This is a genomic window from Dyella choica, from assembly GCF_003977665.1.
GTDB classification, from domain to species: Bacteria; Pseudomonadota; Gammaproteobacteria; order Xanthomonadales; family Rhodanobacteraceae; genus Dyella_B; species Dyella_B choica.
The window spans coordinates 56,080-112,994 of record NZ_RYYV01000015.1 but is presented as its reverse complement, the minus strand read 5'-3'; the positions used below and the strand labels follow the sequence as shown (position 1 = coordinate 112,994).

Sequence of the window (56,915 nt, the reverse complement as noted above, 5' to 3'; positions counted from 1 at the left end):
CGATGCACGAGGCGCTGGCAGCTGCCGTTGGCGCCCATGGTTTATCCAGCACTTTCACGGATTCGCATCCGAATCTGTTTGCGGCATTGCCCGTGTATGTATCCCGCGATCATTTGACGAAACTGGACCGGGTTGTCGCCGCAGTGCAAGCCGCGGTGGCCTTGCCGGACTACCAGGCTGCGGTGTTGACGTGGGCGCCCGAGATCGCACGATTCGACCCTGGAACGCTCGGTGGCATGCTGGGGCTGGACTTTCACATCACGCCGGAAGGTCCTCGGCTCATCGAGATCAACACCAATCCCGGTGGTGCCCTGCTGAACGCACTTGTCGGGCAGGCTCTGCGCTCGTGCATGCCTGAAGTTGTTACCACACCTACCGACATGGCAAAGGCGGAGCAACAGATTCTTGAGGTCATGCGGCAGGAATGGACCAGTCAGATGGGTGACCGGCCGCTCCACTCGATCGCTATCGTCGATGAAGTCCCCGAGGCCCAGTATCTCTATCCCGAGTTCCTGCTGTTTCGCGAGCTCTTCATTCGACACGGCATCGACGTCACCATCTGCGATCCGGCAGAACTTGAATATCGGCGCGGCCGCATGCGGGTCCATGGCAAGGCGGTGGACATGATCTACAACCGACTGACCGATTTTCCTTTGGCGGCCTCTGCGCACGAGGCGATCCGCGCCAGTTACCTGGCCGGCGAGGTGGTGGTTACACCGCATCCGCGCGCGCATGCGATATATGCCGACAAACGAAATCTCGTGCTGCTGGGCAACCGGGAGTTCTTGAGTCGCGCCGGCGCTGCCTCTGAAGTGATTGACGTCCTCACGTCAGCGGTGCCCGCAACCATCCTGATGACGTCCGAGAACCGCGACGAACTTTGGCGTCGGCGGCGCGAACTGTTCTTCAAGCCTGCGGCGGGCTTCGGTAGCAAGGCGGGCTATCGCGGCGAAAAACTGACTCGGCGCGTGTGGGAAGAGATTGGCGCAAATGCGTATATCGCCCAGGAACTTGTGCCGCCCAGCGAACGACACACAGGTGATGGCAACGGACCACTGAAAACCGACGTTCGATGCTACGCCTATCACGGGAAGTCGTTGCTGTATGCAGCGCGCCTGTATCAAGGGCAGACGACCAATTTCAGAACGCCAGGAGGCGGCTTTGCGCCAGTGCTCACATCTGTGACGTAGTGCGCAGGGACCTACTAAATCTCGGCCCGAAGCAAAGGCCTGAGAAAGGCTTGGCAAGCGACGATAGAAAGAGGCTTGACTGAAAAAAAGCCGACAAGACATGCTAAGGTGCGCGCCAATGGGAACATTGGCTAGGGAATGGGCCTTCTCCTTGTGAGAGGAGCGCGTTTTACAGGGAGAGCGGGGAAGGGATGTCCGAAACGACGCATCAATGGTGGTTGGCGCTGCACCGGATCGAGGATCACCTCGAATCCAGGATGACGTGGGCGGAGCAGCAACTCTCCAGGACCATCTACGGCTATAAAAGCCGCGTTGAAAGGCTGCGTTCCGCGCTTGCGGACTCACGCACTATCGCCTGGCGTGCGATTGTCTTGAAGTTGGAAGGCATCGACATGTCCATGATTTGGGAGATCCTGTACTCGGCGCTGCACGACATCGCGCTCTATTACGGCGGCACCGTCGTCCTCGGCACGGCTATCGGCGCGGGGGCGGGAGCGTTGGCCGGTGGCATTGGCGCGGTACCTGGCGCAGCCATTGGCATGGCGGCGGGCGCACAGCTCGGCGGCTGGGTGCTGACGTTCCTCGGCCTGGAGATGGTGGCCAAAGGGCTGACCGAAACGATTCCCCAGGCCATGGCGTGCTACGTCGACGGCTTCCGTGCCGCATGGGGATCCGACACGCAGGAGCGTGATGGCCGCCCGGCAATGAATCCCGCGGCCAGCGAAAAGCTGGCCGCTCACCGCTTTGCCGACGGCCACGTGTTGATGGTCGTGGGCATGTTGATCGCGCTGCTGTTCTACCTCACCAAGGGTGGAAGCGAGGAGGCGCTGCTCTTGAAAGCCGTTCGTGGCAGTAGGCGCCTGGGACCGAAGGTGGCGGACTGGCTGGAGAAGAACAAGGAAATCCTGAAGAATCACCCTGCGCTGCAGCCCAAGGCGCGACGGCTGCCTGAGCAGGAAGAGCTGCCGAGCCGTCAGTCGCGTCAGTCAAGCAACGCACCACGCGCGGCAGGCCAGGGAGGGGGCGACCCAAAGGCCGTAGCGGGAGCGCCCAAGGCCGGCAAGGTAACCGTGTTTAGCGGACATGGCGCTTACTATCCCCAAAATCGAACGGTTGTCGTCCCGGACGGCACCCAGGTGACGTTTTATTCCGCACATGGCGCGACTATTACCGATGACCTGGGCAACGCCATAGAGACGGGGCAGGACGTTTCGAACGTGTTCCAGCGCACCTATGGCCCAGGCAGTGTAGTTCCCAACTACACGCTGAGTGCACCCAACGGCCTGAACATAATGGGTAACCCCGTCACGGTCACCGAGCCCACCAATCTTAGCGAGCTATTGCAGCCTGGCATGGGCAAAGTCTGCTGGGCTGCCTGCACGTACAATCCCGACGCGGCTGGAGGCAACCTTCGTTTCAGCCGCGATGGCATATTTGATAAATCTACGCAGCAGTACACTACGTTGTACGATGAGTGAAGAGAGCGCTTTATGGATATCCGCAAAGTGGATGAATTGGTGTCTTTGGCAGCCGCAAGCAATGCCATGGAAGACTATGACCGGCTGTTTGCTGCGCTCGAAGGCGCGGAGCTGTTCTTCAATGTAAGCACCGAGCAAGCCGGTGCCAAATCGGCACCGGTTTCAACGCCGCTGGTCACGGCCGGCCCCGGATTGAGCGCCGTGCTTTTCTTTACTTCACGCGACAACGTCAATCTCAAGAAGCCCTACGGGGGCATCGTCTGGGAAAAAGCACTGGAAATGCTGGTCAAGATGCCCCAGGCAGATGGATTGATTATCCAGAGCCGTAGTAAAGACTGGGTTGGCCTGGACAAGGAAAAAGCCAGGTTGCTGCTGAGTGCCCATTCTTCGCAGCCTTAGAATCATGAGGATGGCCGACGGCCGGGCCGAGCCATATCAGCGAATCACCACCGGTTTGGTGCGAGCTTGAGAGGCTGAAGCGTGAAATACGTCGACCGACATGTGTTTCGGGAAGAGCGCTTTTCCCTAGGCTTTGAGGAAACCACCGGTAAGTATTATCTCTCCATCCCGGTGGCGAATCCTTATGTCGAGTACGAGGAGCACTACGAAATCGATCTTGATCAATACGAAGCGTGCCCAGCCAATCTGGATCAGCTGAAAGAGATAGCAGCAAAAAGCCGCGCCAGGCAGAACGATTCGAGATTGATGGTGAAGCCAGGGAGGCTGCGCGGCAGCCCAGTGTAGTCGCGCTCAAAAATAAAGGCGGCCTAGGCTTGCCTGGTTGCTGCAGATCTTAGGGTCACGGGAGTCGGTGCCCATTGCCAATCTTGCTGCCGTTCGCAAATCCGATATGGCAAGATGGGTAGGGGGAGTTGGATTTTCTCATCATGGGGAATGGAGTATGCCTGTTACCGTTGTATGTGCGGATGCCAGTTGCAGGGCCGCCAAGCAAGTCCAGCCAACAGAAATCTATAACGCGAAGTGTGACTGCGGCAACATGATGTTGCCTGAGCATGATTTTTTGACGTCGCATAGGCTGCCGGCATCGGCAAGCGCCACGACGAAGGTCCATGTCGCGACCACCATGTCGATGCGACCGGCCAGTGCTTCGCCTTCCATCGGCAGTATTGAATTGAGTCCTCCCAGCGGCCCGACACTGGCGTCTGGCGAGCCCCCTCGGTCGGTGGATCTGGAGACTCCTTTCTTGGGATCCTATGGCGAGGATGATCAATGCATCACTTGCAGCAACAAGGACACGCACCTATTGCCGTTGGGGGTGAGCTGGATCACCCAAAGCACTTGCGCGCGCATTGCGGAACTTTGCATGCAGGGCAAGGTGCTAAAGACGGGGAAGGGGGGCAGTCGCGGTTTCATGCTCGGTGTGCTCGAGGTCGACAATCAGTTGCTCGTCACGACATCGGGTGACATTCCAAGTGGTTTTGAGGCCGTCGTGCGAGGCAAGTCGGTCAATGCGGGCTTGCATAGCGGTTCATCATCCTCATCCAGCGTTCCGTCCAATAGCGCTTCCTCCAGCGATTCTTCGCCCGTGATTGCTCCGGCGGTTCCGGTTCGGATGGTTAAAGGTGCAGCGCTCAGGATCACCGCCGGTGGGGCAAAAATTGACGGTGTGCGATTACGGGAAGTGGTCGACCGCACGCCTGCCAAATTATTCGAGTGCGCTGCACCCAAGCTGGTGTCCTACGCGTTGCACAACGTACTTGACACCCAGGCGCAAAAGCGCTCAGGAAAATTCAACCGTTACGTGTCCTGGTCGATGACCGAAATGTGGGTAGGGCCAACCGACGGCTATCACCGGCATGGCGTAACCTATGCTTCGTGCGCCAATTGCGCGCAAATTCTGCCGATGATGCTATGCAGCCGTGCACCGACGAGTTTGACCGGCGATGACGGCTTTACCATGGCAGTCGGCAAGGGCGGCAAGCGAGCAGCGGCTCGTGGCGACTATCCTTTTGTAAAATAGACATCAGGAAGGGTTGCCCTTTTTGATCAGGGTGCTTCCTTGCGGTCATCCCAGCGAAAGCTGGGATGACGAGCAAAAAAGACGAGGGAGAATTTCAGGATAGCCCCTCTTGGGGTCGATTAACCCATGTGCTGGTTTTCGAACTTGAAGAAGAACCAGGTACGCTTGAGTTTTCCCGTGCCTGAGTCTGTCCAGTACACGACCACGGCGCCGTCCTGGTTCGCCTTGCCTGGGTTGAAATGCGTTTCGTGGATGCCTCTTACGGCATCGCCGTCTTCAAAAGTCATCCCATAGACGCTGACGAAGGTGGCCGTGCTCAGGGCTGCCTTGAGTTGGCCGTCAAGCCGGAAATAAGTCACTGGGGCGAAGTCGCTGTCGCTTAAGCCCACGGCCTTGTAGCTCAACTGTGAGTTCGGGAAGACCCCGTAGGCAGGAGGGCCGAAAGGATCGGAAGACTCAGGGTCGCTATCGCCCAGGTCCTGGTCGGCAATGTAGACATCGACTTGCGACCCATCGAGGGACTGTGTGTTGACATCCACTTGGTAGCGCGTGCCGTTGCCGATATCCAGATAGAACTGCAAATGGTCTCCACTGCGGCCGGTGATCGGCTTTTCCGAGTCCTGCACGATGGTGCCTACTACGGCAGCATAGAGTTCTGGCGATTTTCCGGATCGGAATTTGGAACGGATGTTGCTGGTGTGCGTGTGGTCGTGGTGAAAAAACATTTTCTTGCTCCTGATGGAAAAGGTTTGTCCAACCGCTTATGGCGCATCAGCGATTTCGTGTTGAAAGTCCAGTTTTGGTTTTGCCTCGATGGAGGCAGGGGAAGTCGATCTGGCCTTCGCTTCTATTCGAATCAATCGTTGTTTCAGGGCGATGTCAGTCAAGAGCGGGCGCGCGCGCCAGCCCACCCTGAGCTTCCCTTGCAAGCACCTGATTGGCGCAATGTCTCCGCTGCGCGACACGCAGCTCCCTCCCCTACTACACGTAGGGGAGGGAGCAGATGCTCGCTAGCTGAGACACAGCGCTAGTCAGGTGCAAGCAGGGGAAGGAACTGGATTTCGTACTGCTGGCATGCAGCGCTGACCGTGAATGCAGGGAATCATCGCCATCTGGTCAGGAGGCATCGGCCAAAGCTTCCTCGGTCTCGGTACTGGTCTTGTTCAGATCCTCGAGGATGTTGTCGGCCGCCTGCAACGCGAGGGCAGCGATGGTCAGGGTGGGATTGCCGGTGGCCACCGTTGGGAACACGCCGCTGCCAACCATGTAAAGGTTGCTGTGGTCCCAGGACTGCTGGCGGGAGTTGAGCACGGAGTTGGTTTTGCTGTCGCCCATGCGATAGGTGCCCACGATATGACCCGCGCCGTAGAACTTGAAATTCTGGCCTCGGTACTGGAAGTTGGTGGCGGTCACCTGGTCTGGTGTTCCATATAGCCTGGGCGGCGGCGGTGCCTGCGTGTATTCCGTGGCGCCCATGGCGTTGAAGATCTCCGTCGAGACTTGCTTGGCCGACACAAAGGCGTCGCGCTCATAGTTGCTGCGCAGTCGATAGGTCACTTGAGGACGGTAAAGCCCCAAATGGTCTTTTTCCGCGGAGAGCTGCACCCGGTTGTCCGGATCGGGCAACTGTTCGATGAGATAGCCCAGACGGATTTGCCGGATGTAGATGCCGTTGAGGGTGTTCACCAGCTGTGCGCCAAAAAGCTGGCTGTTGGCGGGCAGGGTGGGGTCGAAGCGCAGGGGCTGTCCGTGTTGGTTGACCGAGTTGCCGTTGAGCTGGCTGTTGTTCTGGCCAAATACAAAATCCGCCAGGGTCGTGTAAGGGTCATTGGCCGCCCACTGCCAGCCCTCATTGCCAATTTCAATACGATAGGCAGATCGCTTGCTGCGAAACGCTCCGTCGCGCAGCGATTCAAATCCCGACGTTGCCAACGGACCGCGGTAGGAATAGACGGGGTCTTTGGCCAATCCCCACGCCAGGTACATGATGTGGTCCATCAAATTGCGACCGACCTGGCCGCTGGAGTTGGCCACGCCGTTGGGGAAGCCCTTGGTCTTGTTCGACATCAACAAGAGCTTGGGCGTCTCGATGGCGTGTGCTGCAAGCAGGTACTTGGTGCCCACGGCGGTGCCGTGGCCGGTCGGCGGCCCAAGGTGATCGTCATAGCTGATGTAGTCGATGCCGGTGACTTGACGGGTCGTGTCGTCCACCCGGATGTTGCTGGCAACACAGCGGTAACGGATGTCGACATTGCCGGTTTGCAGTGCATTGGCAAGCGTGACGGTGGCGTCGTACTTGGCCTGGATCGGGCAGATCGGAATGCAATTGGTGTTGCCGGCGCACTGGCGCCGGTCGCCCGGCAGGGAGTTGCGTCCTTGTGGTGTAGGCGTGGTATAGACAGGGTTGCCATCGACGGTCAACGAAGTGACCTGGCCGAATGCCGCGTCCACCATGGAGTCGACGATGGGCGGCATGGGGTAGTTGTAGTTGGGGCCGTAGCTGCCGGAGGGCTCTACGCCGAATTGCTTGTAGAGCTTATCCAGAGCCACTTTGTCGCCGGCCACGCCGATTTCGTTGGTTGCCTTTTCGTAGTAAGGCACCAGCGCCTGATAGAACTTCTTGCCGCCGGGCCAATCTACGCCCTGGCCGTACTGGGTCTTCAGCTCGAAATCGTTGGGGAACAGTCTCAGGCTGGTGCCCAGCCAGTGCCAGGTAGTGCCGCCGCCGATGCGCTCGTAAGAACTGGCGAAGGCGAACAATGCTTCCTGGCTGTCCCCCGTCAGGCCAGGTGGCTGCGGTGGGTAAGTGAAATAGCACTGGTCCGGCTTACGCCAGGCATTGATTTGCAACACCGTATAGCGCGGCACGTTTTCCAGCGCCGGATTGGGCAAGCCCAGCGGGTTCTCCGGCGTGGACGCTTGGGGATTTTGCGTGGTCGGCGGATAAGGCGACTCCGGTGTCTTGGCGTTGGCCTTGTAGAAGGTCTGCATGTAGCCGCTGCGGTCTACCGGCACTTCCTGGCCGGCTTCCAGTATCAGCACCTTCTTGCCTTGCTTGCCCAACTGATAAGCAATGATGGCGCCGGAGATGCCGGAACCGACGATCACCAGATCATAAGCTTTCGTAGTCATGAGTGATCTCCTCAGTTGCCGGTGTAGTCGCTGAGCGGGGCAGGGGCCTTGGCCCAATACCCATAGCGGTAATTCGAATCACCCATGGGATGGGATTGCATGACCTGCCAGACGAGGCTCGCGGTATAGCTCTTGGCGGAAATCATGTCGCTCACCGTGCTGGCCGGTGTCGACCCCGCGGCGGGAATGAGGGTCGGCCACGCGCCCGAATACCACATGAAAATCAACTTGCGGCATGCCAGCACGAAGTCTTCCCCGTTGCTGGGGTCCAGCATGGCGGCGCCGATTTGCTGCGGCGTGAGACCTTGGGCATGAAGCGCCGAATACTTCTGGAAGATCTGGCCGGCCAGGTTCGGATCGCCGCTTTCCTGCGCAATCTTCCGCTTGAAGAACGGCAGGTACTCGGCTTTGATGTCGACCGGATCCAGGGGCGGTGCCAGCAAGTTATGGCTGAAACCCGTCAGCACGGCACTGAGACCGATGAAATTGTCCATCTCGCTGCTCATGGCTGTTCTCCTTTACTGGGCGCGTTGAAGCAGATAGGTAAAGTCCGAGGGGTTTCCCGTCGTGCTGGCAGCGTTGTTGTGGCAGGCCATGCAACTGCTGGAGGTCTGCTTGACCTGACCTTGGATATAGCTTTCCAGGGTTGCGTTGGCGAGGAAGGACGGTGCCGGGACTCCGGTAGGATCGGTTTTGCTTTTTGCGTCAGTCGGCCATTGCGTGCTGACCAGCTCGTAATTCAACCAGACCGAATCCGGGACCGCGGCCGCCAAGGCCTGGTGGTAGGACTCGTTGAGCTGTTGCGCCTCTGCGGTGATGGGAATGATGCGTTCCACCTGGCTGGGTTTGGTATATCGATTACCGGGATTCCAGGGACGCGGCGGCGGGTCGTTCACCTTGCAATTCTTGCAATGCGGATCAAAGAAGTTATAGGCCGCCAGCGTTGACGCGTGTCCCTTGGTCGGCACGTTGTCCACGTGTTCGAAGGTGGACCATACCCATTGAGGCTCATCCTGGGTCTTGTGCCCGATATGGAAGCCGACCAGGCCGACTTGTTCGAGCACGCAGGAGGGTTTTACACCCGGTTCTTCCTCGGGGTTGTCATACACCAGGGCGTACGTGGTGTAGAACTTCGCCGGGTCGTATTTTCCGCCCATCTTCACCCATGCCGTCTTGATCATGATCGAGCCAAGCTGTTGGGAGGTCGCATTGCTGGACGGGAAGTTGGCATCCGCGTTGAATGCCTGTTGGCCCGCCTTGGAGTAAAGCTTGTTGGTGACGATGTAGTTGAACATCGACTGGTTGGTCATGATGGAAAAGCGCGTGTACTGACCGTTTTGGTCGATCAGGGGACCGGTCTTGAACGGCTCGCCACTTTCATCGAGCACGTTGGGTGTCTTGCCGACCTGGGTCAGGCGTAGCGTTCCAGGCGGCAGGTGCCCGGCGTCGATATTCCTGCAGACCGGAGGAGGCGGCGTGTCTTCGCCCCAAGGCGCGGGAGTGGCGCCTCCCGCAAGAAAAATGCTGCGGCTTTCGCGGTAACTCTGCCAGACCACCGGGTCATTCGGCGCTTGGCCGATGGTGAGATTCGTATTGGGCGTGCCATCGGAGTTGGCCGGCCAGTTGAGCGCAATGAACGACTGCCAGGAAAACACGTCGAAGTCGTATTGCAGGGACGCAAGAGTAGGCTTGGATCCCGTAACGCTGATTTCCAGCGGAATTTGAGGTGTCAACACCGGCAGGGGCGGTGGCGCGATGGCAGGCTTGTCCTGAGCCATGAGTGCCTGCGCGCACGAAAAAAACGAGAGACTGCAGAGAAGGGCCCGGGCGATGTATTTCCGTTGGGCGGCAGAGCAGAGGGGTTCGATGGTCATCGCTATCGTCCTTGTGCAAGGTTGGTCAAAAAAACCGCGAGACCTCCCCTGGCAGCAATAGGGGAGGCGCCAGCCGTGGTGTCAGCCGGTGCTGGGGCGATGCGTGCGAAGTAGTCAGAGGCCGAGCAAGGCTTGCCTCGAAAAATAGCGGCCGACGGGCGGCGAAGACCCCGATATCACTGCACGTTTTCCCCTGTTCCGGCAGGCGCACTGCTGCGCTGTGCCGAAGTAAAGGCTGGTGCCCGTCAAAGATGCGTGAACACAATCCAATCGCATGCATTCCCGTCGCATGCTCAAACGAGTCGCTGGCTTGCCAACAAGCCCAAGCCTTCCATCACGTTACCTCTCGGTGTTGAGACGATGCGTTTATGGGGACAGGTTCGCCGCGGGACGTAGGTTGGGATAGGCATCCCAGCCTAGGCGACTATCGAAATCTTCCCAACACTCGTCTCAGGAAAAAGAGACTATATGTGCTGGATCCCTCGAGTAACGCGTGGCTCTCCAATTCTGGATATTCGTGATGGCGACGGAGACTTTCGCCTTCATTGGATGCTGTTGCTTGTGGTCGGTAGCGCCATAGTCGGGATCGTCCTCGAAACCCATTTTTGCGTAATAGACCTGTAGCCCTGCCGTTTCCTGCTCGTCCGCGATCAGGAATGCCGTTCCATCGATGCTGACCCCATGCTGGAGCGCTTTCTGCAAGAGGGCCTGCAGAAGAGCCAGTCCGAATCCGCGGCCCTGATAGGCTTCATCAACATCGACCCGAAGCACGTGCAGGTTTTCGCCGTCCAGGGTGCCTGACGCAGCGCCAATCCCTTTTAACCGGGCAAAGGAGCCATCGCGACCCGAAATGGTTTGCGGTTGGGCGATCTTGCTGTGCTCGCGGATATTGGCGGTGATATTCATGCCGTTCACCTTGGTCTCGATCAGGATCATGGTCCCTCCTTATGCCGCGCAGATGCACATGGAATGAAGAGCCGAGGCTTTGTATCCCTCGGTGGATCGCCAAAAAAGGGGGCGGCTTGGGTTATCGAAAGGGGCGCCTGAATAAATGATTCGTCGAGTATGATGACAAATCATACTCATGTTCGAGAGCCAATCGTCAAGCGGAGGAAAAAGCATGAAAATGGACGCGTTTGCGTTCGGCACCACATCCTGGGCGGAAGTTGAAAGGACAGCTCACCCGGGAGAAACGGGCATGGCTTATTGGCGCACACGGTTATTTGGTGAAAAGCCGAATCAAATTCGGGTGCGGATGGTGGAGTATTCCCCTGGTTACCTGGCGGATCATTGGTGCCAAAAGGGACATGTACTTTTCTGCATGGAAGGCGAACTGGAAACGACGCTCGAAGATGGGCGGAAATTTGTTTTGACTGCGGGCATGAGCTATCAGGTGGGCGACAACGCAGAGCCGCATCAGTCCCGTACCAAAACGGGTGCCAAGCTCTTTATTGTCGACTGAGCTGGGGTTGAGGCCGCTTGTTGTCGTCTCCACATCACGCGTACGCGGAAAACGCTGCTCCTGTTCTTTGGGAAAAGGGTGCGAGCTGGACGCCTATGGCGAGCAAATGGACTGGCGTCAGAGCGGGGCGGGCAAAATAAAAAGGCGCGGAGGATCCGCGCCCTTTGCTTTGCTTGTCCAACTGCTTGGTCATCATCCTTGGTCTCCCTCCCAAAAGGAAGAAGGACTTCAGACCAAGCCAGCCATCAACGACGCTTCACCCGGCGACGCGTCGCCTTCTTCGCAGCTTTCTTTGCGGATCCCGCCTTTTTCTTGGCGACAGCTCCGTCGATCAGCAGACTTTCCTTGGTCACGCCGCGCTTCTTCACTGCCGCTGCGAACCACAGTGGCTGCTTGCCGCGGCCGGTCCAGGTTTGCGAGGGATCTTCAGGGTTGCGGTACTTGGGAGCGACCACCGACCGCTTGCCGGCCTTCTTGGCGGCGCGGCCGCCGCCGCGGGTGGGATACACATCGGCCAGGGTCAGGCCGGCGTTGCTGAGCAGGGTATCGATTTTCTTGCGGATATCGTGGATCTGACTGCTTTTGGCTTCATGCATTTGTGCTTCCGCATTGGCAATGAGCGACACGAGTTCTTTCGGTGAAAGGGTTTTCAGGTCTATGGCCATGAGTGGTCCTTATAGTGTTTTATGGGTGGTCCCAACTATAAAATTAGTAAATATGAACGAATTTTGCAATCTTTTTAACTCGGAAGGTCTGCCGGTAATTTGCTTATCCATAGGCAAACCGAGGCGTCCAGTACTTTTATCGATTTAGAAAAACGCTCGAGTGTGTCATATTGAAAAGGAGAACGGGTTCTCCATTATGGGTGCTCCTTGCGCCTATAACCCAAGATAAGGCGTGCAGCAATAAAGCTTCATTTGCACGTCTAGCACGTTTCCTGGTGCTGGATTCGACCAGGTAACTACAGCTGAATTCTGAATGAAAAAGGGGGTTTTTATGTTCCGCAAGCCATTCGGTTTTGCTACGCGCACCGGCGTTGTGACTGCATTGTTCGCGGCGTTGTTGTCCGCCTCGGCTTTCGCTCAGGCGCCCGCCACCGGTCTTGGGCAATCGTGGCCCAATGCCACGGATGTCAGCGTAAGCCCGCATTACCATGTGTATGTGTTCGTCCGCGAAGGTATCCGCTATATCCAGGTCAACAATTTAAACGGCACGGTGCTTGGGGCAGTGGCCCTTGCGGACAATGTGGTGCTGGTACTGCCGGTAGGGGCAGATGCCCAATATGTGACTACGCGAACCAGCTTTGCTCAATCCGCTGCCGCGGAAGCGGTTTATAGCGATAGCAGTACGCTCGTCACTGCTAGCCCGACCAGCACCGGAGCGGTGCAGATCAATGTGGCCACTAAGCCGGTTATAACGCCTGCGATCTGCACGAATCCAGCCAACTGCAGCGGCGCCGTCAGCGGCCCCGGCGGCTAGGGAAAATTTGAACAAGTTCAGGATTTCAGTGGGCCAGGGAAGGCCCACCGCAGATCAGGCAATTAAGTGCCTCATCTGGCAACCCTAGGGGGCACTCAACGGATATACAGTTCCGGCGAGGCAGCAGGAGTCGCCGCACGCGGCTCATGGATGCGGTGGTTTGCATCGTGCAACAAGGCAGTCATGCGGTACGCATTCTCTTGGGCAAAAGTGTGCAACTCGCCGTTGTACAGGCGGGCGTAGTCGCGCATCGCGATCGCGCTAAGGCTGTTGGTGCCCAATTTGACCGCAAGGTATTGGCTTTCATGCTTCTTTTGCGCGGCCAGAATGTTTCCCGCGCGATCGGCATTGCCTTCGACACGCAGCACGGCCCAACGCTGGCCATGGGTGAGGCCGCCGCGTAGCGAGATGGTGATGGTCGACTGGGCATATTGGGCAAGCACAAATACCACCGCTTCACAGGCCAGGCGATAAATAGCCGCGTGTACGCCGGGCGATAGCTGGCTCAGGCCGCGGCCTTTCAATTCGAAGCGGTAGACGATGCCGGCTTCATCCAGTGCGCGCCCGATCGTTTCGCGCAAGGCAGCTGGCAGGCCGCGTTCGCGCCAGGCCGTCGGGTGCATGGATTCCACCAGCTGGTAGACCTGGCTCTGCGTGGTTGCCATTTGCTTGTAGTAGCTCTGGCCTTCCGTCGGCGGAATCATATGCTTGAAACGATTGAGTAGCCGCGTTTGCGTCAATTGCAAGCCGCCGGCGACCTTTTCGAGCGTCTCCGATGCCTGCCGCATGCGCAGCTCGCACAGGTACAAACCTTGTTGTGCAAGCTTCATGGCCGCCTTTGCATCGATGCGTTCCTGTTCTTCCACGGCGTTCTGCATGCTGACGCGAACGCCAAGCGCCAGCAGGCAGGTGACCGAGAATGCGATGAAGGCTTGTGCCCCGATCACATCCAGGTCGCCGATGCGCGAGTCCATGTTCAACAGAATGCAGATGATCGCCGCCGTAGTGCCGACGGTTGCGGCGCGCCAGCCATGTTTCATGGTGAGCCACGCCGCGGGGAGCAGCATCGCCATGCGTATCACCGGCTTGATGTCAGCGGGAGCATGCAGATTGAGCCAATAAAGCACGGCCAGTGACGGTAGCAGCAACACGACGGATTCTTGCAGCAGCGGGTTGCTGATCCATCCGAAGATGCGAGAGCGCCATGGCCGAGGCTTTTGCAGCTTGAGCGCCAACGCGATCGGCAGCACGCTGAGAATGCCTGCGTAGCGTCCCAGGAACAGCTGCACGGCCTGAATGCTCTGAAACTGGTAAGGATGGGGGGTTCCGGAGGGCTGCACCACGACGAGCAGCAGGAGCACCGTGACCGCCGTCCAGACCGCCGCCGACAGCGTGATGCAAATGAGCAGCGCCTTGGCCCTGATCAGGTACTTGGATGGGAACAGCCCCAGCCGGCGCTTGCACCACGCCACGATAGGCATGGCAAGCAGGATGGCGGGAATCGAATTGCCGATCTGCCAGGCCAGGCCGAAAGGTGCCTGCTCGGGCGAGGCGTAGTAGACGTCGGGACCTAGCTCGCCCAACGCGAGGGCCGGCCAATAGCGGTAGGGCAACAGCAGCAGACAACCCAGCCGCAGGCCGCTGATGATGTGCCAGACGGCGACCGAATAGGGCCTCAGCAGGGTGTAAACGATTCCGTAGACGACGAAGACCGCCAGCTGTCGCAGCCACTTGTTTTCCGCGATCGAGTTCATCATCGGCGCACCCCTGAGCTTTGGATAAGCGTGCCCCTACCGTCCGTTGTGATACGACATCCGATGGTGCAGGATAAGTAAAGCTTAGACCGTGCCATCTGCGCCGCTGCGTAGTTCCCAAGGTCGTTTTTGACGGTTCGAGGCAAGGCCGGCGCTTGCCGGCATCATAGGCGGCAGGCTGAGTTGAAACGTGAAGAGCGGGCAGGGAACCGGCCCGTCCTCCGTCGTGGCCTGGCCTGATTACCCCGCTTTCCCGGCAGTTCGCTGTAGGCCAACGGCGTATGCAAAAAGCAGGGAAAGCCGATGGAAGGCCTACGTGCCTATGAGATAATCACTAGCCCTGTAACCCACTTTGTTGCCATGACCCTCCCGAAAGACGCCTTCCGCCGCTTCCAGGAAGAACTTGCTGCCCTTGATAAGGAGATCGAACAACGTGCCCCCGCACCCAAAGAAAAAAAACAGACCGCCAAACAGGCCGCCCTCAATGCCATGGAACGGGCGAAGCAAGAATTCCTGGCGCTGAAGGCGCGTCACAATCTGACCGTGGCAGACGTAGTGTCCTTTTTCCCGGAGGAAGAAGGGATCGCCTACCTGCAGAGCCTGATTGTGCAGCAGGCCGAGGCCAAGCCTCGGCGCGGGCGGAAGCCGAAGAATGGTGGCGCCTCGAGTGCCGGCTAAAACCGCTAAAAAACGGGGACAGGCTGGCCCTCCCGGTAACAAGCTGCCCTAGCAGGGCACGATCACGACCCGCCCGGGCGTACCCTGGGCCACCGCCTCGTAGGCCTCCCGCCCCTGGGCCAGCGCATAACGATGGGCTATCACTGGCGGATCGAACTTGCCGTTGTCGAACTCCCGTGCCACGGCTTGCATAAGCCGGGCCGATTCCACGACGCCCAGCTTGGCGCTGTCGGCGCCGAGCAGCTGGGTTTCGTTGTGATAGAAGTCGATCAGGTCCAATTCCACCCGGCGCCGGCCGGTAGCGCTGATCTGCACCACCCGGCCGCGGCGCCTGGCCAAGCCCAGCGCCGTTTCGAAAGCGATCCCGCCGACACTGTCGAACACCACGTCCACCCCATTGGCGAGGCCATCAAGGCTGCGTACGCGGGCAACGGCATGCTCGTCGAACGGCACAAAGGCATGTATACGCTTTCCAGCCGGCGAGCTGGCGTCGATGGGATGCCGGTCGATGCCGATGATGCGGCAGCCCAGCGATTTGGCGATCTGGATGACCGCGCCGCCGACCCCGCCATTGGCGCCGATCACGGCGATGGTTTCGCCTTCGCGCAACTGCACGTAATCCACCACGCCCAGCCACGCCACCACGAAATTGACGCCGATGGCCGATGCCTGGGCGTGATCGAGGCCGGCCGGCTTGCGCACCAGCGCGCCGACCGGCAGTTTGATGAATTCCGCATGCGTGCCGTCGCGCACCGAGCCGATGTCGCCGCCCGTGCCCCACACTTCCACGCCGCGCCATTCCCGCGGACCTTGTTCCACCACGCCGCTGAAATCGCGGCCGGGAATACGCGGCAGTGTGGTTGCGGAAAAATGGCCGGAGACATTCTTCACGTCGCTCGGATTCACCGACGCGCCATGTATGCGCACCAGCGCGCTGTCCGCAGCCGGATCGGGCGTCGCGACATCGACGTACTGGAGCACATCGGGGGGGCCGTGACGGGTGATTCGAAGTGCCTTCATGCAGGTCTCCTTCGCTGGCGGAGGGCGAGCGGAAATCAGGCTATCTTTGCGGTCGGCGCCGGTAAGACCGTCCTAAGCTAATCTGCGCAAAATGATCAAGCTAGACAATACCTCCAGCCAAGTGGGACGAAGGTAAACCGCGGCATGCACATCATCCTGGTCGAAGACGACCTGCAACTGGGCGAAGCCATCCGGCAGGCGCTGGAACGGCTTTCCTACGCGGTGACCTGGTTGCGCGACGGGCGCGAAGCGCTGGCTGCCATGCGCGACCAGACCGCGGACCTGGTCTTGCTCGACTTGGGCCTGCCCACCAAGGACGGGCTGGACGTGCTGGCCGAGGCGCGCCGCTCGCAGGTCAATACGCCGGTGATCGTGATGACGGCGCGCGATGGCCTGGAAGCGCGCGTGCGCGGCCTCGATGCCGGCGCGGACGACTATCTGGTCAAGCCCTTCCACCTGGAGGAACTCAGCGCGCGCATCCGCTCGCTGACGCGCCGGGCGCAGGGGCTTGCTGCCAATCGCATCGACGTGGGCGTGATCAGCCTGGATATCGGCACCTGCGAGGCGGAATACCGTGGCAAGCGCGTGGAACTGACCCGGCGCGAGTTCTCCCTGTTACGCATTCTGATGGAGCGTGCCGGGCGGATCGTGCGCCGCGAGCACCTGGAAAATTCCCTGTACGGCCTGGATAACGCCGTAGGCAGCAGCGCACTGGAGGTGCAGATCCACGCCTTGCGGCGCAAGCTGAGCTTCGATGCGATCCGCACCATCCGCGGCGTGGGCTACATGATTCCCAGGGATCCGACGTGATGCGGCTGAGTCTGCGCGGCAGGCTGCGCTGGATGATCATCGCCGTGTTGGTCGCTGTGCTGTTGCCGATAGGCCTGTACAGCTATCACCGCGCCTTGAAGGAAACACGAGAGCTGCTGGATGGGCGCCTGGCCCAATCGGCACGCACGCTGGACGTACTGATTCGCCACTCCGGGCTGGATGCGTTGCGCAAGCCCGAGCAAGGTTTGCTGGTAGTGCCGATTCTTGGCCGCCAGGCCGAAGAACAGCTCATGCACACGCGCACCTACGAAGCGGAAGTGGGCTATCAGGTATTCGACATGCACAACCGCATGCGTCTTACCACCTCCAACCTGGCGCAACTGCCATTGCAGCCTACGCCTGTTTCCGGCTTCGAAACCCATTTCCTGGAGGGATTCGGCTGGCGCGTCTTCACCCTGGTCGATGACGTGAACAACGTGGTGATTCGCGTCGGCGAGCGCGACGACAGCCGGCGTGATATTACGCGCGCCCTCGGGCTGGATCTTGGTTTACCGCAATTCGTCGGCTTGCCCCTGCTGGCGTTGTTGGTGGGATGGGCAGTGCAACGCGGCTTGCGCCCGCTGGAACGTTTGCGGCAGGCCCTGGCATCGCGCGCGCCGGGCAGCCGGCAGCCGATTCGACTGAACAATGCGCCTAAGGAGTTGCAGCCCGTGGTGGATGCCCTGAACACGCAGCTGGAGCGCTTGGAAGATGCCTTGGAGCGCGAGCGCCGTTTCAGCGCGGATGTGGCGCACGAACTGCGTACGCCTCTCGCGTCCACCATGATCCACCTGGACAGCGCCATGGCCGCACCCTTGCCGCCGGACGCGCACGCTGCATTGACCAGCGCGCAATACGGCCTCGCGCGCCTGGCCAGGAAGATCGAGCAATTGTTGGCCTTGGCGCGGCTGGAAGCGGGCGCAGCGGCGGGTCAGCGCGGCCAGATCGACCTGATCGTGGTGGCGATGAACGTGATCGACGAGCTCGCCCCGCTGCTTGGCGAGAGTGGCGTAGAATTCGATTTTGCCGCGCACGACGACAGCCTGAAGGTGCATGGCTACGAAGCCGCGCTGGCCGCCTTGCTGCGCAACCTGATCGAAAACGCGATGCACCACGTGCCACTGGGCGGGCAAGTGCAGCTCATCATGCAGCGTACACAAGGCGCTACCGTGATCGAGGTGATCGACAACGGCCCGGGCATTCCACCGGAACGGCGCGCCAGCGTATTTGCGCGCTTCCATCGCGAAGCGAGCGGCGGCGATGGTTATGGGCTTGGCCTTTCCATCGTGCAGCGCGCGGCGCAATTGCACGATGCGACCATTGAATTGCTCGATGCTCCATCCGGGCGTGGGCTACGGGTGCGCGTGGCGATTCCGGACCAGGCCTCCTGAGATCTGCTTGCGGCGTAGGCTGGGTTGAAAAACCCAGCGTTGCCATGTTGCAGCTCACGCAATGCTGGCATTGTCATCCCAGCCTACGCATGATGCACGCTGCGGTTGTCCGTAAAGCCTCCATAGTCCTCGCTGATCTACGCGATAGGGAAAATCAAATTCCCAGCCTGGGCTGTTCCCACAATACTGCAAGGCGGCCACCTTCATCCCCAAGGGCTAGCCAATGTTGTTTGCGGCGTTTCGACCTCACCGTGCTTGTGCCACGGCTGCTGCTGTCCGCTGCACGCTGCAAACCCTGGTCCGATGCTCGTTTGCGATACGCGCCCATTGATGCAACGAGCTGAACTTCGGAACGAATCAGGCGTCTACAATGCGGCGGCGATTGCATGCGGTTGGGCGCAGGGATTCTCCAAATCTCTCCCCCGGATTGCACTGGTCTCCATTGACTCAACAGCCAAGCTGTGCGAGGCATCGACACCGATAGTCCCTTATTTCGACAATGGAATAATGATGAACAACATGGATATAAAATTCGAGAAAGATAAAATTCTGATCCTCGCCGCCGTGTGCCTCGCGGGCATCATTTTACCCGTGAGTTTTTCAGGCGGTGCAGTCGCTACGCCTGCCATCGGTCGCGATCTGGGTGGCAGTCCGGTTGCGCTGAACTGGATCACCAATGCCTTCATGCTCACTTTCGGCGTCTTCCAAATGGCTTCGGGTGCACTGGCTGATGAGTTCGGGCGAAAGAGGATATTTACGAGCGGCGTGGCGCTTTTTGCCGTGATCTCGTTGGCATTGGGTTTCGCCCCGTCCATTTTGATTCTGGACTTGTTACGTGCCGTGCAGGGCCTCGCTGGTGCGGCTACATTGGCCGGCGGTGCGGCATTGCTCGCCCAAGAGTTCGAGGGGCCTGCGCGCACCCGAGCGTACAGCATGCTGGGAACGGCTTTTGGCATTGGCTTGGCGTTTGGACCACTCTCGGCAGGTTTTTTGACCGAGACCTTTGGTTGGCGTTTCATTTTCGTCTCCACTGCAGTTATCGCGGTCTTGGCATTGTTGCTTGGCGCGCCCCGTATGCGCGAATCGCGTGACCCGCAAGCGGCTGGTCTGGACTGGCCAGGCACGATTGCTTTCACCGGCGCACTGAGCCTTTTTACTTTTGGCGTGGTTCAAGCCCCCGCGAGCGGTTGGACAAGCGTGTTGGTCATCGCATTGCTCGTGGGCGCCGCTGTTCTGCTCGCAGCCTTCATTGTGATCGAAACCCGGCTCGCTCGTCCGATGTTGGATGTATCGCTGTTTCGCTATCCTCGTTTCGTCGGCGTGCAGATTCTGCCGATCGCTACCTCTTGCTGCTTCGTTGTCCTACTGGTCTTGCTACCGTTGCGCTTCATCGGCATCGAGGGGCACAGTGAAATCGGCGCGGGCTTGCTGTTGTTGTCTCTGTCGACCCCCATGCTCGCGGTTCCGTCTTTGGTGGCAACGTTGACCCGCTGGGTGTCAGCGGGCATCCTCTCCGGGGTAGGCTTGCTGATCGCCGCGGCCGGCCTCGCCCTGTTAAGCCGGGTCGATATCGGCTCATCGGGTCACGCTGTGGTGATGCCGATGCTGTTGATTGGAATCGGTGCCGGCATGCCTTGGGGCCTGATGGACGGTCTATCGGTCAGCGTCGTGCCGAAGGAACGCGCTGGCATGGCGGCGGGCATCTTCAATACCATGCGGGTGGCGAGCGAAGGCGTTGCGATCGCGTTCGTCAGCGCGATCCTGGTGTTGTTGTCGCAATCGACACTCCAGGGCATGCTACCGAATGCAGACTCAGCGACATCTGCGCGCATCACGATCACGGCTGAACGCGTCGCAGCCGGTGATTTAGGACGTGCAGCTCAGCTGCTGCCGGAAATTAGCCGCGCCGTTTTAAGCCAAAGCTATGCCGATGCGTTTCGGGATTTGCTCTATATCATGATTGCCATCACGATTATCGCGGCGTTGGCCGTGTTCGCATTTCTCGGCCGTACGGCTGTCACAACTGCTATAACTACCACTACTGAATCCGATGCCGAACGGCAAATACTCCCTTGTGTGGGGAAAGCACCGTGTGTGGGGAAAGCAAATTGATGGGAAGGTGCGGTGGCGAATGGACTAAAATTCGCTACAAATCTGAACCGTGTTCATCGCCACGATCGTGACCTCCACATAGGTGTGTGGCCTTCAGCGTCGCTCGCTGGCGTCGCAGCTGCTGCGATGCCAGCTGAACTTCCGAATGAATCAGGAAGGTTTTTCAATTAATCAAGGAATACTCATGCAATCGAAATCTTATTTGACACTCGACGATGTGAAGGAAATTGCCGCAGCCGCCGAAGCTGAAGCCAAAAGTAACCATTGGGTAGTCGCCATTGCTATTGTCGATGATGGCGGTCATTTGTTGTGGTTGCAGCGTTTGGATGGCGGAGCGCCGGCTTTAGCGCATATCGCGCCCGCCAAAGCCAAAACAGCCGCTTTGGGTCGTTGCGAGACCAAGATCTACAGTGACATGATTAAAGACGGTTTTCTTTCCCTCCTGCGCGCGCCCGAGCTAGATGGCTTGCTCGAAGGTGGCGTACCTATAATGGTCCAAGGACAATGCATCGGCGCGGTGGGAGTCGCCGGCGTGGAATCGCCGGAAGATGCGCAAATTGCCAAAGCCGGTATTGCCGCATTGCGCCTCTAATCCCTCGATTGCGGAATTGGTTTTTATCCCGATCCCAGATGATGTAGTGGATTCTTTTCCGATTAGCCTCGAACCTCAGCTACACGTCGCTGTCATCCCAGCGAAAGCTGGGATCCAGCGTCTTTCAGGCACTTGAAGTCACTGGATCCCAGCTTTCGTTGGTACGGCGATCAAAAAAAGCTGGCTTTGCTGAGGTTCGGGGCTAATCAGGATTCCTTTTATGCGATGGAAAAGCTGAAATTCGAGATCACACACGATAAGCGGCAGGGCCCGATTTTCCAGACCCGCACGTTTGCCGCCCATAGCCCGGTTCCGCTTCACTGATAGCGGGAAGCCGCTTTGGCGCAGGCAGCAACGGCAGCCAGCCGGGCAGCGGATTGCGCGAGGCATCGTGACGCTGGAGCAAGCCTTGACGAATCCCGCCGCCTTGGGTTCGCGTCCCACGCTCAACCTGCGCCACTTTCCGAGGCTGGTGGCGGGGCAGTGGGACCGGCCTGCCGCGCATGAACTGGTAGAGTCCGTGATTGCATTTCATGCCATGCAGAAAATGGAACAGGCAACGGCCAGCGCTTCCCCAGCATCGCCGGTGAACCTGCGGTGTTTGTCGTGAATCGCCTGCACGAATTCCAGGCTAGGGCCAAGGCGGGCACGCCGAAGCCAGCTTCCATGACTGAGGTGGCGTCGAAGCTGACCGAAGCGCAGATACGCGCGGCCGCGGCGTTTTTGTCGGTGAAGCCGGCTAGCTGATGCATTTGGCTAGCTGATATTTCGCATCGTGCAGCGCCCCGCGGGGCCGTCCGATTACGGTACCTATGCGGTTACGGCCTTGACGTGCGGCTTGTGGACGTCGCCGCCGGTGGCCAGGACTTCCCGCACTGGCAAGCCACCTCCTTCGGCGTAGGATGAAATTCGCCGCTTTGGTAGGGAGTACGCCCCATGGATCGCCCATTCAAACGAGTAAAGAAGGCCGCCTGGCTAGGCGGCGTATGCGCCGGCCTCGCCTATGCGCTAGGTGCACCGACCTGGCTGATCCGGGCGCTGTGGCTGCTGTTGTTCCTGGGTGCAGGTATCGGCGGATTGATCTACCTGGTGCTATGGCTGGTCGTGCCGCAATGGCCGGAAGAGCCGCTCGACTACGACACCGTCACAGCCTAGGTAAGCCCGCAGCTGAGTAGGCTGGGATTGTCATCCCAGCCTACTCACCGCCTGGGTATCGCTGGCGCTCGTCTCTTGAGCTCGCTAGCCCATCAGAAGTTCTCGCGCACCAACTCCAGCACCTCCGCACCACGCCCATGCAGGATGGCTCGCGTGGAATACAGTGCCATGCCGACCACCGGCTTGAGTTCGACAAAAGGCGGCCTGACCAATTCCAGCGGGCTTACGAGGACATTGAGCAGCGCCGGTCCCGGCTGTGCCAGCCATTCCTGGACGGCCGCTTCGATCTCCGAGGCCTTGCGAACGGTCTTGCCCCACAGGCCGATGGCTTCGGCCACTTTGCCGAAGTCCGGGTTTTTCAGGCGCGTGAAGGTGTCGAGCATGCCTTCGGATTTCTGCTCGATTTCGACGAATCCCAATTTGTGGTTGTCGAAGACGACGATCTTGATCGGTACGTTCTCCTGGATCACGGTGAGCAGTTCGCCGAACAGCATGGACAGACCACCGTCGCCGCACATGGCGATCACCTGGCGTTCGGGGGCCGCCTTCTTCAGGCCCAGTGCGCTGGGAAGTGCGGTGGCCATGGTGCCGTGCAGAAGGCTGCCGAAGACCCGGCGCTTGCCGTTGGCGGTAGTGTGGCGGATCGCCCATACGATGGGTGTGCCGTCGTCGCCAGCGATTAGTGCGTCGTCGTCGGCGTAGCGATTGATCAAGGAAGTCAGGTACGAACCAGGGATAGTGTCGTCGTGCCCGGGAACCAGATGGCTATTCCACGAGGCCATGGCTTTGGCGTACCGCTGGACGTATTCCTGCAGGAACGACGCATCGTCGTTTTCTTCCAGACAGGGAAGCAGGGCGCGCAGCGTCGGCTTGATGTCGCCGACCGCACCGAAGCTGATGTGGTGGCGCCGGCCCAGATGCGTGGGATCGATATCGATCTGGACGATCTTGGCCTGGTCGGGATAGAACTGGCGCCACGCAAAATCCGCACCCAGCAAGAGTAGCGTGTCGCAATCGAGGATGGCGTTGTAGCCTGCCTCGCTGCCGAGAATACCGGTCATGCCGACGTTGAAGGGATTGTCGGCTTCCAGAAAGCTTTTGGCGCGGGAGGTGTGCGCAACGGGCGCCTTGAGCACCTCTGCTACCACCCTGATTTCCTCCAGCGCACGCTCGCAACCGGCGCCGGCGTAGATGGCGACCTTCTTGCCGGCATTGAGGATCCTGGCGATCTCGTCGATCTCCTCGCTGTTGGGAATGATCGTGGGCTTGCTGTGGTGAACCCGGTAGGGGAAATCTTCGTGCACTTCGCCGTGCGAGATATCGACCGGCACGATCAGCACGGCCACGCCTTGTTTGGTCAAGGCCGCCTGGCAGGCCATCGCCGCTTTCTTCCTGGCCTGGTCGGGGGTGAGGATCATGTCGCAAAACACCGAGCATTCCTTGAAGACGGTTTTGAAATCGACTTCCTGGATGAACTCGAAGCCCATGTCGCTCATCATCACCTGGCTGGCGATGAGCACCACTGGTGCGCGGTTGCGGTTGGCCTCATAGAGGCCATTGATGAAGTGCAGGCTGCCCGGGCCGCAACTGCCCGCGCATGCGGTCAGATTGTTGGTGAGTAGGGCTTCCGCTCCGGCGGCAAAGGCGCCGGCTTCTTCATGCCGTACGTGCACCCAGTCAATAGAACTGCGCTCCAGATTCTCCGCGAACAGGTTGAGGGTGTCGCCCACGATGCCGTAGCAACGCTTGACGCCGGCTTGTTCGAGCACCTCGACAAGGATTTCTGCAACTTTCTTGCTCATGATTTGCTCCGCAGGGATAGACAGTTGGGGGGCGTTGAAACTTCGTTGCGGCTAATGCGACGAAGGCTTCAGTCCGATGGCCAGGTCCAGCCCCGCCCGTGCAATGCCTACGTTGGCGTCGGCGTCTTCCTGGCTGGCTTCGGCCTGGGCCAGCACGGCTTCATTGCTGGTCAGATCGGTGATGCTGGCGAGGCCGTGCCGATAGGAGTCGAGCGCGGCTTGATAAGCGAGTTCGGAGGCGTGCGTGTAGGCCAGCGCTTGATTGCGGTTCTCCAGGCTGGTCTTCAGATTGTTGTAGGCCTGCACAACTTGCTGGGAAGCTGCATCCTTGGTCGCCGCCAAATCGTCTTCGGCAGCCGTCTTTTGCGAAACCGCCAGCGCAACATGGGTGGCGCGTGCGCCGCCGTCGAACAGCGGCAACTCGAACGATACGAACAACGCGTTGCCGGTTCGGTCAATGGAGGAATACGGGCTGCCATCGCTGCTGATCTTGCCGATGTTCTGAAACACCTGCGCCGAGAGACTGATCGTCGGCCGGTATGCTGCGTGCGCAGATTCGATTTTGGCGTCGGAGGCAGCCACTTTGTCCCTGGCCGCCAGGACGTCAGGGCGGGCTTGCATCGCTACGTCGATCAGCTGCCGCAGCGGTGCAAGTGTTGCCGTTGCCGAGGTCTCCGTCGGAGGGGCGAGCTGAAATTGCGATTCAGGCGGCAGCCCGATGGTGGCGACCAAGGATGCAAAGGTCGTGTTCGCGGCACCGGTGGCCTTGGTAAGCGCGAGCCGCATCGCCGCCGTCTGTCGTTGCGCTTCGGCCAACTGCACGACAGTGGCGCGGCCGTGTCGCTTCTGGTCGGCAACGGCCTGTTCGGTCAGGTGCGCGGCATCAAGGGCTTTCTGCGCGGCACGCACCTGGCCCCCGGCCGAACTTGCCTCGAAATAAGCCTCCGATACGTCGAAGACCAGTTTTTCTTGCGCGCCAAGCAAGCCCGACTGGGCAGCGGAAGCATTGTGCCTGGCCTCCTCGACTTGCCCCCTGCGGCGGCCGAAGTCGAACAGCAGCCATTTCAGTTCCAGGCTGGGAAAGACTTCGCGTGTGGAGGAAACAAAATAGCCTTTGCGCGAAACGGTGGGGGGAATCGCCAGCGGTGTGCGCTGGATGCCGCCCAGGGCTCTGATGTTGAGCTGTGGCGAGTACTGGCTCCTGGCCAACTGGACGGCCAGGCTGGCCTGTACGGCTTCCTGTTCCACTGCGCGAGTCTTGGGACTGATATCCAGGGCGATGGTCAGTAGCTCAGATAATGCATACGCGCGGTCCTCAAGCACTGGCGTGCCACCCTTGGTAGTGCTGGTCAGCTCATCGCGCGGCGGAGCGCTGGTCCATGCCGTCGACTGCGCGCTCGCCGCGCCTCCGTGCACCAGCAGCGCCAGCGCGAGACAGGGCGAAAGCCGGGTAATCCGAGGCGAATCAGACCGCGCGGGCTGCATGATCGATCTCCTCGTTGAGACGTTGCCGGGCCAGTTCGAGCAGTGTGGATGGCGTTGGGCCGACATCAACAGATCGAACCTCAGGCCGTATTCCCTTCGAAAGCGCAAGCAAGCGCTGCGACGCAAGCCGATCGGCCTCATCCGATGCAGGCGAAGCATCGTTGTCCTTGAGCCGCCGCACCACGAAGGTGGCCGATGCGAGTTGTTCGACCTGACGGGCTTCGAGAACCAGGCGATCGTACTGGCGATTGCGCGCCAGGAATTTCCATTCGAACAAGGCGCGTGCATTCAGGGTGGATGCGTCTGAGAGGGTCTTGCACACCGACGATTCCATCGACCTGGCGACGGCGTTGTCCTTGGCAAGCAGCAGTTCACCCAGCTGCTCAAGCGCCGATGCCCATTTGCCGCGCACCTGATCCACGGCACTGACCGGCCAAAGCGTGGTGAAGAAGATCGTGATCCAAAGGTTGCCGACGATGATGCCGACCACGCGATCACGCAGCACGGTCAGATCGCTGGCCGGACTGTAGCCTTGCAGCACGCCCAGGAAGAAGGCGAACGCAATCTGCATGCCGCCATAGGAAATCGTTTCGCTTCCGGTCGAAATCCAGGCGCAGAAGGCCGATACGGCGGCGACGAGCAGGCACAGCTCGCCGATATCGGTAAGCGACGGCAGGACAAAGACGATGCACAGCCCGGCGATCAGTCCTCCAATGATCGCGCCTGACAGTCGCAGGGTAAGCTTGTGAACGCTCTCCCCAACCGTCGTCAGCGAGACGAAGAAGCAAGTGGTAACCGCGGTGCGGATGCCTGGCCAGTCGAGCAGGGTGTAGGTGGCATAGGAAGCCAATACCGCGCACATCACCTTGAACGCAAAGCGCACATGCGGTCTGTAGGTGATCGCACTTGTTGCGGCGGGCTGATGCGGGGGCTGCTCCGCTACGCTGACCGTTGCCTTACCGGACGCCTCGTCGAGCAGTTGCCGGAGCGCGTCATGCAGGGCAGCCTGAGCGGGCACCGGTTGGAACGGCATCGGCTCGAATCCGTTGCCTTGAGGCTCGGTAGCGATGCCGCGGCGTTGTAAAAAAAGTTGCCGGCTGTGGTGAAGCATCGAAGCCAGCGAACGCCTTGTAGCAGGAGGAACGCTAGCTGGAAGGCATCGAGCGATCTGCAGCACTTCCAGCAGGACGGCGAACAAGCGGCGGTCTTCCTGCGCAAACGCCTTCATTGGCTTGCTCCACATGAACGCCTTGTCCATCAGCTGGCTGAGCGACAACAGCGCATCGCGCATATGCGAAGGGTTTACCGAGTAGGCGTTTTCGACATAGCCAGCGAGCCCCTGCATCAGTGTGGCTGCGCGTTTGCGCGCGAGTTCGACGGGGCTTTCACCGCCTAGCAGATTGACCAGCGCGGTCACGCCGACCGGCATTGAAACGACCACCCACAGCCACAACACCGTATGCGTCACAAGTTCGGTGCTTGGTACGTCGTCCAGCAGGGTTTGCGACAAAACCAGGATAAAACCGGCCAGAAAGGCGATCGGCCCCAGGCGGCTGGTTCGCGCCAGAAACGTTCCGCCCAGCGTGCTGACGGCCAATAGCGGAATTCTCAGGGCAGGCGAAGCAGCATCAAAGACATAGAACAGCACCGACACCGCAACCGCCAGGGTGACTGCCACCCAGCCGCCGACCGCTGTGATCAGGGTGGAAGCGACGTCTTCACCGCTGACCAGGAAGACGAGATACGCCACATAAGCCGGCAACGGTATCTTGAACAGCATGGAGATGGCGACTACCGCAGCCGTACATCCGGTGATACGGATGACCGTGCGCGCACGGGCGGCGTCGAGCGCGAGTTCGCGCCGAAACAGGGCGGTCAGCCCGTCAGGTGCGGGAATTTCAATCGGCGTCTGCATGGCTCACCCGCACGGAAGCCGTGGCGCCGATGCGCAGGAACGCTGGCAAAGGCTGATCCAGATGCACCCATACCGGAAAACGCTGCGCCACCACCACCCAGTTCAGGTTTCGGTCGACCTGTGGCAGGCCTGGTCCGGCGAGGCCTTCCGGTGCAACACCTGCGCCCAGGCTTTCCACTACGCCGTGCAGCGGCTGGCCTTCATGTCCCATCACCCAGACCGAAGCGGCATCGCCTGCGTGCAGGCCGCGGAGATCCGTCTCGCGGAAATTGGCCACCGCGTACCAGTTGTCGTCGTCGATCAGCGTAAACAGCGGATGCCCTGAGACGGCAAACGATCCCAGCGCCAGGTTGAAGCCGGTGATCTTGCCGTCCACCGAGGCGCGTAGGGTGGTTTCGCGCAGATCACGTGCCGCCAGGGCCTGGGCCGCCTGCGCACCCAGCAATTGTGCTTTGAGGCTTTCCACATCGCCGATCGCTTCCTTGGCCTGGGCTGCCTGTTGCGTGGCCGCGGCCAGCTGCGCCGCGGCAGTGTGCTCGTTCGTGCGTGCTTCATCGATTTGCTGCGTGGTGATAAAGCCCTTGGCCAGCAGCGGCTGCATGCGTTCAAGCGTGTTATGCGCCAGTGCCAATTGCTGGCGGGCGCGGTCCACTTCGCGGGCGGCGGCGAGTGCGCCTGACCCTTGCGCGTTCACTTGCCGGCCGGTGAGATCGATCTCAGCCTGCAAGGCGGCGACCTGGGCATTGGCTTGCCGCAGCTTCAGCTCGAACGGCTCGGGATCGATTTGAAGCAGCACGTCGCCTTGGTGGACGAACTGGTTGTTGCGAACGTGGATCGCCACGATTCGACCACTGACTTCCGGCGTGATGCCGGCGCTGTAGGCATAGATGTAGGCGTCGTGTGTCCGGGGGCGTTTATCCACAACAATCATCGACACTACGATGAGTACCAACGCCGAAGCGATGGAGACAAACGCAACGATACGGCCTAGTGCGGTTTTGGCTTGCATGGACATGGATCTCCGTTCAGCCCAGCCAAAGCAGCCAGATCGCCAGCGTTGCCGCCGTCCACATGCACAAGTAGACGATCACCGGCACCGGCAGCGCGGCATCCACGCCGGTTTTCATCAGCACGCCGCGCACCACGGCTACCAGCACGATGCCAAGCAGCGCGCACACCATCCAGGTCGGAAAATAGGAGCCGAGGATGTTGCGCGAGGGCGAGGAGCTACAGGCGTTCAAGGCGATCGAAACGATCGCGACGCTTGCTGCGCGGGAAGGGTGCTGTGCACGGGTCAACCAATCGGATTGCATCTGCGCTACCTTCTTGTAGTCCATTCCACGGAGGCAGCCGTCAAGCCGCTTCCACCCGTTTGCAGCTGCTGGTCAGCGACTTTCGCCAGGCTCCTGGCGCGACGCCCATCTTTTGCGTAAACACGCGGCTGAAATGGCTTTGGTCGGAAAAGCCGGCATGGAAGGCGATGTCGGCCAGCGAGGCGTCGGGACCTTCCATCAGCTCCAGAGCCCGATCGATACGACGCGATAGCAGCCATTGATGCGGCGACATGCCGGTGCTCTTCTTGAAGCCGCGCGCCAGCGCGCCCGCCGAAAGGCCGCAGGCTTCGGCCAGTTCGCTGATCGAAATGCCTTCGAAGATCCGCTCGCGCATCATCTGCGTGACCAACCGCTGCTGCCATGGCGCCAGCGCGCCTCGGACTATGTCCGGACGAATCGAAAGCCCGCCATAAGTGGCTGCCATGTAGGCGCACAGCCCTTGCAGAAGATGATCCACCAGTGCCTGGTTCGCGGCGGCGGCTTGCTTGAATATCGGCAGCAGAGTCTGGCCGATACTGCTGACGATGGCATCACGGAAGCACTCGCTGGGCTGGATGGCCAGATCGACGATGCTGTTCCTTCCCAGCTCCTCGCGGGCTTCGACTAGGGCCGGACGCGGCATGTAGAAGTAAAGCGAGTGCAGCGGATCACCGATGTAGGCAATCGGATCGCGGCGCAGGTCCAGGACGTAGGCCGTGCCACCCTCATACGAGCTCGAGCATACGGAGCGGCCGTCACACCACAGCTCATGCGTGCTCTGCTTGCGCAGGTTGAGGCAGACCAGATACGCATCGTCGCTGCCCATCGGGGAAGTCATGCCGTAACCGGATTGGTCGATCCGCAATTCCGTCACGGCAAGCCGTGCTCCACGCCGGGTCCGGCTGTGAAGAACGGGGGGATTGTTCAAATGAAACGAACGGCCAAGCCGATCGCCGAATGCACCGTGATACATGCGCCTCTCCCAACCGATGATCGTCAAGCGTTCCAAAGTGGAGCGCTGTCCCGAAGTGGAAAGTTACGCGCGTACGTCCTTGGCCGATGCCTACGTCAGGGTACACTTGCTGACGCAAAGGGATACATCGAAGCACCCGAAAGGGTAGATGGCCCCTTATGACTGCTTCGTTGCATAGTGTCCGTCTTGGTTGACCGACAACAGCGCATCGAACATGCGCGCTCACTGGGTTTCTGCACGCTGATTTGCCTTAAGGCACTGCGATCTTGGATCGTGCAAACCCATGCGCCTATCCCCCACGTGGGGGACAAAAAGGCGAGCTGATCGGCGCTATGTATCAGCCATGTGACAGGCAGCTCGTAGGCTGGGCTGATAATCCCAGCATCGTGTGGCTTGTATGCATGGCAATGCTGGGTTTACCAACCCAGCCTACGCGTTTTTGTTACAACGCTGCACTGTTGCAGAAAGCTTCGTTCACGTCATCAGGCGCGCAAAACTCTGCTGCAGGCGATGGCCGGCTGGAAGGCTGTCGAGCAGGCGTTGCGCTTTCGCATTGAACAATTGTTCGTGGCCGGATGCGCACGTGTCATCGCCTTGCAGGCGATGCAGTCGCGCGGCGGTGCGGTGAACTCGCCAGTCGGCCATCGGCGCGCCCATGACCTCGGTCAGTTGCAGGGCATCGTTGATCAGGCGGGCGGCTTGTTCGAGATCCCCTTCGGCGATGGCGACGCGGCAGCGGATTTCGCGCGCCATCGCACGCCATGTAACCTCGACGGTGCGGTTGGACCGCTCGATCATGCGATCGGCATGCAAGCGCGCCGGTTCAAGTTCACCCGACTGCAACAGCGCATCGGCCAGCGACCACTCCAGCAAGAACAGCCAGTACCAGTCGGTAAGCACCGGCTGCACCAGTATGTCGCGCTCCAGCTCGCGCAGGATTTCGATCCCTTGCGCGCGGTTTCCGAGCCCCGCCTCTGCCGCTCCGGCAAGCAGCCGGCAATGGCGGATTTCATTGGGAAGCACCAAAGTGTAGAGCTCGGCCGGAGGCTGACTAGTCCGTTCCTGGTAGAAGCCGAGCTTGCTGCAGATGTCGCGCGCGGCCAGGTAGTCCCCGGCCATCAGGTACAGGAATCCGCGCAGCGTTTCCAGGGTACAGACGCTGTAGCGATTGGCGTTGCCCACGAAGAGGGCCTCGCTGGCGTCGAACTCCTTCAGCGCCCGTCCCCACTCGCCCAGCAGCGTGTACACCCATGGCCTGCCCAGGTGCGCCATCCAGATCGCGCGAAAGATGTTGAACTCGGGGCGGTCCGCGGCATGCTTGACCAGGATGTCCAGATTCGCGTCTACGCTTTCCAGGCATTCGCGATAGCGGCCGGAGATCAGGCAGATCATGCCGTATTCGACCAGTCCCCACGCCGTGATCTGACGGTCGGGGCCATTCCTCAGGGGAATCAGGTTTTCGTCGCAGATCCTGGCCAGTTCCGGATCCCATCCGCCGATCCAGATTCGCCATATGGCGCTGCTCAGCCGGATCCGCGCCTTCAGTTGCGGCTCGGTTTGCGCGTGGCTCAGACGGGCGGCACGTTCCAAGTGCTCGACGCTCGCTGCGGCGTCGCGCCAACTGAGGACAAAGCCCAGGCCCAGTTCCGCGCGTGCCTGGATATCGTGAAATCGGCATCGTTCGGACATCTCGGCCAGCTCGGCAAAGATCTGGCCGGCGCGCGGATCATGATTGGCCGCGTAGATGGAGGCGCGATCTTCCAGCAACATCGCTTCGGCCGGTTCGCGCTCACCATCGGGCAGGTGGCGTGCAATCTTGTCGGCCTGGTCGAGTATCGCCAGTGCATCCTGATGCGCAAAGCGCCGCTTGGCGGTTTGCAGGGCGAGCCTCAGGTAGGACAAGCCTTTGGACCACTCGCGAGCATGGGAAAATTGCTCGGCCAGTTCGAACGCGGCGTTGCCGCGCCGATCGCCGGGGTAGGACTTCTCCAGCTCCTTGCCGATCAACGCGTGGCTTTGCGCCAGCCGTAGCGGTCCCTGGCGGCTCAGCAGCGCCTCCCTCAGCAGGGCATGGTTGAATCGATAGCGACGGACCGTGCGGCCGTCCTCCAGCGTCTCCAGGTCGTGGCGATGAATAAACCATCTGGCCCGGCACAGCGCCTCGCATATTTCCTCGAAGCGGCGTGCGTTGAGGCCGGCGGCGGTGGCTGGCACCACGGAATTGAACAGTTCTCCCACCGCACTGGCTGCTTCCAGCACGCGCTGCGTTTCCGCGTCGAGGCCGGAGATCTTCGTTTCCACGACATGGCCGATCGTCTGCGGTATCTCAAAGCGGATCTGCGACAGCGGCACATCGTTGATCAAGCGCCCCTGATGCTGGGAGACCAGTTGGGCGCCTTGCAAATGATCGAGAATAGTGCCCAGGAACAGTGGATTGCCGCTCGAACGGTGCAAAAGAAGCTGCGTAAACGAACGGCCTTCGGCCGAGTCTTCAGCCCTCACATACTCGGCAATATCCTGTTGATCCAATCCGTCCAGGTGAATGGTGTCGCACCACTTGTGCAGCAGCAGTTCGTTGACGAGCTGCTTGAGCGCGGGTCCGCGCGTAGCGAGCTCATCCGAGCGATAGGTGGCAAGCAGCAGCAACTTGATCGACGACTTGCGCCGGGCGAAAGCCGAAATGAGGTCCAGCGTGGAAAAATCGGCCCAATGCAGGTCCTCCAGCAGCAGCACGACGGTTTCGTCCTCGGCGAGCAGCTCGAGCAACTCGCAGAATTCGCCGAGCATGCGGCCGCTGGAGGAAGCGTGCGTGATTTTCTGCAACAGCACTCGATGTTCGCGCGACAGGACCCCGGCCAGTTGGGCGGCCCACGAAGGCGCGACGGCAACCAGGGCATCCTGCACCTTGTTGCCGCTGGCACCCTTCATCAGCCGGGAAAGCGCTTCGATGATCGGGTAGAACGGCTCGGTGCCGCCGAAGCCCTCGATGCAACGGCCGTATGACAGCAAGACATGCTGGCTGGACAGGTCCTCGCAGAACGTCTCGACCAGCACCGTTTTGCCGATGCCGGCGTCGCCGTGCACGAACACGATCCTGGGCTGTCCGTTGCGCACGCGATTGAGCGCTTCGCCCAAGGCGTTTAACTGCGCCGTCCTGCCGATCAAGGATGGCGCGGCGGAGGACGAGAGGCGATTGTCCGTCTTCTGGGGCGTGCTGACCTCTGCAATGAAGCGATAGCCACGGCCTCGATGAGTTTCCACATACCGCGGACGCTGTGCGCGGTCACCGAGTGCGTGACGTATGGCGAGCACGTACCCTTTCAGCACTTCCGGCTGAACCGCCACATCGGGCCAGAGCGCTTCGAGCATCTCCTCATGCGAGATCAGGCGGCCCGGATGCTCGACAAGATAACGCAGGACGTCGAAAGCCTTCGCCGTGATGGTTACCGGGGCCAGCTCGCCCTGGTCGGAAATCCGCCACAGGCAATGATTGACCGGATCGAGCCGGAAGGGCTTGAATTCCTTCATTCGAGCACCGCTGGCATCAGCGCCGCGACTTCAGATGAGCCCCAGTTCGGTCGCCCTGGACACGGCTTCGGCGCGATTCTTGGAAGCCAGCTTGATGAAGATGTGCTTGGCATGCGACTTCACCGTTTCGGGCGTGATTTGCAGTTCGCGGGCGATCGACTTGTTGGAAAGTCCCAGGCTCATCAGGCGCAGGATGATCGTCTCGCGCGTGCTCAGCGATTCCACCAGGCGATGGCTGGTCCTGAATTTCTTACGTGTCGAGGAGTGTAGCAAGGGGGCGGCGAGCAGGCGCCCTACATACGGTCCCAGGTGGCCCAGATGCCTGGCGCCGGAGGATCGCCAAAGCTGCTTGAGCGGTGCTTCGATCAGTGGCATGTCGTCGATGAAGCTGCGAAACAGCCCCGCGTTCGCGCCCTGGTGCAGGGCGGCCAGCAATTCGACGTGGGCTTGCGTTGTTTGACCCAGCGTATGCAGCGCACTGGACAACAGTATCGTCAGCCTGACGACCAGGGCAGGGTGGTTGTGGTGCAGGGCCAGGCTACGCAGTTCATCGAGCGACTTGACGGTGCTGGTGGCGGGGCCGTTCGCCATTTGCAGGCGAAGCTCGGCCATTTGCGACGGCCATTTATCCAAGCCTTTGGGGCGGATCTTCGTATCCAGGCTGCCGCAGAAGTTTTGCAGCTGCTGGAAGGTGGCTTCGGCGAGATCCAAGCGCGATTCATGGAGGTGCAACGCCACCTCATCTGCCTTGCAGCGGAGCACCAGGCGAGGCCAGCATCGTTGCACCCCAGTTTCCTCACCACGCTGCAACAACAGCAGCGCAATATTTTGATTGCCTTTGGCCACTGCGATCCTGGCCGACAGGATATACGCGATGAGCGCGCTCTCGATCGCACCGGCTTCCTCGATGGCGCTCAGGCGGCCTCGCAGCAAGGCATCCGCTTCGTCGACGGCCCCGGCTTCGTAGTGCAACTGAGCCAGCACGCAGGTGGGAAGCAACGAAGCATAGGTTTCGGCCTGCATCGGCGTGTTGCACAGAGCCAATGCATCCCGCGCCAGACGTTCGGCTAGCTTGAAGCGCAGCTGTTCCGCTTCCGCCGCGGCCTCGACCGACAGCTCGGCGATCGCTATCAGCAAGGACATGGCATTGCCGCGTGGCGCCTTGCCTCGCGACAATTCGTAGAACGGGCGAAAATCGCGCGTGCGCCAGAAGGCGAACTTCATCACCGTGGCGAGGGCCGACCGATAGCGTGCTCCAGTGCCCCGCGCCAGCACCGACTGCGCACGCAGCAGAGCCTCCTCCGCGTTGTCCTCCCACAGACTGCCTATCGCCAGCAAGGTTTCGACTTCATCGCAAGGGAAATCCCGGCTGAAACGCTCGCGATCGCGAAAAGCATGGCGCAACATCGCCATGGCCGCCAGGACATCGGTGCCTTTGAGGGTAGCCACGGCGTGCCAGGCCGAATCCAGCAGTACCCTGAGTGCACCGTCCGGATCATCCAGGTCATGCCAATGCCTTGGCCATCCCAGTTCAGCGGGGTGGGTAGCGAGGGGGGGGACGGGCAGCAAATTCATGATCCCGCACCCCGGACATGGTGAACGGCGCAGCAGCAGGCCGTGCTTGCTCCAGTTGTTCCCGCAGTCGGGAGGGCTGCCGATAGGTGCCCGATGCCGAACGTACTCATCACGCCATTCACCCAGCAAACCGTTGGTCTCCTCAACGTGTGATTCGTCCTTTCGGTAAGGACATTAGGCGGGATCGCGTGTTCTGTCGTGAAATCCGGGTGGAGACTTGGTCTTGTTTCGGTTTTTTTTGACGAAAGGGCCGCAAACGCGGTGGGAGGTAACGCAAGCGCGGTGGTCGCTGACGCCGCTGCGGTCCGCGGGCTGAGGTACCGCGCTAAGCTTGTGATTCCATGAAGCCACGGCGTATCGCGATCATCACGGCATGCGTGCGGTCCTCGGCACCCAGTTTTCCCATGATGCTTTTCATGCGGGCTTTTACCGTGTCTTCCGAAACGCACAGGCGGTCGGCGATGTCGCGATTGCTGCGGCCTTTGGCGACCAGCTTCAGGACACCGACTTCCCGTTCGGTCAGGCCTTCCTGCCCGGTATGGCTGGCGATCTCCTGGGCGACTTCAGGCGCTACCGTGTGCCGCCCGGACAGCGCGCCACGCACCGCCTTGATGATTTCGTCACGCCGGGCCGTCTTGAGCAGATAAGAAGTTGCTCCAAGCGTAAAGGCGCGCACCACTCGCGCATCGCCGGGATACGTGGTGAGCACGATGATGGTGGCATCGGGGAACTCGCTGCGAATGGTTGTGATCGCCTGCAAGCCGTCCACATCGGGCATCTGCAGATCGATCAGCATGATGTCGGGCAGCAGCCGCTGGAATTGCTCGATCGCCTCCCGGCCATCGGCTGCCTCGCCAGCCACCTCCATGTCAGGTTCCTGCTCGATGACGGCCCTGAGGCCATCCCGCATGACCGGGTGGTCGTCCACGACGAGTATGCCGAACTTTTCCTTCTTCCCGGTCAAGCGGTTCACCCGATCATGCCAGCTGAAAACAGCAGAGTGGAAGCCGCCGGAGCGCTTCCATTGGGCGGGGACTATGCGCCCGGGCAAGGGGGAACTTCAATGCTCGAAAGAGTAATTTGCTTGTTGGCCCTGGGTGCCATGGGGATATCGCTGCGGATGCGGCTGGATGGATGTCGATCTTGTCAGGTGAATTGCACATTCATGCGCAAAATCATGCAAGAAAAGCACGCCTTCAGCTCGTAACGTAGCCTTCACCCCATTACGAGCGGGAGTCATGGCTATGAGTAGCGGCGCGACGTCCGGCTTGGCGCGAACGACCGGGCAGGTATACCTGAGCCACGCGGTCGCCTTTGCCTATATCTCGCATTTGGCCTCGGCCATAGAGGGCGATCCGGCCCGGGTCGAAGAATGGTACCGATGTGCGTGCATTCGCGAACTCGGTGGCCAGACCGCCCAGGAACTGGTCATGCAGGGCGAGGCGGATCGGGTGGTCGATTTTCTGTATGCGATACGGTGCGGTGAACGCGATTGAAGAAGGGGTTTTGTCCATGCATAACTCGGAATCGTTCAAGCATATGGGCGCGCGTCTGGAAGAATTACACGCGGCGCGCGAGCAAGCTGCCTTTGCGGCGTTTTCCATGTTGGAAGAGCGATGGAATGAATTCTCCGACATGCTGATCATCGGCTTGGGTGACAGGACGCGTGCCGTGTGGTGGATGTGCACGCGGCAGCGCAGCCTGGAGGGAAAGAATGCCTATCAGGTGATTGCCGATGGCGAACAGGACCGGCTTTGGGACGTGGTGGAAGATTTATGCGGAACGCAGGAATGTTGATCGGCATGTCCGAGATGAGGCCGGCTTCCAACGCTCGCCGTCGCATTTGTCCAAGATCGATCGGGCGGCGAATGCCATAGTCGCCGTGACCGTGATCCTACTGGAAAGCCCCGTCATCGTTCTGAAGGCCGCGCGATCGAAGGCAGACTGATTCGACATTCATTCCGAGGAATGCCCTATGCACACCCCTTTTTTCGTTCCGCTTGCGCCGCGTGGTTTTTCCAGCATTTCGCCGCCGCCACCCTGGCATTATGCTGGCGACTTCCTCGTCATCGACTTCTGGGCGCGTCCGCAGGCCGTCGCTGCCGTGCTGCCTGCGCAACTGCAAGCGGATGCCAAAGCCGAAGGTCATGCCCAGGCGTACTTCATCGATTGGCAATTCACCGGTGGCCATGACGAGTTGCTGGATCCGGCGCGATACCAGTACCGCGAGTTCTTCATCCTGGTCGACGCGCAATTCAACGGCAAGCCCGTCGCCTTTTGTCCCTACATCTTTGTCGACAACGACGCGGCGATTGCGCGCGGCTGGGCGCAGGGATTCCCCAAGCGGCAGGGCTCGATTTTCCAGACCCGCACCTTTGCCGCCCGTGGGCCTGCTTGCGCCCCTCTGATTGCTGGAAGCCGCTTTGGCGCAAGCGCATCGGCAGCCGGGCAGCGGATTGCCAGAGGCATCGTGACGCTGGAGCAAGCCTTGACCGATTCCGCCGCCTTGGGCTCGCGTCCCACCATCAACCTGCGCCACTTTCCGAGGCTGGCAGCGGGGCAGTGGGACAAGCCTGCCGTGCATGAACTGGTGGAGTCCGTGATGGACAACTTTACCGTGGCCGATGCATGGATGGGCAAGGGTGAGTTGACGCTGCCGGTGTGCGAGCACGAGGAGATTTCGGACCTCGCACCGATCCGCTGCGGTAATGGCTATCGCATGTCGGTGTCCTATTCGGTGACCGATCTGAAAACGCTGGTCGATCATTCCGCCAGGTAGCTCAAGACCGTTTCGGTTTGCCGAAGGCGTTGCAAGGCTTGCAATGCCCTCCCCTGCGAGCAGGGGAGGGCCTACTTTCAACGCTGGAATTGCATACCCGTGGCCAGCGCGCCGGCGTTCCACGAGCCCCAGCCGGAGGCCCGGTTGAATTGCCCCGGGGTGACCGAATACGCCCCGTTGCTGCCGCCCGTCAGCAGGTTGTAGCAAGTAAGACAGTCGCCGCTGGTGTGGTTTACCTGGCCGGCACCGATGTCATAAAAGGTCTGCTGCCAAAAATAGGGCGGAATGCCGCTCTGCAACAGCCTTGCATAGGTGCCTGCCAGCAGCGGCGCGGCCAGGCTGGTGCCACCGTAGACCGCCCATGTCGTTTGATAGGTGCCGCTGCTGTTGTAGCCGCCGGTGACGATCCACAAACCCGAATTCGGATCGCCATCCATGACGAAGTCCGGTGTGCTGCGCCTGCTGCCTGCAATATTCGCGACCCCGTCCTGGTAATAAGGACGCGGTTCCGTGGCGGCCGGCCCGCTCTCGCTCCACGGCCACAGTGTTTCGTGATCGTAGGTGGAATAGGAGTCGGCGGTGTTGTAAAGCGTGGAGGCGCCCACCGATACCACATAGGGCGAACTGCCCGGGAAACCGGTCGCGCTCTGGTTGTTGGAGCATCCAGGGTAACCGCCACGGTCCTGGGTAATCGCAAACACAGTGATGCCCTTGGCCACCGCGGCCCAGAGTTCCTGATCCCAGCTGTTGCGCAGATCCTGGCCGATATCCGAATCGCAGGTGGCCGCATACGAGAGGGAAATGGTTGACCGATTGTCGTTGATGGCGGCGGTTACGGCGGCCAGCTCGTCATCCAGATTCGTTGACGGTGCCGAGTAGAACGCAATTTTTTGCAGCCCACCGGACATGGTGGCGACGGCATCGACGTCGAGCACGGCTTCCGTCTGCGCCTCATAGTCTCCCGGCGTATAGCCGGTGGGATAGCTCACATCCAGCGGAATGAAGCCGTAGCCATAATTGCTGGCCCAGGTCTGATACAGGTAATTGGTGTTGCGTTGATCGCCTACGCCGATCACGGCAACCACCTGGGCGTTGGCGGGCGCCAGCTGACTGGCGCCATACAGCGCGGGAAAGTCGGTCGGGGCGTGCACGCATTCCCGGCAAGCCACTACTCCCGTAGTCGACTGCGTGCCGGGAGCACCCTTGCCTTTCCAGGTGACATTGCCTTGGGTCGTGGCAGCAACCTTTGCTCCCGATACGCCTCGCTCCTGGAATGAGCGCAGTCCATGCACCGCACCGATCACGTCGCTCAATGCCGCCGGAATGCTCACCGGGTCCGCATTGGCGACGCCGGCCTGCTTGTCGCGACGAAGACTGTACAGCTGCGTTTTGAAGGCCGACTGCACGTTGGCCGCCGTGCCCCATGCGGTCACGATCATGTTGTCTTTCGACAGATAGATCTGGTTGAAGCCGTTGGCATGCAGAAAGTTGTAGACGCGCATGGCATCGACGTGGCTCGGCAGATAACGGGCGGCCAAATCGTTGTCCGTAAGCGGGCTTCTTGCGCGTGTCCGCACTTGTTCGGCAATCTGCTTCAGCTCGCTCTGGTTGTGCATTTTCAACACGACGTTTACCCGAACCGGGGCATTGGCGCTCATCAACGTCGCCTGGTCTGAAGCTTGAATGGCAACGCTCTTGGCAAGCGGGACACTTGAGTTGATCGGTGTTGTATCGCCTGCCGGCTGAGTCTGGGTGGCAAACGCCGTTGTCATTGCTGTGGCGCTTGCCAGTACCGAAAAGCCCATCGCAAGTCCCCGCGACAGAACTATCGTTCGCATCATGGTTTTACCCTCCCGACTTTGGATGATATGCAGCGTGAATGCCAGCCAAGGTGCTGGCGTCATCCAGTGTGGGTGCGATGGTGGCGAGGGTCTTGATGAAAATTCTGCGGGAGAAGGAACGATATTGGCACAAACGTGCAGGATTGCACCCCGACCTACCGCACAAGAAACCCGTAGGCCAGCGGGTCGCGCTCATCGATCAGCCACTGGGCAAAACCGCAGACATGCGCATCGCCTTCGATTTCCGCGATCACCGCGTCGAATCGGTCGAGCCGGGTTTCCGCCAGCACGCGACCGCGGAAGGTCGTGCCGATGATGGATTCATTGACCAGCGTCTGGTGCCGTTGCATTTTTCCGCGCAGGAACAGTTGCGCCACGCGGCCGGCCGTGCCCGAACCGGTCGGAGAGCGATCCACCTCGCGATCGGCGAACACGCAGCAATTGGCCTGGCTTGAGCCGGCATGGCGCGCTGCGTTGTCGATGATCGTTCCGTAGATGTGGTTGATTTCGGGAATGTGCGGATGAACGACCTCGTACGCCGCATTGGCGGCCCGCTTCACCTCGTCGCCGAATCGGGTCAGCCGTTCGACTTCCGCCTCGTGAATGGACAGCCCGAACGGTTGGCCCGATGCATAAAAATAGAACGCGCCGCCAAAGGCGATGTCGCCACGCACTTCACCGAAGCTTGGCGTCTGCACCACCGCATCGCGCAGCCATATAAAGGAGGGCACATTGACGAAGCGCACCTGGCCGGCGTGCTCTCCATCCCACTGTACGAACGCCTCGATGAATCCGCACGGCGCATCGATGCCGACAGGCGTTTCCGGCACGATGCGTTCTACCCAGCCCAATTGGACTGCTGCCGTGGCCAGCGCGATGACGCCGTGGCCGCAATGATCGCTGTAGCCTTCGTTGTGCATGAAGATGACGCCGAAGTCCGCGCGCTCGCTCACCGGCTCGGTCAGGTAGCCGCCGTACATTTGCGCATGGCCGCGCGGTTCCAGCATCAATGCACGGCGCAGGTGGTCGGCATGTGCCTTCATCCATGCCCGGCGTTCCACGAGGGTTCGGCCCCGGGGCCTGGGCCAGCCTCCCGTAACGATGCGGAAGGGTTCGCCGGCGGCGTGCATCTCCACCGTACTGACGAAACGACCCGGTTTCATCCAGTCCCCCTTGTCCGGTTTCGATAGGTTGAAATCTAGAGCACTCTTGGATCAATATTCAACCAATAATATGATAAATACGGCATTTTGGTTGAAATAACGACCATTGGAGGAAGGCATGGCCAAGGCACAAGCGGTCCTCGAAGACTCGTTTTGCCCCAAGCAGATCTATGAGCAGGTCGCCGAACGCATCCACGCCGACATTCGCAGCGGCCGGCTCGTTGCGGATGAGCGCCTGCCGTCGGAGCGTGAACTGTCCACGCGTTTTCGCGTCGGCCGTCCGGCCGTGCGTGAGGCTATTGTTGCGCTGCAGAACCGGGGGCTGGTCACCACACGCCGCAATGCCGGTACCTATGTGAGCAGCGATGCGATGCAACGGCTGTCGCTTGCCACGCCAACCAGTGCAACCGGGATGGATGCCGATATCAGCCCGGCCTCCACCTTGGACCTGCGCCGGATCCTGGAGCCCGCCATCGCCAGGCGCGCTGCGCAGCGTGCCAAGCCGGACGCACTGGCCGAGTACTATCTTGCGCAGATGGAGTCGATCACCGATATCGCCGATCCCGAACAGTGCGCGCGCTGGAACCATAGCGACCGCCTGTTCCATCGCCAGCTTGCGGTGATGACGGGTGATCCGCTGCTGGTAAAGGTTGCCGACGTGGTCGCCACGACCATGGACCAGCCATTATGGAAGCGCTTGAAGGATGAGGGCATCCACGAAGCCAAACGCGTACAGCTGTATGCGTCCGAACATCGCCTGATTTACGAGGCGGTCGTTTGTGGTGATGCGGATGCGGCCGCGATGTATGTCGAGCAGCATGTCAAGCGGGTGGGCAGGGACGTGGTGCCGCGGTGATGAGCTTGCGGATGCTCTGAATCATTGGTCGCCCCGGCGTAAGCCGGGACGACGATTCGGCGCGCCGGTTTGGACCGCCATCTAGGAAAATGTCATCGGCCCCCGCCGAACCGGTAGTCCGCCTGCAGCATGACCTGTCTCCCATAAATGTTGTAGTTGTAGTTGTTGAAGTAGGGGAATGTGCGGCTCTTGCGATAGCCGGGATCATTCGGCGGCATCTTGTTGAACACGTTGTTGATCATCAACGACAGATCCAGGTTCTTGACCGGGGTAAAGCCCACGCTCCAGTTGTAGAGCATCCATGGCGGCAGATGTCCCGCACCCGGATAGGTGGGGCCGTAGGTAAACGCAACGTAATTGGGCGTTGGGCTGTAACGGTGCCAGTACAGCGAGCTGCGCAACGTGTCATGCCAAGACCAGCTCAGGGATCCGCTTGCCGCGTCCTTGAATTCCGTACTCCACAGCGGGTTGGTGAGCTGATTGATCGGAGTCGTGCCTGGATATTCCTGGAACTGATGCTTGAGCATGTCGTTGTAATCCAGCTGCACGGCGAAGGTGCCCAGGCGGCTGGGGTCGAAGACGTACTTGGCTTCTGCCGTCACCGAATCGGTGATCTCGTTGGCGATATTGACGTAATACAGGTTGAGGTTGGTGGCCTGGTCGGTATACGGGCTGCGGGTGATCTGCGCATAAGCGTTCTGGCAGATGGCAGAATCCGATGGCAACTGGCCCAGCCGGCATTGGGCTTCCTGCCGCATCAGCATGTCCGAGCTTTGCAGCTGGATTTCATTGTTGATGGCGATATGCAGAAAATCGGCGCTCAGGCTCAGGTTGCGAAGCGGTGCCCACACCGTCCCCAAGGTCCAGCTGGCCGAATTGGTGGGTTGCAGTTTCTTGTTGGGCAGCACATTGAGTTTCACACCGTCGGTGTAATTGGCCGTGCAGTTCTGGTTGCCGCCTTGCGTCGCGCACAGGTAGTAGTCCGTGACGTTGCTGTACTGCCCGGAAGGGCCGAGGAAGATCGACGACATGTCGGGCGCGATGAAGCCGGTGGCGTAATTGCCGCGAACCAGCAACGTATCGAACGGGCGGTATTCGATGCCGATCTTGTACGTGAACTTGGTGTTGGGCGACCCGTTCTTGATGGTGTAGCGATCGGTGCGTCCGGAAAGATCGAGGGTGAGCTGGGAAAGCACCGGCAGGTTCAGCTGGAATGCGGAGGCGTAGTGATCGCGCTGTCCGCCGCCGGATACGCCGGTATTGCCCCATAGCAGCCCGTTGGCCACCAGCGGATTCACCGGGTTGTACCAAGCCTGGTTGCCGCCTTCCACCAGCCACGCGAAGCCGGCATCGCCGCCTGGGAGATGAAACAGGCTGTCGTTGCTGACGGTGCCGCGAAGGTTGTTGATCCACGTGTTGTACAGCGCGTTGACGTTGATCGTGAAGCTGGCGTATTGCGCCGGCGTGATAGGCGAGAAGAACGCGGCGTAATTGGGGTGGTACATGTTGTAGCCGGTGTTGGGGTCGATACCAGCCACCGGACCGAGCAGGGATTCGAAAAAGCCGTCCATCGCCGCCGCCGGATGCAGCGGGCTGAGATCGGTGGTGCGCTCGCCGGAGCGCAGGAAATACACATCCCAGTTCCAGCCCGAATCGCCAAACCTGCCGTTGGCGCCGAGGTCGGCCTGGTACATCAGGTCGTCCTGGCGCAACAGGCCGTTGTAGTTGTTGTTGCCCACTTCTTCCGGCGCAAAGAAGCGTTCGGGGAACAGGACATGGTGCGTGGTGGCATCCTCGATCATGCCGCCGGGAAGGTCGTTGGGGCCCCACCAGTTATAGGCAATGCCCGCGGTGAATTTCTGCTGCTGCCAACTTGCCAGCACGTCCCCATACAGGCGGACGTAGTCGTTGAGGTTGTAGCGCAACTTGAGCATGCTGCTGTAGCTGCGGGCCTGGTTGATGAACGTGCCGTAGCTGAAGGTCTTGCGCGAGCCGCAATAGCTGCCGCTGAGCGGAGGGCGATACACCGGGGTGGTCGTCTGCGCGAACAGGTTGCTCAGCGCACCACATCCATTGGGTGGGGGAACAAAGCCTTGCAATGGCCCGCCCACGCCCGTGCCGTAATCCCACATGGCCGCGACGATAATCGGACGCGGCGCCGCCGTGGTCAGGTCGCGCTGGTAATACCAGGCGGGTGATTGATTGAAGAACTCGAAGGTGCCCAGCACGTCCAGCTTGCCGAACTGATGCCCGAACGAAACGGACAGGCGCTGATTGGCGCCGCCGCCCAGGCTGTAACGGCCGGTGCGCACGCTTGCCTCGGCACCGTCCATATGCTGCTTGGTGACGATGTTGACCACGCCGGAGATCGCCTGCGAGCCGTAGATCGACGAGCCGCCGCCGGGCAGGATGTCGATGTGATCGACGATGCTCATCGGGATATTGCCGATATTGGTGAAATCGCCGACGCCGCCGTAAAGCTGGCCGAATTGCGTGATTGGCTTGCCGTCCAGCAAGGTCAAGGTGTATTCCGGATTCAGGCCGTAGAAACTGAAGGTCTGCGAGCCCTGGTTGAATCCGGGCGTCTGTGAGCCCGGCACGGTACCAGTGGCGAACACCGAATTTTGCAGAACTTCCGCAACGCTGTTGAAGCCGCGCGCCTTCATGTCCTGAGCGGTAATCGTATAGGTGGGCGTGGCTGTCTGGATCTGCGCGTTGTTGATCAGCGATCCACTGACGATCACCGTGTCCAGGCTCTTGGTCTGGTTTTTGATCGGTGGCTGCCCGTTGTCTTGCGAGGCGGCACTGTCCTGGGATTGCGTAGCCGTCTGGGCTTGCAGGCTGGTCGCCAGCGTAAGCGACAGCGCGACCAGGATCGCCGCGGCGATCGGATGCTTCGACATGTTGTTCTCCCCTTGGCTTTCTTATTCGCCAACGCAGCTGACGCAATGGGTTGGCGCGTCTAATGAAGGTTTGCGCGGCGACGCACATCCGTGTACGTCGACGCGACAAATCATCATTGATCGAGCGTGGAAGACGGGTCTTGATCAAAAATTTCGACGAGCAATGCGCAATTTTGCACAATGCAATGCGCATGCGAAAAAGGCTTGCGTTGCTGCATGCTGAACTGATTGTCTGACGCGCAAAACGGCGCTAATGGGTCTGGATCTCTCGGGTGACCCAGATCCCGTTACGGCAATGTATGCGCGTCGGGCGGAGCGTAGGCTGGGATGGCAATCGTAGGCTGGGTTGCAAAACCCAGCATTGCCATGCAGCAGCACGCGCGATGCTGGGATTATCATCCCAGCCACGCACTGCAACTCGGGGAGGGGGCTAAGCCACCATCACCTGAGGAGATTCACTTTCGCCAGATCCACCAGCTGATTGCCGCGCCCGTCGAGTACCGCCTTGATCATGAACAGGCCGAATTTGTAGGCCTCGTCGAACGAGGTCTTGGGCGGCATGGCTAGTTCCTGCCTTGCGCTGACCACATCGACCAGTACCGGCCCCGTGTGCGAAAACGCTTCGATCAGAGCCGGTCGCAGAGCATCCGGGCGCTCTACCCGAATACCCTTCACCCCTACCGCGCTGGCCATTTGCGCAAAGTTGGGGTTGATCAGGTCGCAGCCGGAATCGAGGAAACCATTCGCCTTCATCTCCATCTCGACGAAACCGAGCGTGCCGTTGTTCAACAGGATGATCTTTACCGGCAGATCCAACTGCGTCAGCGATAGAAACTCGCCCATCATCATGGCAAAGCCACCGTCGCCTGACATCGAGATCACCTGGCGATCGGGGCACGCTACCTGGGCGCCGATGGCATGCAGCATCGCATTCGCCATCGAGCCGTGATTGAACGAGCCGACGATCCGGCGCTTGCCGTTGACCTTCAGATAGCGTGCTGTCCACAAGATCGGCGTGCCCACATCACAGGTGAAAATGGCATCTTCCGCGGCGAGTTCGCTGACCAGCTTGGTCACGTACTGGGGATGGATGAGGTCGCTTCCTCGTCGGGGGTCGGCAAGTTCGTCGAGTCCTTCGCGTGCCTTTTGGTAGTGGGCAAGCGCGGCATCGAGATGGCTGGAATCCGTTTTTTCAGCCACCGACGGCAACAATATCTGCAGCGTTTCGCGTACATCGCCGATCAAGCCCAGGTCGAGCGGGCAACGATTGCCGAGCGCCTCGGGGCGGACATCGATCTGCGCGATCTTGGCATGCTTGGGAAAGAACTGGCGATAAGGGAAATCCGTGCCAAGCAGCAGCAAGGTATCGCAGTCCTTCATCGCAGCATAGCCGGATGAAAAACCTACCAGGCCGGTCATGCCGACGTCATAGGGATTGTTGTATTCCAGGTACTCCTTGCCGCGCAGCGTATGCACGATCGGAGCCTTCAGGCGGCGGGCCAGTTCCACCACCTCATCATGCGCACCAGCGCAGCCGGCGCCGCAGAAGATCGTGACCCGAGTGGCGTCCTTGAGCAGATGGGTCAACCGCTGGAGGTCCTTCAGCGACGGATGCAGGATGGGTTTGTTCGGTGTGACCCAGCGGGGCACCTCGGCGACGGCTTCCTTCAGCGATACATCGCCTGGAATGACCACCACCGCAACGCCACGCCTCGCCACGGCCGCACGCATGGCGCGGCCAAGCACGTGCGGCAGCTGGCTCGGGTTGGCGACGAGTTCCACGTAATGACTGCATTCCTTGAACAGGTTTTCCGGGTGCGTTGCCTGAAAGTAATCGATGCCAATTTCGCTGCTTGGAATATGCGATGCGATCGCCAGCACCGGTACGCCGCTGCGGTGGCAGTCGAACAGGCCGTTGATGAGGTGCAGATTGCCCGGGCCGCAACTGCCGGCGCAGACGGCAAGCTCACCGGTCAGATGCGCGTCGGCCCCGGCGGCAAACGCCGCTGCTTCCTCGTGGCGCATGTGCAGCCACTCGATCGAGCTGCGGCGAAAGGCATCGGTGAGGCCGTTCAGCGAGTCGCCGACGACGCCGTAGACATGCTTGACGCCCGCCAGTTCAAGGACCTTGGCGACGTATTCGGCGGAGGATAGGGCCATGATCGTGATCTCCCGGCGTGCAAGGGGAAGGACCGACGGGCAGGCACAAGTGCGCCTGCGCTGGTCTGGAAACTTAGCGCCAGGAAGGTCTTGCGGCTTGTACGCATCTGACGCGCGATGGACGAAATCCATTTCCCGGCGCCAGCCACGATTGCGTCACCTTCAAATCATCGTTGGCGGTGGTCCGGCGGTTTCCAGCCCATCAATTTCTCCGCACTCCATTGCGCTGCGCTGAGCCGGTCGACAAAGAAGTCGGCCAGGGCGCTGACCTTCGCGGGCCGTGTACGGGCCGTAGGCGTGACAAAATACAACCCGCCTTCGGGCAAGCACCAATCCGTCAAAATCGGTTCGAGCTGCTGGTCCAGGAAGTACTGCGTCGCGACGAACTCGGGCAGCTCGGTGATCGCAAGTCCGGCGAGGACCGTGGGCAGCAGTGCTTCTATGCTCGTCCCGCGCAACACTCCGGTGGGCGTGACGGCGCATTCTTCGCCGCTTTGCCGGGAAAAACGCCAGACTTCGCGTCGGCTCCGGTTGACGTAGCTGAGGCACTGGTGCGCGCCAAGATCGTGCGGGTGCTGCGGACGGCCATAGCGGGACAGATAGCCGGGGGATGCCACCACGAACCGGCGCACCGGTGCGATCAGGCGTGCGACGAGCGACGAATCCTCCATCACGGCAATGCGCAGCGCGGCGTCGAAGCCATCGCCAATCAGATCGGCATGGGCGTCCGTGAGATGAAGATCGACGGAAATTTCCGGATAGGCGCGGAAGAACTCCGGCAACAGCGGGGCGACCCAGCGAGCACCGAAAGACAGTGGCGCAGCGAGCTTGACCAAGCCGCGCGGGCGGCTTGAGGTCTCGCGCGCGAAATCCTCCGTCTCCTGCGCCTCGGCGTAGATCTTCGCCGCGCGCTCGGCGAGCGTGTGGCCATAGTCCGTGAGCGCAAGCCGGCGCGAAGTGCGGTTGAACAGCCGGCCACCCAGCCGTTCCTCCAGACGGCTAACGGCCCGCGACACGGTGGCGATCGAAACGCCCATGGCCGTTGCCGCCGCCGCGAACGAGCCTTCTTCGGCGACCTTCGCGAACATCGCGAGCCCTTCGAAATCCGGTAGTTTAGACATCGACAATTCTGCAATGATAGTTTTCAGTCATTTCTATTTCGAAAAATAGCACGCCGCTCTAGATTTGTCCCGCCACCCCACAAGGGGACTCACCTGAGGACATACGCTATGAGCAACCAAACTTACGCGGGCGCCGCGGCCGTTTCCTCGGCCGCTCCCGATCTCATCACCACGATCGTTCCAGCCCTGGGGCGCGTGATGATCAGTGCCATCTTCATCCTTGCCGGACTTTCCAAGCTTGCGGCACCGGCGATGACCATCGCCTACATCCAGTCGGTCGGACTGCCCTTGCCGCAGGTTGCCTTCGGCATCTCGGTCCTGATCGAAGTCGTGGGCGGAATCACTCTGCTGCTTGGCTATCGCACACGTCTCGTCGCCAGCGTCCTGTTCGTGTTCGCGCTGGTGACGGCGGCGTTCTTTCACCACAACTTCGCCGACCAGAACCAGTTCATCCATTTCTTCAAGAACGTCGCCATGGCCGGTGGCTTGCTGCACGTGGTCGCTTTCGGTGGCGGTCGCCTGAGTCTTGACGGACGGCGCTCCTGAACCGACGGCTGGAGCGGCCTGAGGCCGCTCCAGCACACCGACCATCACGTCAACAGCAAAAGGAATAGGACCATGCTCGAAGTACTTGCCTTCGCCACGCCCAACAGCCTCAAGGTTCCGATCGCGCTGGAGGAAATGGGGCTCGACTACCGGCTCGTACCGGTCAACCTGCGCCAGGGCGAACAGAAAACCGAGGCTTTCAGGGCCATCAATCCCAACGCGAAGGTCCCGGTACTGATCGACCGCTTCGAACTCGGAGACATCGATGTGGTGCTTAGCGAATCCGCCGCGATCCTGGTCTACCTTGCCGAAAAGAGCGGACAGCTTCTTCCGGCCGATCCCGTTCATCGCAGCAAGGTCTTCGAGCAGCTGTTCTTCCACGCGTCCGGCCTGAGTCCGGCCTTCGGGCAAGCTTTTGTAGTCGCGATGCAGTCGTCGCCCCAGCCCGAGGCCAAAACGCGCGCGCTAGCCGAAGTCGACCGCGTATTGGGCGTGCTCGATCATCGCCTTGAACATCACCCCTACGTGGCGGGCGACACGTACAGCATTGCAGACATCGCCCATTTCGGATGGGTTTGGCGCCATCAGGCGATCGGCGCGACCCTCGATAAATTCCCCTTCGTCACGCGCTGGCATGCCGAGCTCTCGGCGCGGCCAGCCGTTGTTGCCGCCATCGCAAAGACCATGGCGCTCGCCCAGTAAGGCGGCGCGCAGCATTGGTTTGATCTGTATCCACCAGACTTAAGGAGACGTGTCGTGAGCGACCGCACCCATGAACTGCTTTATCGCAACCTGCAGGAAGTGTTCGGCGAAGGCGACGCTACCCGTCGTCGCCGCGCCATCGAGGAACTCTATACCGAAGACTGTGCGCTTTACGTGCCGCCGGGCGTATTTGTCGGGCACGACGCGCTCGACAAATTTGCCGGAGATCTTCGCGCGACGCACCCGCATTTCGCCTATACACCGCACGGCGAAGCCCAGGCCCTGCACAACGCCGGTCGCCTGGCCTGGGGCTCCGGCCCGCGCGGCGAAGAACCCGAATATACCGGCGTGGACGTGATCATCGTGCGCGATGGGAAGATTGCGGCGCTGTATGTTTTCCTCGATGGCGCGCCTGCATAAATGAAGTCATGACGTAGGCTGGGATGACAATCCCAGCATCGCAAGTGTTGCTTGCATGGCGAGGCTGGGTTTTGCAACCCAGCCTACGCAGCGTTGAGAAATCAATGAGGATTGCTGTAACCGCCGGACAGTCTGCGCTGAAGCCAGCGCCGCTTGATCGACGATGGGATGGCATAGGCCGCATGCCTGGACAGGCTCAGCTCAACCGTCGTGCCCCGTGAATCCGCGCCGCGGATGCTCAGCCGGCCGCCGAGTTTCGCCGCGCGTTCGCGCATGCCTGCCACCCCCCAATGCCCATCCGACTGTTGCTGCTGGATCTTTTGCTCGGTGATGCCGATGCCGTTGTCCGTGACGTTAGCGATAAAGGCGCGGGGCGTGTAGTAGACGGACACGAGTACCCATTCGGCCTTGGCATGCTTGAACGCATTGATCACGCTTTCGCGGACGATGGCGATGGTCTCTTCGCAAACCTCGGGGCGTAGCGGGAGTGACTCGCCCTCGACGCGTACGGAGTAGTGCGTGCTTGAACGGATAGTCGCATCGTTGCCTATCGCCTCCAGCTTGGCCATGAGGTTGGCGTGACCGGATTGCGCCTGCCGAAGCGAGCTGATCGCGTCGCGCCCTTCGATCAGCACGCCACGCATTTTCTCTTCGATCCGGGTCACCCGCTGTCGTTGCGCATCCGACAGTTCGCGGCTGTTGGAAAGCATCTCCACTTGCAGCAGCATGCCTTGCATGCCTTGTAGCAGCGTGTCGTGCAGATCGCGTGCTATGCGTTCACGCTCGGCAAGGCGCTCTTCCATCAGCAACTGGTAACGCCGCTCGATGAAACGCAGGCGCAGCATGTACAGCAGCGAAAGGGCAAGGGCCACCACACAGGCCATCAGCCCCTTGAACCAGGAGGTTTGGTAGAAAGCCGGTGTAATGGTGAAATTCAATTTCGCCGCTTGCCGGCTCGGAACGCCGTCTTCGTTGAGGGCGACGACTTCGAAGTGATAGCTGCCAGGCTGCATGTTGGCGTAGAAGACTTCGCGCCGGCCGCCGTCATCCTGCCAATCGCCATCCACTTCCTTGAGCCGGTAGCGGAAATGGGCCCGCTCCGGCATGGACATGACGGGCGCCGTATAAGCAATGTGGACACCGTGCATGGTCGGCGGCAGCGGCGGCACGGAGGCTGCGGGCCAAGTGGATTTGGCCGCGGTCAGGCTGTTGATGGCAACGTCCGGCGCGATCGTGTTGCGCCGGATATGCGCCGGGTCGACCCAGGAAAGATTCTGCTTGGTCGCCACCCAGATGCGGCCATCGCTGCTTTGGGCCATGCTCGGGCCGGGGCGGATGGGAAGGGGAACGCCCCTGATGCCATCCGCTTGGCTGAAAAGCTCGTAAGCGGGCGTGTAACCCGATTGCCGGAACCATTTTGCAAGCTCGCCGGCGCTCACGCGGTAAACGCCATCAGGCCCGTTGAGCCAAAGCTCCCCCGTGCGAGTCTCGACCACGCCCGACATGTCTCGAAAACTGTTGCCGCCTTTGCCTACGAGGCTTATGAACGTGCCTGAAGGGGACAGATAGGCAACGCCAATATCACCGGTGGCCCAGACGTGCGTGCCGCGCACATCGAGGGCAAGCACGTTGCCGACGTTCAAGCCGTCGGTGATGCTGTAGAGCTTGACGCTGTCCTGCTCGACCAGCGCAATGCGGCTACCCGGATATGTCAGCCAGATGCGGCCGGATGCATCGCCAAGGACGCGAATGGCCGGGCCTTCCGGTAGGGCCTTGAGGCCGCCGTTGAGGGTCCAGGTTCCCCGTGACCTGCGGAACACTCCCACCTTGGCGATGGATACCCACAGGTCGCCGGCACCGTCTTGCGCGATTCCCTGGCACGCCTGCAGGACCTGTTCGCCATGCTCGTCAGCCAGCGTGCCGGGTGGGGGCGCAACATGGGTGACATGAGAGCCATCGTAGCTTTCAAGATCGTTCCTGCCCGGCATCCAGACTGTGCCTTGGCGGTCCACGGTCGAACAATCCGCGCCCAGCCCAAAGTCGGCGACGCGGACAGGATCCTCGTCGCCCTTGAGATACAAAGCGTATTCGCGAAGGCTTCCGACCCATACGCCACCCTTGGCATCGGCAGCGACGGTGAGATTGGTCATGCTGTTCGGAAAACGCACCGGCGTGAATTTGCCGACGGTGAAGCGGTCGACTCCCGTTTCCGTCGCGGCCCAGACATTCGACTCGCGATCCATGAAATAAAGCAGCACGAACTGGCCGCTCAGGCCGTCGCGCTGAACGAAATGCTCTTCGGAGGAGGGCGAGGCGCTTGCACCGCCCCAGCGCAGGCGCGTAATGCCCTCCTGGCCCTCGCGCGTAAACCACAGCGTACCGGACGGATCGCGCAGGCCCGCCCAATAGGGGTTATGGCTCTTGCTCCAGGTGGCGTCAGGTGGAAGCCCGAGCAGATCGTGCTTGGCCCGCCCATAATCGGTCGAGTGGAACTGATGGTTGTGCTGATCGAGTACGTAAGCGCTATCGCTGTCGAACAGATAGATGTCGCCGTGGATACTGCCGAACCATTGCGGATGATGGCCGGGATAGCCCTGGGAAGGGCCAAGCGTTTCCCAACGGTCGCCCCGTTGCATGGCAACGCCGTGGGTAGTGGCAAGCCAGAGCGTTTTGTCCGCGGTTCGCACGAAGCCTATGACGCTGCCGCCGGGGAGGTCCGAAACGGGAATGTTCGATGGCGTCCCCTCATGCAGCACACTGGCGCCACCGAAGGTATAGCCGATCCACAGATCGCCATTGGGCTCCGCGTAAAGGGAAAAAATGTTCGTGCTGGGCAGCAGGCTGGTCACGCTTTTGTCAAAGCGCACCCCATCGAAGCGGTACAAGCCGTTTGGCGTGGCAAACCACAAAAAGCCGTCCGGCGTCTGGGCGATGGCCGTGCTGCTGGACGGAGCGCCATCCCGCGAGAGATAGGCGCGGTGCTGCAGCTGATCCAGTTGCAAGCGAAAAGGCGTCTGCGAGGACAGGGGGGCGACCGTATGCGGCGGCTCAGCCGGCATGGCCACTGGCGCAAAGCAAAGGCCGGCCATGAGCAGGCAGACCAGCGACCAACGCAGCTGCTGGCGGACCCGTCGTCTGGCTGATACGAGGGCTGCAATGCCGGCGGCATGCATGCCCATGAAGCAAGACCGAGCAACGCGCGAGCCCATATTAAGCATCACCCCCATTGGCGCTCGCAAGCTTCGCTTTACTCGCATAAAAGCCGAAAAGTAGCCGGAACACTGTCCTCGTTGCCGCTCAGGCATGAGCGGCTTGGACAAGCATGGCGCAATTTGGATGAAACCGTCATGGCTTCAGACGCATAACTACCCGTTTGGGGGACGAAGGGGCAGGGGGCGTTCGCTACAGTTCCCATCGCGTTGGCAAGAGCGTCAAGGTGCTGCCATGAACGTGAAGAGCGTAGCCATTCAAGCCGGCAAAAGGCTGGCAATCGCTTACGCCATAGCCTGGGGATTTGCCGCGGTTTTCTACTTTTTGGAGTACGCATCGCGCTCGGCACCGGCGGTCATGCTTCCCGAGTTGTCCAAGGCGTTTGCTGTCACCACCCTCGGCGTCAGCACCATCCTGGGCTATTACTACTACACCTATTCCACCACCAGCCTGGTTGCGGGCGTGCTGCTCGATCGCTTCGGCGCCCGTTACGTCGCGCCTGCCGGCATGGCGTTGCTTGCCATGGGCTGCGTGCTTTTCGCCATTCCCGACGCTTCCATGGGCAGCATCGGGCGCCTCCTGCAGGGCGCCGGTTCGGCCTTCGCCTTTACCGGAGCGGTGTATCTGGCTTCGCGTGGCTTCTCCGCCAAGCGCCTGGCGACGGCGATCGGATTTACCCAATGCTTCGGCATGCTGGGCGGCACAATGGGGCAAATAGCGGTCGGGCCGCTTATCCATGGCCTGGTCAGTACGGCTCAATTCTGGATGGGGATGGGCGTTGTGGTGTTGCTGGTTGCGGTGGGATTGCTGCTCATGACGCCGCGCGAAGATCATGCGGCGAAGGCCGGCGAAAAGCGCAGTCTCCTTGGCCCCTACAAGGTCGTACTCAGCAATCCGCAGTCCTACATCTGCGGCATCGTTGCAGGCCTGTTATTCGCTCCGACGACCATCGGCGACATGGTATGGGGCGTCCGGCTGTTCCAGGAAGACCGACTGTTCAGCTACCACGACGCCGTCTTCGCCATCTCGATGGTGCCCTTCGGCTGGGTGTTCGGCTGCCCGCTCTTCGGTTGGCTGGCCGATGCCCTGCATCGTAGAAAACTCGCACTGCTCATCGGCGTAAGCGCCATGCTTGCCTGCGCCTTGCAACTGACGTTTCTTCCGGGGGCGCTGCCCAGCTGGATCACGCTGCTCGTCTTCGGCATTTCCTCCGGTGCGGCGATGATTCCGTACACGATCATCAAGGAGGTCAATCCGGACCACGTCAAGGGCAGCGCAACCGGCGCCATCAACTTCATCACCTTCAGTGTCACGGCGCTGCTGGGGCCGGTCTTTTCCAAACATATCGGCAAGACGATGGGCGCGCCGGCGATCAATCCGGAGTTTCACTTCTTTGAGTCGGGCCTGTTCTGGGTCGCCGTCATCGCGTTGGCGTTGCTGGTGTCGTTTACGTTGCGCGAGACGGGGAAGCGGCCAGAGCAGGGAGGCTGATGTGTAGGCTGGGATGATAATCCCAGCTTCCTCTCGCCATCCTGGTGCTGGGATTGCCATCCCAGCCTACGCGCTGCGGAGACATGGCGCTGATCCGATGCACCGCTGCTTTTCCCCAAAACGTACATGCATCGGCCATGGGTACACCATTTGTTCGGTATCCCTCGGGTGGGGGAGCTTGCCATGGCAAGAAAGCTAGAATATGGACAAACCCTTCACAGGGGGCAAGCGCATGACGGCGATGACACAGCATCTCACTACTTGGTATTCGATGGGCTACATCGCGCTGGCGATGGCCGTCGTAATCGGCCTCGCCGTATTTCGGTACCGGCAGATGGCGGCCAGGCTGCGTGATCGCCTGGAGGTACGGCATGCGGAGCGCGAACGCATCGCGCGCGAGCTTCACGACACCTTGCTGCAGGGCATCCAGGGTTTGATTCTGCGCTTTCAGGCCATTGCCGAACAGATTCCGGAGGGCGACCCCATTCGAGCCAGGATCGATCAGGCGCTTACGCGTGCGGAGGAAGTGTTGGTGGACGGACGCGACCGGGTTCACGATTTGCGCTTGAGCGAAGGCGCCGCCAAGGATCTGGCGATGACCTTTGAATCGCTGGGCATGGAGCTTCAGGCGGAAAACCCCGCGAAGTTTCAATTGTTCCTGCACGGAACCCGGCGCGAGGTTGATCCGGTCATTCTCGAAGAGATCTATCTGATCGGCCGCGAAGCCATGCTCAATGCCTTCCGGCATGCGCGGGCCACGACGATAGCCATGGACATGGCGTTCGAGTCCAAGCAATTTCTGCTGCGGGTGCAGGACAACGGGATCGGCATCGATCCTGACATCCTGGAGACAGGCTATAAACCAGGCCATTGGGGACTCAGGGGGATGCGCGAGCGCGCGCAATGCATCGGTGGCAGCTGCTCGATTTCCTCGCTGCAGGGACAGGGTACGGCGGTCGAACTGCAGGTTCCGTCCCATGTCGCCTATATCACTAGGCGACCCGCTCGTTGGGCCACGCTGACGCAGCTATCACCTGGCACCACGAAAACAAGATAAAGCAGCGCTTCACTCACGCGTCGATATAGCCACGGCGCATGGCGATGACCACTGCCTCGGTTCGGTCCTTCGCCTTGACCTTCGCCAGGATGCTTTTCATGTGAGTCTTGACGGTTTCGACCGAAATGCCCAGGTGTGTGGCGATTCGTTTGTTCGAATAGCCTCCCGCGACATGACCCAGGACTTGCAGTTCGCGCACGCTGAGAATGTCATCCGCCGAGTATTCGGCCATGATGCGCGCCACCTCCAGCGGGACATGCCGATGGCCTTTGTGCACTTGCCGGATGGTGAACAGCAGCTCCTTGCGCAATGTACTCTTGACGAGGTAACCGGCGGCACCGGCGCGCAGCGCGCGCGTCGCTTGCATGTCGCCCTGATACGTCGTCAACACGATGATGCGTGCCTTCGGACATTCATGCAGGATGTGTCGAAGGGCATCCAGTCCGCTCATGCCTGGCATTTGCAGATCCATCAGCGTGATCTCGGGCTGGCATTGGCGGAACCGCGCAATCGCATCCTCGCCGTCCTGGGCTTCCGCCACCAGTTCCATGTCCGGTTGCGTAGCCAGCACGGCGGCCACACCCTCTCTGAACAAGGGATGGTCGTCGACCATCATGATGCGAATACGGGAAACTTCAGCGTTCATGGGCAAGCCTCCAAAAAATGGCTATGCCGCCATCGGTCCTGCGTCCGAGCCGCACCAGTCAATCACAAGCGGGTCCCACGCACAATGGACAATCCTGATCATCACCCATCAGGGTGAGTTCAAGCTCCCTTTCCTTAGGGTTGTTGAGGCATCGTCAACGAGCTGAACTATGGGCGCGTATGAAAGACGCGCGGAGCACTGCCGAAGCGGCAAGCATATCGCGTGCCGCCATGATCGTTCGCCGCAGCGTGCAGTCTTGTTACCTGATCGGCGTGTTCGCCCACACTACATCGAGGCATCGTCATGACCATCACCGCGAAACCCGTGCCAGGCTCCCAGTTGCTGACCCCGCAAGATCACGCTTTGATCCTGATCGACTACCAGTCGCAGATGTCGTTCGCGACGCACTCGATCGACGCGATCAATTTGCGCAACAACGCCGGCCTGATCGCCAGGGCCGCAGCCAGCTTCAAAGTGCCGACGATACTCACCACCGTTGCCGAGAAAAGTTTCTCCGGTCCGATGTTCGCCGAGGTGACCGAGCCGTTTCCCGGCCAGGCGCTGATCGATCGCACCTCCATGAATACCTGGGAAGATGCGGCGGTGATCAAGCAGGTCAACGCGATCGGCAAGACGCGGCTGGTCTTCGGTGGCCTGTGGACGTCCGTTTGCATCGTCGGTCCCACACTCTCGGCCCTGGAGCAGGGCTTTGAGGTATACGTCGTGGCCGATGCATGCGGTGACGTTTCCCTCGAGGCGCACAACCGTGCCATGGATCGCATGATACAAGCGGGAGCCCGGCCCATGACGTCATTGCAGTACCTGCTTGAACTGCAGCGCGACTGGGCGCGTACGGAAACCTATGAGAGCACGACGGGTATTGCCAAGATCTACGGTGGCAGCTACGGCCTTGGCGTGATCTACGCCAAGACGATGTTTCATGCGGAAGGCGGCTGATCCCTTGCGGGCAGTGCCTTGAGCGCGGTCGGTCGTGTCAACCAGACGTAGGAAAAGTTCGATGAAGCCGTATCTGCTATCGCTTGCTGCCGGCCTTTTGGTAGGCATCGTTTACGGACTGATCAACGTGCGCTCGCCGGCACCGCCGGTGATCGCGCTGGTCGGATTGCTGGGGATCCTCATCGGCGAGCAGATTCCACCGTGGTTCAAGCAGGTGGTCAGCCGGCAGGCCAGCACCACCGCATGGGTAGGGCAACAGGTCAAGCCGCACGTGTTCGGCCAATTGCCTTGCGGGCAGCTCCCGAAAAAAGCCGCTGACGCACCACCGCAGCGGAGGGACGCGTCATGAGCCCGTCCACTGCCA

At 60.5% G+C, this 56,915-nt stretch carries 52 protein-coding genes (2 of these 52 only partly in view); 27 read left to right on the top strand and 25 right to left on the bottom strand.

The window, feature by feature from the left end:
• From EKH80_RS17665 to EKH80_RS17645, 5 genes are all read left to right on the top strand, one after another.
• Positions 1-1,190, top strand: partial view of a hypothetical protein gene (locus EKH80_RS17665; RefSeq protein ID WP_230473776.1) — the 3' portion only. It extends 49 nt beyond the left edge of the window; only the last 1,190 of its 1,239 coding nucleotides appear in the window; its start codon lies off the left edge, out of view; the stop codon is at positions 1,188-1,190.
• A gap of 218 nt (positions 1,191-1,408) precedes the next feature.
• The gene (locus tag EKH80_RS17660; RefSeq protein WP_126686102.1) at positions 1,409-2,668 is read left to right on the top strand and encodes a DUF6861 domain-containing protein; all 1,260 of its coding nucleotides are present in this window, start codon (positions 1,409-1,411) and stop codon (positions 2,666-2,668) included.
• A 12-nt stretch (positions 2,669-2,680) separates the two neighbouring features.
• Entirely contained in the window at positions 2,681-3,067 is a 387-nt protein-coding gene (locus EKH80_RS17655; RefSeq protein WP_126686101.1) for an SseB family protein, read from the top strand.
• A gap of 81 nt (positions 3,068-3,148) precedes the next feature.
• Positions 3,149-3,412, top strand: a complete 264-nt coding sequence (locus EKH80_RS17650; protein WP_126686100.1) for a hypothetical protein — start codon at positions 3,149-3,151, stop codon at positions 3,410-3,412.
• 157 nt (positions 3,413-3,569) lie between these two features.
• Positions 3,570-4,649, top strand: coding sequence for a hypothetical protein (locus EKH80_RS17645; protein WP_126686099.1), 1,080 nt, complete (start codon positions 3,570-3,572; stop codon positions 4,647-4,649).
• A 119-nt stretch (positions 4,650-4,768) separates the two neighbouring features.
• Here EKH80_RS17645 and EKH80_RS17640 read toward each other — a convergent pair whose 3' ends face one another.
• The 5 genes from EKH80_RS17640 to EKH80_RS17620 all read right to left on the bottom strand — a co-directional run bounded on the left by EKH80_RS17640 (position 4,769) and on the right by EKH80_RS17620 (position 10,591).
• Entirely contained in the window at positions 4,769-5,374 is a 606-nt protein-coding gene (locus EKH80_RS17640) for a DUF2278 family protein (protein WP_126686098.1), read from the bottom strand.
• 391 nt (positions 5,375-5,765) lie between these two features.
• Positions 5,766-7,781: a GMC family oxidoreductase gene (locus EKH80_RS17635; protein ID WP_126686097.1), complete on the bottom strand. Its 2,016-nt coding sequence runs from the start codon at positions 7,779-7,781 to the stop codon at positions 5,766-5,768.
• Between the two features lie 11 nt (positions 7,782-7,792).
• A complete protein-coding gene (locus EKH80_RS17630) occupies positions 7,793-8,287 on the bottom strand; it encodes a hypothetical protein (RefSeq protein ID WP_126686096.1) in 495 nt (164 codons plus the stop codon).
• A gap of 12 nt (positions 8,288-8,299) precedes the next feature.
• Positions 8,300-9,559 (bottom strand): hypothetical protein, encoded by a 1,260-nt coding sequence (locus tag EKH80_RS17625; protein ID WP_126686095.1) that lies wholly within the window; start codon positions 9,557-9,559, stop codon positions 8,300-8,302.
• Positions 9,560-10,105: 546 nt separating this feature from the next.
• On the bottom strand, positions 10,106-10,591 hold the full coding sequence (locus EKH80_RS17620; RefSeq protein WP_126686094.1) for a GNAT family N-acetyltransferase: 486 nt from the start codon (positions 10,589-10,591) through the stop codon (positions 10,106-10,108).
• A 184-nt stretch (positions 10,592-10,775) separates the two neighbouring features.
• Between EKH80_RS17620 and EKH80_RS17615 the strand changes: the two genes are divergently transcribed.
• On the top strand, positions 10,776-11,117 hold the full coding sequence (locus tag EKH80_RS17615; RefSeq protein WP_126686093.1) for a DHCW motif cupin fold protein: 342 nt from the start codon (positions 10,776-10,778) through the stop codon (positions 11,115-11,117).
• A gap of 245 nt (positions 11,118-11,362) precedes the next feature.
• Here EKH80_RS17615 and EKH80_RS17610 read toward each other — a convergent pair whose 3' ends face one another.
• A complete protein-coding gene (locus EKH80_RS17610) occupies positions 11,363-11,782 on the bottom strand; it encodes an H-NS histone family protein (RefSeq protein ID WP_126686092.1) in 420 nt (139 codons plus the stop codon).
• Positions 11,783-12,113: 331 nt separating this feature from the next.
• Between EKH80_RS17610 and EKH80_RS17605 the strand changes: the two genes are divergently transcribed.
• Positions 12,114-12,596, top strand: coding sequence for a hypothetical protein (locus tag EKH80_RS17605; protein WP_196240405.1), 483 nt, complete (start codon positions 12,114-12,116; stop codon positions 12,594-12,596).
• Positions 12,597-12,691: 95 nt separating this feature from the next.
• Here EKH80_RS17605 and EKH80_RS17600 read toward each other — a convergent pair whose 3' ends face one another.
• On the bottom strand, positions 12,692-14,353 hold the full coding sequence (locus tag EKH80_RS17600; RefSeq protein ID WP_126686091.1) for an MASE1 domain-containing protein: 1,662 nt from the start codon (positions 14,351-14,353) through the stop codon (positions 12,692-12,694).
• Between the two features lie 300 nt (positions 14,354-14,653).
• On the opposite strand from EKH80_RS17600, the gene EKH80_RS17595 reads away from it, so the two are divergent.
• Positions 14,654-15,028: a 2-hydroxyacyl-CoA dehydratase gene (locus EKH80_RS17595; protein ID WP_329955491.1), complete on the top strand. Its 375-nt coding sequence runs from the start codon at positions 14,654-14,656 to the stop codon at positions 15,026-15,028.
• A gap of 48 nt (positions 15,029-15,076) precedes the next feature.
• On the opposite strand, the gene EKH80_RS17590 is transcribed toward EKH80_RS17595, so the two are convergent.
• Positions 15,077-16,048, bottom strand: a complete 972-nt coding sequence (locus EKH80_RS17590) for a quinone oxidoreductase family protein (RefSeq protein WP_126686090.1) — start codon at positions 16,046-16,048, stop codon at positions 15,077-15,079.
• Between the two features lie 144 nt (positions 16,049-16,192).
• On the opposite strand from EKH80_RS17590, the gene EKH80_RS17585 reads away from it, so the two are divergent.
• The 4 genes from EKH80_RS17585 (at position 16,193) to EKH80_RS17570 (ending at position 20,953) form a co-directional block, all read left to right on the top strand.
• Entirely contained in the window at positions 16,193-16,858 is a 666-nt protein-coding gene (locus EKH80_RS17585) for a response regulator (RefSeq protein ID WP_126686089.1), read from the top strand.
• Positions 16,858-18,249 (top strand): ATP-binding protein, encoded by a 1,392-nt coding sequence (locus EKH80_RS17580; RefSeq protein WP_126686116.1) that lies wholly within the window; start codon positions 16,858-16,860, stop codon positions 18,247-18,249. The genes EKH80_RS17585 and EKH80_RS17580 overlap by 1 nt, the downstream gene beginning before the upstream one ends.
• Positions 18,250-18,759: 510 nt before the next feature.
• Positions 18,760-20,361: an MFS transporter gene (locus EKH80_RS17575; RefSeq protein WP_196240404.1), complete on the top strand. Its 1,602-nt coding sequence runs from the start codon at positions 18,760-18,762 to the stop codon at positions 20,359-20,361.
• A gap of 145 nt (positions 20,362-20,506) precedes the next feature.
• Complete coding sequence (locus tag EKH80_RS17570) at positions 20,507-20,953, top strand: GlcG/HbpS family heme-binding protein (RefSeq protein ID WP_230473775.1); 447 nt, start codon at positions 20,507-20,509, stop codon at positions 20,951-20,953.
• A 138-nt stretch (positions 20,954-21,091) separates the two neighbouring features.
• Here the strand turns inward: EKH80_RS17570 and EKH80_RS23865 are convergent, their stop codons facing one another.
• Positions 21,092-21,256, bottom strand: a complete 165-nt coding sequence (locus EKH80_RS23865; RefSeq protein ID WP_158628874.1) for a hypothetical protein — start codon at positions 21,254-21,256, stop codon at positions 21,092-21,094.
• An 88-nt stretch (positions 21,257-21,344) separates the two neighbouring features.
• On the opposite strand from EKH80_RS23865, the gene EKH80_RS17565 reads away from it, so the two are divergent.
• The 3 genes from EKH80_RS17565 (at position 21,345) to EKH80_RS17555 (ending at position 22,108) form a co-directional block, all read left to right on the top strand.
• A complete protein-coding gene (locus tag EKH80_RS17565; protein WP_126686088.1) occupies positions 21,345-21,563 on the top strand; it encodes a hypothetical protein in 219 nt (72 codons plus the stop codon).
• A complete protein-coding gene (locus tag EKH80_RS17560) occupies positions 21,482-21,700 on the top strand; it encodes a c-type cytochrome (protein ID WP_126686087.1) in 219 nt (72 codons plus the stop codon). The genes EKH80_RS17565 and EKH80_RS17560 overlap by 82 nt, the downstream gene beginning before the upstream one ends.
• Positions 21,701-21,889: 189 nt before the next feature.
• Positions 21,890-22,108: a PspC domain-containing protein gene (locus tag EKH80_RS17555; RefSeq protein ID WP_126686086.1), complete on the top strand. Its 219-nt coding sequence runs from the start codon at positions 21,890-21,892 to the stop codon at positions 22,106-22,108.
• Between the two features lie 92 nt (positions 22,109-22,200).
• Here the strand turns inward: EKH80_RS17555 and EKH80_RS17550 are convergent, their stop codons facing one another.
• The 9 genes from EKH80_RS17550 to EKH80_RS17510 form a co-directional block, all read right to left on the bottom strand.
• Positions 22,201-23,910 (bottom strand): thiamine pyrophosphate-dependent enzyme, encoded by a 1,710-nt coding sequence (locus EKH80_RS17550; RefSeq protein ID WP_126686085.1) that lies wholly within the window; start codon positions 23,908-23,910, stop codon positions 22,201-22,203.
• 51 nt (positions 23,911-23,961) lie between these two features.
• A complete protein-coding gene (locus tag EKH80_RS17545) occupies positions 23,962-25,395 on the bottom strand; it encodes a TolC family protein (protein ID WP_158628873.1) in 1,434 nt (477 codons plus the stop codon).
• A complete protein-coding gene (locus EKH80_RS17540; protein WP_126686083.1) occupies positions 25,376-27,310 on the bottom strand; it encodes an FUSC family protein in 1,935 nt (644 codons plus the stop codon). Before EKH80_RS17540 ends, EKH80_RS17545 begins: the two co-directional genes overlap by 20 nt.
• Positions 27,294-28,319, bottom strand: a complete 1,026-nt coding sequence (locus EKH80_RS17535) for an HlyD family efflux transporter periplasmic adaptor subunit (RefSeq protein ID WP_126686082.1) — start codon at positions 28,317-28,319, stop codon at positions 27,294-27,296. Before EKH80_RS17535 ends, EKH80_RS17540 begins: the two co-directional genes overlap by 17 nt.
• Before the next feature lie 16 nt (positions 28,320-28,335).
• Entirely contained in the window at positions 28,336-28,623 is a 288-nt protein-coding gene (locus EKH80_RS17530) for a YtcA family lipoprotein (RefSeq protein WP_126686113.1), read from the bottom strand.
• Between the two features lie 40 nt (positions 28,624-28,663).
• Complete coding sequence (locus EKH80_RS17525) at positions 28,664-29,596, bottom strand: helix-turn-helix domain-containing protein (protein ID WP_126686081.1); 933 nt, start codon at positions 29,594-29,596, stop codon at positions 28,664-28,666.
• Positions 29,597-30,070: 474 nt separating this feature from the next.
• Positions 30,071-33,124: an ATP-binding protein gene (locus tag EKH80_RS17520; protein ID WP_126686080.1), complete on the bottom strand. Its 3,054-nt coding sequence runs from the start codon at positions 33,122-33,124 to the stop codon at positions 30,071-30,073.
• Positions 33,125-33,154: 30 nt separating this feature from the next.
• Positions 33,155-34,699 carry a LuxR C-terminal-related transcriptional regulator gene (locus tag EKH80_RS17515; RefSeq protein WP_126686079.1) on the bottom strand — a complete coding sequence of 515 codons (1,545 nt, stop codon included), beginning with the start codon at positions 34,697-34,699 and terminating at the stop codon, positions 33,155-33,157.
• A 325-nt stretch (positions 34,700-35,024) separates the two neighbouring features.
• The gene (locus EKH80_RS17510) at positions 35,025-35,636 is read right to left on the bottom strand and encodes a response regulator transcription factor (RefSeq protein ID WP_230473785.1); all 612 of its coding nucleotides are present in this window, start codon (positions 35,634-35,636) and stop codon (positions 35,025-35,027) included.
• A 301-nt stretch (positions 35,637-35,937) separates the two neighbouring features.
• Between EKH80_RS17510 and EKH80_RS17505 the strand changes: the two genes are divergently transcribed.
• The 3 genes from EKH80_RS17505 (at position 35,938) to EKH80_RS17495 (ending at position 37,478) form a co-directional block, all read left to right on the top strand.
• Positions 35,938-36,195: an antitoxin Xre/MbcA/ParS toxin-binding domain-containing protein gene (locus EKH80_RS17505; protein ID WP_126686078.1), complete on the top strand. Its 258-nt coding sequence runs from the start codon at positions 35,938-35,940 to the stop codon at positions 36,193-36,195.
• Positions 36,182-36,496, top strand: coding sequence for a hypothetical protein (locus EKH80_RS17500; RefSeq protein ID WP_126686077.1), 315 nt, complete (start codon positions 36,182-36,184; stop codon positions 36,494-36,496). The genes EKH80_RS17505 and EKH80_RS17500 overlap by 14 nt, the downstream gene beginning before the upstream one ends.
• Positions 36,497-36,674: 178 nt before the next feature.
• Positions 36,675-37,478 (top strand): acetoacetate decarboxylase family protein, encoded by an 804-nt coding sequence (locus EKH80_RS17495; protein WP_126686076.1) that lies wholly within the window; start codon positions 36,675-36,677, stop codon positions 37,476-37,478.
• Positions 37,479-37,555: 77 nt separating this feature from the next.
• Here the strand turns inward: EKH80_RS17495 and EKH80_RS17490 are convergent, their stop codons facing one another.
• Both EKH80_RS17490 and lhpH read right to left on the bottom strand, forming a co-directional pair.
• Complete coding sequence (locus tag EKH80_RS17490) at positions 37,556-39,136, bottom strand: S53 family peptidase (protein WP_158628872.1); 1,581 nt, start codon at positions 39,134-39,136, stop codon at positions 37,556-37,558.
• A gap of 338 nt (positions 39,137-39,474) precedes the next feature.
• Positions 39,475-40,482 carry a trans-3-hydroxy-L-proline dehydratase gene (gene lhpH, locus EKH80_RS17485; RefSeq protein ID WP_126686074.1) on the bottom strand — a complete coding sequence of 336 codons (1,008 nt, stop codon included), beginning with the start codon at positions 40,480-40,482 and terminating at the stop codon, positions 39,475-39,477.
• Between the two features lie 118 nt (positions 40,483-40,600).
• Between lhpH and EKH80_RS17480 the strand changes: the two genes are divergently transcribed.
• Entirely contained in the window at positions 40,601-41,338 is a 738-nt protein-coding gene (locus tag EKH80_RS17480; protein ID WP_126686073.1) for a FadR/GntR family transcriptional regulator, read from the top strand.
• Positions 41,339-41,430: 92 nt separating this feature from the next.
• On the opposite strand, the gene EKH80_RS17475 is transcribed toward EKH80_RS17480, so the two are convergent.
• The 3 genes from EKH80_RS17475 to EKH80_RS17465 all read right to left on the bottom strand — a co-directional run bounded on the left by EKH80_RS17475 (position 41,431) and on the right by EKH80_RS17465 (position 47,522).
• Entirely contained in the window at positions 41,431-44,241 is a 2,811-nt protein-coding gene (locus EKH80_RS17475) for a TonB-dependent receptor plug domain-containing protein (protein WP_126686072.1), read from the bottom strand.
• A gap of 441 nt (positions 44,242-44,682) precedes the next feature.
• The gene (gene poxB / locus EKH80_RS17470; protein ID WP_126686071.1) at positions 44,683-46,401 is read right to left on the bottom strand and encodes a ubiquinone-dependent pyruvate dehydrogenase; all 1,719 of its coding nucleotides are present in this window, start codon (positions 46,399-46,401) and stop codon (positions 44,683-44,685) included.
• A 167-nt stretch (positions 46,402-46,568) separates the two neighbouring features.
• The gene (locus EKH80_RS17465) at positions 46,569-47,522 is read right to left on the bottom strand and encodes a LysR family transcriptional regulator (protein WP_126686070.1); all 954 of its coding nucleotides are present in this window, start codon (positions 47,520-47,522) and stop codon (positions 46,569-46,571) included.
• Between the two features lie 108 nt (positions 47,523-47,630).
• On the opposite strand from EKH80_RS17465, the gene EKH80_RS17460 reads away from it, so the two are divergent.
• From EKH80_RS17460 to EKH80_RS17450, 3 genes are all read left to right on the top strand, one after another.
• Positions 47,631-48,068: a DoxX family protein gene (locus EKH80_RS17460; RefSeq protein WP_126686069.1), complete on the top strand. Its 438-nt coding sequence runs from the start codon at positions 47,631-47,633 to the stop codon at positions 48,066-48,068.
• A gap of 72 nt (positions 48,069-48,140) precedes the next feature.
• Positions 48,141-48,770 carry a glutathione S-transferase family protein gene (locus EKH80_RS17455; protein WP_126686068.1) on the top strand — a complete coding sequence of 210 codons (630 nt, stop codon included), beginning with the start codon at positions 48,141-48,143 and terminating at the stop codon, positions 48,768-48,770.
• Positions 48,771-48,824: 54 nt separating this feature from the next.
• A complete protein-coding gene (locus tag EKH80_RS17450; RefSeq protein ID WP_126686067.1) occupies positions 48,825-49,190 on the top strand; it encodes a nuclear transport factor 2 family protein in 366 nt (121 codons plus the stop codon).
• Between the two features lie 101 nt (positions 49,191-49,291).
• Here EKH80_RS17450 and EKH80_RS17445 read toward each other — a convergent pair whose 3' ends face one another.
• A complete protein-coding gene (locus EKH80_RS17445) occupies positions 49,292-52,279 on the bottom strand; it encodes a sensor histidine kinase (protein ID WP_158628871.1) in 2,988 nt (995 codons plus the stop codon).
• Between the two features lie 355 nt (positions 52,280-52,634).
• Here EKH80_RS17445 and EKH80_RS17440 point away from each other — a divergent pair, with 355 nt between their 5' ends.
• Both EKH80_RS17440 and EKH80_RS17435 read left to right on the top strand, forming a co-directional pair.
• On the top strand, positions 52,635-53,891 hold the full coding sequence (locus EKH80_RS17440; protein WP_126686065.1) for an MFS transporter: 1,257 nt from the start codon (positions 52,635-52,637) through the stop codon (positions 53,889-53,891).
• 202 nt (positions 53,892-54,093) lie between these two features.
• Positions 54,094-54,948 carry a sensor histidine kinase gene (locus EKH80_RS17435; protein ID WP_126686064.1) on the top strand — a complete coding sequence of 285 codons (855 nt, stop codon included), beginning with the start codon at positions 54,094-54,096 and terminating at the stop codon, positions 54,946-54,948.
• 13 nt (positions 54,949-54,961) lie between these two features.
• Here EKH80_RS17435 and EKH80_RS17430 read toward each other — a convergent pair whose 3' ends face one another.
• A complete protein-coding gene (locus tag EKH80_RS17430) occupies positions 54,962-55,594 on the bottom strand; it encodes a response regulator (RefSeq protein WP_126686063.1) in 633 nt (210 codons plus the stop codon).
• Positions 55,595-55,897: 303 nt separating this feature from the next.
• On the opposite strand from EKH80_RS17430, the gene EKH80_RS17425 reads away from it, so the two are divergent.
• The 3 genes from EKH80_RS17425 to EKH80_RS17415 form a co-directional block, all read left to right on the top strand.
• A complete protein-coding gene (locus EKH80_RS17425) occupies positions 55,898-56,551 on the top strand; it encodes a hydrolase (protein WP_126686062.1) in 654 nt (217 codons plus the stop codon).
• Between the two features lie 61 nt (positions 56,552-56,612).
• Positions 56,613-56,900, top strand: coding sequence for a XapX domain-containing protein (locus EKH80_RS17420; protein WP_126686061.1), 288 nt, complete (start codon positions 56,613-56,615; stop codon positions 56,898-56,900).
• A protein-coding gene (locus tag EKH80_RS17415) for an amidohydrolase (RefSeq protein WP_126686060.1) crosses the window boundary here: on the top strand, positions 56,897-56,915 show its 5' end (the start). It continues 1,865 nt past the right edge of the window; 19 of the gene's 1,884 nt are visible here — the first part of the coding sequence; the start codon lies at positions 56,897-56,899; its stop codon lies off the right edge, out of view. The genes EKH80_RS17420 and EKH80_RS17415 overlap by 4 nt, the downstream gene beginning before the upstream one ends.

Excerpts from the sequence above, each read along its gene's own strand:
- EKH80_RS17545 (WP_158628873.1), bottom strand. The coding sequence starts at position 25,395 with ATGCAGCCCGCGCGGTCTGATTCGCCTCGGATTACCCGGCTTTCGCCC.
- lhpH (WP_126686074.1), bottom strand. The coding sequence starts at position 40,482 with ATGAAACCGGGTCGTTTCGTCAGTACGGTGGAGATGCACGCCGCCGGC.
- EKH80_RS17600 (WP_126686091.1), bottom strand. The coding sequence starts at position 14,353 with ATGATGAACTCGATCGCGGAAAACAAGTGGCTGCGACAGCTGGCGGTC.
- EKH80_RS17530 (WP_126686113.1), bottom strand. The coding sequence starts at position 28,623 with ATGCAATCCGATTGGTTGACCCGTGCACAGCACCCTTCCCGCGCAGCA.
- EKH80_RS17595 (WP_329955491.1), top strand. The coding sequence starts at position 14,654 with ATGGAAGGCCTACGTGCCTATGAGATAATCACTAGCCCTGTAACCCAC.
- EKH80_RS17435 (WP_126686064.1), top strand. The coding sequence starts at position 54,094 with ATGGACAAACCCTTCACAGGGGGCAAGCGCATGACGGCGATGACACAG.
- EKH80_RS17440 (WP_126686065.1), top strand. The coding sequence starts at position 52,635 with ATGAACGTGAAGAGCGTAGCCATTCAAGCCGGCAAAAGGCTGGCAATC.
- EKH80_RS17625 (WP_126686095.1), bottom strand. The coding sequence starts at position 9,559 with ATGGCTCAGGACAAGCCTGCCATCGCGCCACCGCCCCTGCCGGTGTTG.
- EKH80_RS17570 (WP_230473775.1), top strand. The coding sequence starts at position 20,507 with ATGAATCAGGAAGGTTTTTCAATTAATCAAGGAATACTCATGCAATCG.
- EKH80_RS17610 (WP_126686092.1), bottom strand. The coding sequence starts at position 11,782 with ATGGCCATAGACCTGAAAACCCTTTCACCGAAAGAACTCGTGTCGCTC.
- EKH80_RS17520 (WP_126686080.1), bottom strand. The coding sequence starts at position 33,124 with ATGAAGGAATTCAAGCCCTTCCGGCTCGATCCGGTCAATCATTGCCTG.
- EKH80_RS17475 (WP_126686072.1), bottom strand. The coding sequence starts at position 44,241 with ATGTCGAAGCATCCGATCGCCGCGGCGATCCTGGTCGCGCTGTCGCTT.
- EKH80_RS17655 (WP_126686101.1), top strand. The coding sequence starts at position 2,681 with ATGGATATCCGCAAAGTGGATGAATTGGTGTCTTTGGCAGCCGCAAGC.
- EKH80_RS17540 (WP_126686083.1), bottom strand. The coding sequence starts at position 27,310 with ATGCAGACGCCGATTGAAATTCCCGCACCTGACGGGCTGACCGCCCTG.
- EKH80_RS17605 (WP_196240405.1), top strand. The coding sequence starts at position 12,114 with ATGTTCCGCAAGCCATTCGGTTTTGCTACGCGCACCGGCGTTGTGACT.
- EKH80_RS17640 (WP_126686098.1), bottom strand. The coding sequence starts at position 5,374 with ATGTTTTTTCACCACGACCACACGCACACCAGCAACATCCGTTCCAAA.
- EKH80_RS17445 (WP_158628871.1), bottom strand. The coding sequence starts at position 52,279 with ATGGCCGGCCTTTGCTTTGCGCCAGTGGCCATGCCGGCTGAGCCGCCG.
- EKH80_RS17480 (WP_126686073.1), top strand. The coding sequence starts at position 40,601 with ATGGCCAAGGCACAAGCGGTCCTCGAAGACTCGTTTTGCCCCAAGCAG.
- EKH80_RS17425 (WP_126686062.1), top strand. The coding sequence starts at position 55,898 with ATGACCATCACCGCGAAACCCGTGCCAGGCTCCCAGTTGCTGACCCCG.
- EKH80_RS17575 (WP_196240404.1), top strand. The coding sequence starts at position 18,760 with ATGAACAACATGGATATAAAATTCGAGAAAGATAAAATTCTGATCCTC.
- EKH80_RS17420 (WP_126686061.1), top strand. The coding sequence starts at position 56,613 with ATGAAGCCGTATCTGCTATCGCTTGCTGCCGGCCTTTTGGTAGGCATC.
- EKH80_RS17615 (WP_126686093.1), top strand. The coding sequence starts at position 10,776 with ATGAAAATGGACGCGTTTGCGTTCGGCACCACATCCTGGGCGGAAGTT.
- EKH80_RS17590 (WP_126686090.1), bottom strand. The coding sequence starts at position 16,048 with ATGAAGGCACTTCGAATCACCCGTCACGGCCCCCCCGATGTGCTCCAG.
- EKH80_RS17490 (WP_158628872.1), bottom strand. The coding sequence starts at position 39,136 with ATGAGCGCCAATGCCCCGGTTCGGGTAAACGTCGTGTTGAAAATGCAC.
- EKH80_RS17460 (WP_126686069.1), top strand. The coding sequence starts at position 47,631 with ATGAGCAACCAAACTTACGCGGGCGCCGCGGCCGTTTCCTCGGCCGCT.
- EKH80_RS17535 (WP_126686082.1), bottom strand. The coding sequence starts at position 28,319 with ATGCAAGCCAAAACCGCACTAGGCCGTATCGTTGCGTTTGTCTCCATC.
- EKH80_RS17585 (WP_126686089.1), top strand. The coding sequence starts at position 16,193 with ATGCACATCATCCTGGTCGAAGACGACCTGCAACTGGGCGAAGCCATC.
- EKH80_RS17495 (WP_126686076.1), top strand. The coding sequence starts at position 36,675 with ATGCACACCCCTTTTTTCGTTCCGCTTGCGCCGCGTGGTTTTTCCAGC.
- EKH80_RS17515 (WP_126686079.1), bottom strand. The coding sequence starts at position 34,699 with ATGAATTTGCTGCCCGTCCCCCCCCTCGCTACCCACCCCGCTGAACTG.
- EKH80_RS17645 (WP_126686099.1), top strand. The coding sequence starts at position 3,570 with ATGCCTGTTACCGTTGTATGTGCGGATGCCAGTTGCAGGGCCGCCAAG.
- EKH80_RS17580 (WP_126686116.1), top strand. The coding sequence starts at position 16,858 with ATGCGGCTGAGTCTGCGCGGCAGGCTGCGCTGGATGATCATCGCCGTG.
- EKH80_RS17505 (WP_126686078.1), top strand. The coding sequence starts at position 35,938 with ATGGCTATGAGTAGCGGCGCGACGTCCGGCTTGGCGCGAACGACCGGG.
- EKH80_RS17550 (WP_126686085.1), bottom strand. The coding sequence starts at position 23,910 with ATGAGCAAGAAAGTTGCAGAAATCCTTGTCGAGGTGCTCGAACAAGCC.
- EKH80_RS17430 (WP_126686063.1), bottom strand. The coding sequence starts at position 55,594 with ATGAACGCTGAAGTTTCCCGTATTCGCATCATGATGGTCGACGACCAT.
- EKH80_RS17555 (WP_126686086.1), top strand. The coding sequence starts at position 21,890 with ATGGATCGCCCATTCAAACGAGTAAAGAAGGCCGCCTGGCTAGGCGGC.
- poxB (WP_126686071.1), bottom strand. The coding sequence starts at position 46,401 with ATGGCCCTATCCTCCGCCGAATACGTCGCCAAGGTCCTTGAACTGGCG.
- EKH80_RS23865 (WP_158628874.1), bottom strand. The coding sequence starts at position 21,256 with ATGGGCGGCAAACGTGCGGGTCTGGAAAATCGGGCCCTGCCGCTTATC.
- EKH80_RS17465 (WP_126686070.1), bottom strand. The coding sequence starts at position 47,522 with ATGTCTAAACTACCGGATTTCGAAGGGCTCGCGATGTTCGCGAAGGTC.
- EKH80_RS17620 (WP_126686094.1), bottom strand. The coding sequence starts at position 10,591 with ATGATCCTGATCGAGACCAAGGTGAACGGCATGAATATCACCGCCAAT.
- EKH80_RS17630 (WP_126686096.1), bottom strand. The coding sequence starts at position 8,287 with ATGAGCAGCGAGATGGACAATTTCATCGGTCTCAGTGCCGTGCTGACG.
- EKH80_RS17455 (WP_126686068.1), top strand. The coding sequence starts at position 48,141 with ATGCTCGAAGTACTTGCCTTCGCCACGCCCAACAGCCTCAAGGTTCCG.
- EKH80_RS17635 (WP_126686097.1), bottom strand. The coding sequence starts at position 7,781 with ATGACTACGAAAGCTTATGATCTGGTGATCGTCGGTTCCGGCATCTCC.
- EKH80_RS17525 (WP_126686081.1), bottom strand. The coding sequence starts at position 29,596 with ATGTATCACGGTGCATTCGGCGATCGGCTTGGCCGTTCGTTTCATTTG.